Source organism: Psychrobacter sp. NPDC078631 (assembly GCF_050268165.1).
Taxonomy (GTDB): domain Bacteria; phylum Pseudomonadota; class Gammaproteobacteria; order Pseudomonadales; family Moraxellaceae; genus Psychrobacter.
In genome coordinates this window covers 56,770-113,417 of record NZ_JBNNGG010000004.1, presented here as the reverse complement: position 1 = coordinate 113,417, position 56,648 = coordinate 56,770, and the positions used below count along the sequence as shown (strand labels likewise).

Genomic DNA, 56,648 nt, shown 5'->3' with positions numbered 1-56,648 from the left:
AGAGCAAATCGCTCGCTTACGAGAGGCAGGTCAGCAAGCGCAACTCGATGCCCAGCTAAACGCTCAATTAGAAGCACAGAAAATCCTCGCCGATAGCGTCGTTAACAATGCCAAAGTCGTCAGCGACAGTATCGATAATGGCTTTGAGAAAAGCGTGAGTCAATTGCTACAAATATATAAGCATGACCACAATGCTGGAAAGGCAGAAGGCGAGTATCTCAAGCAAAACCAAGACGTGCAAAAAGCACTGATGGTGCAGCTAGTCGATGCCGTTGAACAACTGGCGCAAAAAATGGCGGATAGCTTGTCCAATAGTTTCACTGAGAGCCTAGCTAAGAGTGATGAGAATCAAGCGGCAGATAGTGATATCCCTGATATTCATCAGCAGACTGCATTGATGGCAACTGCCCTCAAGCAAGCGTTAGAGCCATTGACGATGCGGATGGATGAGAAGCTAGCGATTGATACCAGTACAGATCAATCTGGCAAGTTAATCGTCAATAGTCTCAACAGGCTAAATAAAATATTTGACGATTATGATTAATCACTACTGATTAATAGCTGACGATTAACAACTAATGATTGATTATTAACGCTTATGAGCAATGCTGATGATTAGCACTTATGAATAGCACTATAAATAGGGCTTATGATGAAGAGACAATGGTAATATAGTCGGCAACAGCTACTTTGGATACAATGACAGTGAGTAAAATTGCTACAAACAGTAGGTTAAGCAAGACTGACACCGTATCTGATGGTAGTGAATCGACTATATCAAACCAATGAGAAAATTATGGCGCACAAAAAGAAGAACGTTCGCAAAAAACTCTGCCCTGTCTGCGAGCGCGAGTTTAGTTGGACTAAAAAGCTGGATAAAAACTGGGAGAGCATGGTCTATTGCTCAGACCAATGCCGACGGGTGAAAAAATATGAAGGGCTGGATCATCAAAAAGAAGATAAGTAGGCAGTAACAATTAACCATAGATATTAGATATACGGCACAAAGGAGCAGATGATGGCACATAAAAAGGTAAATCTACCGCAAAAAACCTGTCCTGTCTGCCAGCGCCCGTTTACGTGGCGTAAGAAATGGGAGAAGGATTGGGAGCAGGTGATTTATTGTTCTGAGCGGTGTCGGCGGGGGAAGGGTAAAGATTGATTTATAAATTAGGGTTTTTAATCAAATTTCGCTCATAAATAGTGGCATCATCTTCGTCAGTCCATAAATGACCATTATCTATAATTAATTTGCTTTGAATCAATGTATCAACTATATGGTCAGTAACTTCAACATATTCGTTGATATTATGCCTGAAAGGCTCTAGCGCAGATTCATAACTGTCATATTCTGGTAAAAATAAAATGTCGTCACCGCTATTTTTTAACATATACCATGTGACTATTAAGCATGCCACATCGCTAGCATAAATTTCATTGGGCTTGCTAAAGGGTAAATGAGCAAATAGTAGATACTCTTTTTTAGTTCGATTAAATAAAGTTTGAGATGCTGGCATTCTTTATCCCTTGATATCTGATTTGTTTATTAACTATGATGTTAGTTCAAGTTGATGGAATAAAACAAAAACCCTATTTCGTTTGCCAGCGTTCTCTTACATGACGTAAGAAGTGGGAGCAGGTGATTTATTGTTCGGATGGGTGTCGGCGCAATTGTATTGATTTAACTGAATAAAGTAGGGTGGATATTAGTTTTAATGCTAAAATAGCGAAAAATATGTTTTAAAGTATAAAAAAATTAATGAAAAAAATATAATTAAGCGCAATAAAAGCCAAAAACGAGCTGTAAAAAAACCAACAAGATATGGCAAAAAAAGCATTGAAAGTAAAATGCAGCTCTTTAATAGAGCTTCCCATAGTCAACAGTTTGAAAACGATTGGGCAGTACAGCAAGACTTTACTTGTGTTCGATTAGGACTACTTAGGTTTACTCAGATAATAGCCATTTTTCTTATATTCTTCAGTATACCTATTGCGGGCTATCTCATGCACGTTATTAAGGAATATGACATATTTATAGTAATTGCTATGTTTATTACTGCTATATTATCAGCTGTTTTATTGATAAATCCGAGTGTGATTTTTAGAGGTGTCAAATGGTTACAACAAGGCAATATTAAATTGAAAGGGGATAGAATTGAGTTAAGGATAGACAATAAAATACAGTATATATCAGTGCCGAACATAAAAAAATTCAGATGTTACAGAATTAATAATTACAGATCCAAAGTCGAAGTTTTAAAGATTATTATAAAAATGAAAGATGGTTCTAATTTTTTTTTGTATCAGTCAACCAATTTTACTGAGAACATATATATATTGTATAGTGTTGGTGTAATGATAGAGTCCGTATTATCAGATAATTTTGAAAAGATAGATAAAGGCGCTTGGTTACATCGAAAAGAAACCATTCATTATGCAAATATACTGACAGTTTTTTTTGTCACTATATTTACGGGTATCGTGATTTATTTTAAAATGTACGATTTTTTATTTATTATATCAATGCTTGTCTTGATTATCATTGCTCCTCGTTTCACCCTTTTTATAATGGGTACACAGCATAGCGGTGATACTTATATACACTACATCAACAGAAGATAACTTTGAACACGATAGTAACGCTATCTAAAATAGTTGCTTTAGACATGGCAACTACTGTCGCTATAATGATGGAAATATCCGATACCAATAATGACACCATTGGTAATATCTCAGTGACGAACTCGATCTTTTTACTCAAAAATTTATGAAAGATAACACCCAGTAAGATGGGCAAGATTACGATTTTTGTAATGGTTATCATCATACTGGCCAAATCGATATCAATTAGCTGCCCACAACTGCTTTGATCTCTAGAGACTAATTCTTATTTTTTATAAGATGTTTAATGGATTGGCTGACCAAAAGTTTATACTCAACACTCTAGATAGTTAAAAGCTCGTTTGAAAGTAATTTTAAATCATAATCAGGCTCGTAAAACTCTATACACATAGTTTAAAATTTACTCCAAAATCACATCATAACCATAAAATTACTTATATAAAGTAAATTATAACTCTATAAAAAATGGCTTACTTATATTAAATAAGTAAGCCAAAAATAACTATCAGGTTTCTATAATTGCATTAGCTAATCCACTATAAATTCGGATTTAACCACTTCTCAGCAGTCTTCATATCCCAGCCTTTACGCTCAGCATAACTCTCTAACTGGTCACGGCTGATTTTACCGACATTGAAATACTCACTATCAGGATGTGAGTAATAGAATCCGCTGACAGATGACGCAGGCCACATCGCATAGCTTTCGGTCAAGGTCGTACCGATCGCCTCTACTGTACCGAGCCAGTCAAACAATTTGCCTTTTTCGGTATGCTCAGGACAGGCAGGGTAGCCAGGTGCAGGGCGGATACCCACGTATTTCTCTTTAATCATCTCATCATTGGTGAGTGACTCGGTCGGCTGATAGCCCCAGTACTCTTTACGGATGAGCTCATGTAGATGTTCGGCGAATGCTTCGGCTAAACGGTCAGACAGCGCCTGTACCATGATGGCATTATAGTCATCACCTGCTGCTTTGTATTGCTCAGCCAGTGCTTCTGTACCGACGATAGAGACAGTAAAGCCGCCTAAGTGATCGGTATGCGTTTCTGATGGTGAGATAAAGTCCGCCAAGCTAAAGTTTGGCTTGCCACTAACTTTGTCGCTTTGCTGACGTAAGTGTTCGAACTGATAGGTTGGGCTGCCGCCATCAGCAGGCGCATCGTCATACACAGTCACAGTATCTGCGCCAGTACGGCGAGCGGGCATCAGTTTAAAGACACCTTTCGCTACGATTGATTTCTCATCAATCATCTTTTGTAGCAGCTCTTCTGCATTTTCAAACAGATCACGAGCTGCTTCACCAACCACATCATCTTTCAATATTTTCGGGTATTTACCGGTCAGACCCCAAGAGATAAAGAACGGTGTCCAGTCAATATAAGGTAGCAGATTCGCGATTGGATAGTCATCCAATATCACTTGTCCTAGCTTATTTGGCACTGGTGGCACATAGGTTTCCCAATCATACTGAAAGCCAATCTTGACCGATTCAGCATAGGTGACTTTGGCAGCTTTTGGTTGACGCTTGGCCAGACGCTCACGCACTTTCACATATTCTTCACGGGTCTCATCGATGAGCGCTTGACGGTGCTCTTTCGACAGCAATTTGGTCACCACGCCGACTGAGCGTGAAGCGTCTGATACATAGATGACGCCATCATTTTGATATTGTGGCTCGACCTTGACGGCAGTATGTGCTTTAGACGTCGTTGCACCGCCGATCATCAATGGTAGTGTCATGCCGCGCTCTTGCATTTGCTTGGCGACATAGACCATCTCATCGAGACTTGGGGTAATCAGACCAGACAGACCGATGATATCGACTTTTTCTGCGATGGCAGTATCGAGGATTTTTTCACATGGCACCATGACGCCCAAATCGACGATATCATAGCCGTTACAGCCAAGCACCACGCCGACGATGTTTTTACCGATATCATGCACGTCGCCTTTGACGGTTGCCATTAGGATTTTACCTTTGACTTCGCCTTCGACTTTTTCCGCTTCGATATATGGGTTTAGCCATGCGACAGATTGCTTCATCACGCGGGCAGATTTTACGACTTGCGGAAGGAACATTTTACCAGCACCGAATAGATCACCGACGATATTCATACCGTCCATCAGTGGTCCTTCGATGACTTCTAGCGGTTTAGGATACTTCTCCCATGCTTCTTTGGTATCCGCTTCAATAAAGGTCGTCACGCCTTTGACCAGTGCGTGGGCGATACGTTCTTCTACCGTACCTTCGCGCCAGCTCATATCGACGGTGCTGTCTTTTTTCTTGCCGCCATCTTGGTAGTTTTCAGCGACGGTCATCAGACGCTCAGTCGCATCTTGACCAGTTTCACCTTGGTTGCGGTTGAGCATGACGTCTTCGATAGCGTCACGAGCTTCTTTTGGAATATCATCGTACAGCTCAAGCATGGCTGGGTTGACGATACCCATGGTCAGGCCATTGGTAATCGCATGAAATAAGAAAACAGAGTTGATGGCTTCACGGATCGGGTTGCCACGGAAACTAAACGAGACGTTAGACACACCACCCGATACCATCGCGTTTGGCAAGTTATCCGTAATCCACTTAGTGGCGTTGATGAAATCAGCACCGTAGTTGTTGTGCTCAGTGATACCAGTGGCAACGGCAAAAATGTTCGGATCAAAGATAATGTCTTCAGAAGGGAAACCGACTTCGTTAACCAACACATCATAGCTGCGCTGACAGATTTGAATTTTACGCTCGTAAGTATCGGCCTGACCATCTTCATCAAATGCCATGACGATAACGGCAGCACCATAGCGCATACACAGTTTGGCACGTTCAACGAACTCAGCGTGACCTTCTTTTAATGAGATAGAGTTGACGACAGATTTACCCTGCGTACGCTTTAGGCCTTCTTCGATAATGTCCCATTTAGACGAGTCAATCATCAGTGGTACACGGCTGATATCTGGCTCACCTGAAACCAAGTTGACGAAATGAATCATCGCCTGCTTGGAGTCGAGCATGCCTTCGTCCATATTGATATCGACGATTTGCGCGCCGCCTTCGACCTGATCGCGAGCGACATCAAGCGCTTCGGTATAGGCTTCAGTTTTAATCAAACGTAGGAATTTTTTAGAGCCTGTAACGTTGGTACGCTCACCGACATTGACAAACAAGCTATCAGAGTTGATGGTAAATGGCTCTAGACCAGACAAGCGGCAGGCAGGGGCTATCTCAGGAATGACACGTGGTGGATAGTTTGCCACGACTTTAGCGATTTGACGGATATGCTCAGGTGTCGTACCACAGCAGCCGCCGACGATGTTTAAGATACCTGCTTTGGCAAAACCTTCGAGTAGGGCAGCGGTTTCTTCAGCGGTTTCGTCATACTCACCAAACTCATTGGGCAGACCAGCGTTTGGATGCGCAGAGACAAAAGTATCAGCGATGTTTGACAATGTCTGAATATGGGGACGCAGCGCATCAGCACCTAGCGCACAGTTAAAGCCAACAGACAGTGGCTTGGCATGGCGAATAGAGTTATAAAACGCCTCGGCTGTTTGACCCGATAGCGTGCGACCTGATGCATCAGTAATCGTACCCGAAATCATGATTGGTAACTCAAAGCCAATATCATCGAATACACCAGTGATCGCAAATATCGCGGCTTTGGCATTTAGCGTATCAAAGATTGTCTCAATCAAAATAATATCGACGCCGCCTTCTATCAGGCACAAGGTCGCTTCACGGTAGTTGAGTACCAACTCATCAAAGGTAATATTACGAAACGCAGGATCATTGACATCAGGCGATAGTGAGCACGTACGTGACGTCGGGCCCACGACGCCCGCAACGAAACGAGGTTTCTCAGGCGTTCTTGCGGTAAATTCATCCGCCGCTGCTCGAGCAATCTTGGCCGCTGTCCTATTTAGTTCTGGCACTAGATACTGCATGTCATAGTCAGCCATCGACAGACGCGTACCGTTAAAGGTATTGGTCTCGATGATATCAGCGCCCGCTAGCAGATGATCGTGATGAATGTCTTTAATCATGTGCGGCTGAGTCAGTACCAGCAGATCGTTATTGCCGCGTACATCTTGGTCGATATCAGCAAAACGCTCACCACGATAATCCGCTTCTTCTAGTTTATAGGTCTGAATCTGCGTACCCATCGCACCGTCTAACATCAAAATGCGTGATGCCATCTGTTCAGTGATACGGGTACGAGCGGTTAGCTGCTGCTCTTTAAATGGAAGCACAGTAGGCGGCGTTAATATAAAGTCATTAGTGGATGAGGAACTAGAGGCGGTATCGGTATAAGAATCGGTTGGTGAGGTCGTCGTTGGAATCATAGGTGTGCTGCTTATATCGTAATTATTAAAAAAAGAAGGAATAACAAACCAGTAGCGTGCAGAGTCTCACGAAGAGGACCGCAAATTTGCATTATTTTAGCATGAAAAGTTTGCTACATAGGGATACTGCATATTCCTCTTTGGCAATAGATAAATAAGAGGAGAGCTAAGTAACAAAGTAAGGTATCAGAGTCTATTTCATAAAGCAGATAGGCACAAATGAATATCATTTCGCTAAGGGCTTACATAAAGCTTTTCTTTTGCAAATGAAAGCCAACGGAAACGCTCAGAAGTCAGACAAAATTTACATCCATACCACAAAAAATTGCGCAAAGGCAGGTTGATAAAGATTGCTTACATGTTAATTTAATTTCAGAAATACAAGGTCTTAGTAAGTCCTACTTATAAATACAGGCTCATTTATTAGCAATAACTGGTATCAAAAGTATCGGTATTAGCAGTGCAGTACAGTGAGCAAATGGCATTAGCAGGCAGGATGATCTGTAAGACAGTAATATCATAGTTGAAACAATACCAATCAAAGAAATTCAAATCATTAAGGAAAATGTTATGAAACTTACTAAAATTGCCACCATCGGTACATTGGCTATCTCAATCGCAGGTCTGAGTGCTTGTAATAATATGATGCCAGCAAAGACGGGTGATATGAAAGCACCAATGCACAGTCAGAGCATGGCTAAGATAAATGTTGTACAAATTGCGCAAAGCAATCCTGATTTCTCAGTATTGGTAGAAGCGGTACAAGCAGCAGGCCTAGTCGATATGTTGTCTGATCCTAACGCCCACTATACGGTATTTGCACCGACCAATGCCGCCTTTATGCAAGCATTGCAAGAAACAGGTATGACCAAAGCACAGTTATTTGCCAATAAGCCATTATTGACAAAAGTATTGGGTTATCACGTAGTGGCTGGTGATATGGCTATGTATGCCAAAGATGTGAAGCCTGGTAATGTAATGACTGCTAGCAAAGACACGTTGATGGTAACTAAAGAAGGCAAATTGATGGATGAAAACGGCCGCACAACAAACATCGTGAAGACTGATATCGCTGCCAACAATGGTGTTGTCCATGTAATCGATAGAGTATTGTTGCCTAAATAAGTATTAACTGAGGCATACCAACTGTATTTATTATAAGACTAAGCAGCCATTGTTTGTGATGATTTCATTATCAGACAATGGCTGTTTTAGACTTTAGAGCTTTATCTATATAAGTTTCTGTTTATATTGAAATTTTAAAACAGACATCTAAAAGTAGTTAATCACCATCATTTTGTCTCAAATATCGCAATAACTGATATACAAGCAAACAATGCTATATACGTGATTGATACAGTGTTGCTACCTAAGTAAATACCATTTGAAAATTAAACAGTTAGACTGAGAACTATCAATATAACGGACTAAATAGTATGACTAAGTAATTGATACATTTATCAATCATTGGTCGCCATTATATTTATCGAAAGTTATTAATTTAAATAAATCCCTTAATCAATTATTTATCCAAAAAGGAATTACCTATGTTAAAGAAGAACTTGTTATCTATCGCAGTTGTAACCGCAGCCATGTCACTAGCAGCGTGTAACGACACTGAGACTGTTGCAGAGCCAACTGAACCAGAAGCGACTGAAGAGATGGCAGTTGAGCCAGTTGCTGAGACAGAAGCTGTTGAAGCAGAGCCAATGGCCGAAATGGACATGGAAGCGACTCAGACTATCGCTGAAATCGCAGCAGAAAACGAAAATCTAACTATTTTAACCGCTGCGCTACAGGCTGCTGGTCTTGATACTATGCTAATGGAAGAAACTAAGCATACTGTATTTGCCCCAACTGATGATGCGTTTGCTCCAGTACTAGAAAAACTAGGCGTGACTAAAGAAGAGTTATTGGCCAATACAGACTTGCTAAAAACGGTCCTTCCTTACCATGTACTAGCAATGGAAGTTAAAGCAGCTGATATCCCATACGGTACTGAGATCGAAACAGCGAACGGTAAAACCATCACTATCAGTGAAGATAACGTGATTACTGATGCTACTGGTAACACAGCAAATATCACTGGTACAGATATCATGGCAACCAATGGTGTGGTCCACACTATCGATGCAGTATTAATGCCTGAATAAGCTATTATTAACGCGTAGATTTATAATCTGTAAGTTATTTAAAGAAAGCCTAGCCATCGTGCTAGGCTTTTTTATGTCTGTGAATTAAGAACGCAGAAATCAAGAATAGGGAAGTTAAGGCGCAGAAGTTTAAGCGATGATATACGCTATTGTTTAAATATATCGGTAGAGCTACCTAATTAGTATAAGGTTGTAAAGTGCCAAAGCACGCTCTGTAAAGAAGTAAGCTTTATAAAGAAGGCAGCCAAAATGCAAAATGACAGTTATATGTTGTGTCAAATACAAGTTAATTTTAAAAGTTAGAAGGGTGATTTTAAGGTATTAAATCAGCTCGTATGAACGTGGGCTTCAATGTTTTTTCGGTAAGCTATTCTGTAGCAGTGTATAAAGTTAACCAAACAAAAAAGCCCGAGAACAGAGTCTCGGGCTTTTTATTTATTCAATAAGATTAAATAGCAATCCTATTAAATCGACTTACACTTTATCTTTACGTAATGGATCAGCGTTCATGCTTTTTTGTTGTGCTAGATGACGCTCTTCCCAATACGGTGCGTTTTTGATACCGAATTTAGCAGGATCAAAACTGTAGCGAGTTACGCCAGCTTTGCGCTGAGCTTCATAGTCTTTAAGCATAGTAAGTGTTGGACGAGCCACGATGAAGATGACAAGAATACCAACAATGTTAAGCCAAGCCATAAGACCAACACCGATATCACCGATTGCCCAGATATAACCAGCTGAGTTTAAACCACCATAAGCAACCATCGCCATGATAAGAATTTTCACTAGGAATAGACCAGTTCTGTTCGCACTACGACCAAGGAAACGTGTTAAGTAAGCCACGTTTACTTCAGCAATGTAGTAGTAAGCCAGAATTGTGGTAAAGGCAAAGAAGAATACAGCGATTGCGATAAAGGCATTACCAAACGTACCGTATACAGATTCCATTGCCATTTGCGTGAACGCAGGAGCATTGATTTCAGTAGTAGCAGCAACGTTTTGTACGATGAACTGACCATCTGGTAGCGTACCTTGAATGTTGTACATACCAGTAGACAAGATCATGAATGCAGTAGCAGAACATACTAGTAATGTATCAACATATACTGAGAATGCCTGAACTAGACCCTGCTGTGATGGATGCTCAACTTCAGCAGCAGCAGCAGCGTGAGGACCTGTACCCTGACCAGCTTCGTTAGAGTAGATACCACGTTTCACACCCCAACCGATCGCAGCACCAAAACCTGCTTGTGCAGTGAATGCATCACCAACAATCATACCAAATACATCTGGAATCAAGCTAAAGTTGCTGAACATGATGATTAGCGCTAGGGCAATATAACCTAATGCCATGAAAGGTACTGCAAACTCAGTAAAGGTTGCAATACGCTTAATACCACCGAAGATGATGATACCTAGCACGACTAAGATGATAGCCAAGCCGACCAAACGCATAGAGCCAACTTCTAGGCCTGCAACGTTCATGATCGTACCTTCGCCCATTACCTGTGCAAATGCACTGATAACACCGTTCGCCTGTACACCAGGTAAGAACATACCACATGACAGAATAGAAGCGATTGCGAAGAGAATACCGTACCACTTTTGACCAAGGGCACGTTCAAAGTAATAAGCTGGGCCACCGCGATATTCGCCAGTTACCACATCTTTTTCTTTGTAAATCTGAGCAAGAGTAGATTCGACATAGGCTGTAGATGCGCCTAGGAAGGCTACGACCCACATCCAGAATACGGCACCTGGGCCACCGAAGCCGATAGCAGCAGCTACCCCAGCGATGTTACCCATACCCACACGACCGGCGAGTGAGACGGCAAGTGCCTGAAATGATGAGATACCCTGTGCACTAGATTTACCAGTGAATAGGAGTTTGATCATCTCACCGAATAGACGTACTTGTACAAAGCGCGTCATAATGGAATAGAACAGACCGGCACCCAAGCAGAGATAAATCAGCGCTGGGCTCCAGATAATTCCATTTACTAAGTTAACTAAACCTTCCATATTTATGTTCCTAGTACTGTCTCAAGGTGGCACTGTTTGCTAGGAGTAAACTAACTGGTTAACTTACTTATTTAAGTTAAGCAGTTAAAGTCTCTGCATCGACTTATTTGTTGTCTAAGTCTCATGTGCTTGGCCACCAAGAATGGACTGTAGTTGTCTGTATTTACCCGCGTATCTCGTCAGTAATACGGACTATTTGCATAGCGCTTATCACTGACAATATTAATATCAGCTGCGTTTACTATTATTCTACAACCTCAACTACTGCGGTCTTCTATCAATCATGTTATACATCAGATGAGTCATAAGTTGACCGGCGGATAAAACAGGCGGTTATATAATTAAATATCCATCACCATGATGGCATTCAACTTACTATGAGCTGTCTTGAATGACTACATGACTGGTATGGCGAATTGACAGTATTTAGCGATAATTTGACAGTTAATTGATGTTTTTATTAAGAAATTAACAACTCGCTAATACTAATCAAACTATAAGTCCACTACCAAATGTATTCAAACCGTACGGCTACGTAACTGCAATTTGCCATATTTTTGTACTAATTACTAGAAATTTCTTTATAGACGGTAGATATATTCGTATTTTATTTGGCTGATACATTAGCAAGATTTGGATTATATATAAATAATTGTTTGTACTTTCATAACATTTAGTCTGATTGCGCCAGACTGCTATATTTTTGCTCTATATCTATCATGATAAAAACGCGTTATCGTTAACGCTATGCGGTTGTGTTTTGGTAACGGTCAATTGTAAAAAACCGTATATAACGCCATCATTAGGACAACTTCTTTTGATATCATGCTGATAGAGTGATGCGCAGATATACAATATATAGAGCGTATGACTGCCGTATGAATACCAAGAAAACTTAAAAATATTAAAAACGTGGTACTGGATATTTGTTATTTATCATTATTAGGAGAATCAACAATGACGCGTAAATCTATTATGAAGCCGATGTTGCTAGCCGCTTTATTGACAACTTCTACGGTTGGTCTAAGCGGCTGTGGCTACAACAACTTGCAAGCACAAGATGAGCAGGTCACTGCTTCATGGTCAGAAGTGGTTAACCAGTATCAGCGCCGTTCTGATTTGGTGCCAAACCTAGTCAAAGTCGTACAGCAATATGCCGAGCAAGAGCAAGAGGTCTTCACCCAAGTGGCAGAAGCTCGCTCACGTGCAGGTGGTATCACGGTGACGCCAGAAGTGCTTAATGATCCAGAAGCGATGGAGCGTTATGCAGCAGCGCAAGAGCAGATGACAGGGGCATTATCGCGTTTGATGGCAGTGTCTGAGCGTTATCCAGATCTAAAGTCAGATGCACTTTTTCAGGATTTGCAGGCACAGTTAGAAGGTACTGAAAACCGTATTGCTGTGGCTCGTAACCGTTATATCCAAGAAGTGCAAGGATACAATACAACGGTACGTCAGTTCCCAACCAACATCACTGCAAAAGTATTTGGGATGGATACTAAGCCCAACTTTAGTGTAGCAAACGAAGAAGCGATTTCAACCGCACCAAGTGTTGATTTTGGCGACTCTGCAGAACAGTCAGCTGAATAAAATTTAGAATGAACGTGACGACAGAGCAGCATAGGCAGCTCTGTTCATTTAGCTAATGGTTCGACAATGATTAGTTAAGAGTCTATCAATTGGTAAAGATGTTATCTGAGGTGGTATAGATTAGATGAATAATTCAAAAGCAATCTTATCAGCATTACTGTTTACGTTAGGTGTCGTCAGCGTGCCTGCATTGCATGCTGCACCCAATGATACAGCGGTGGCGACAGATAACACCTCGAATCTGCAAAACCGTAGTGTCGAAGAGTTGGTGGCCGTTGCTAAAGCAGGCGAGTCTAACGAAGCAATCAATGATGCTGTATTAAGTAACGATGCTATCAATGAAGCGGTGCTCGGCAACGACGCTATCAATCAAAATGCAGATAACCAAAGCGCAGCAAATGGTACTGCCAATACTCAAACAACCGCTAAGCCACCTGTACGCTCAAGTGCCGAGGGTGTTGACGCTGATAAATTGATACTGAATGAACCAGTCGTTGATCAGGCCAATATTCTAAATCCTCAAGAGAAGCTACGTCTAGAGGCACAGCTTCAAAGTATCTATCAGCAGGGATTAGCACAAGCAGCAGTGGTTATCGTACCAACTACCAATGGCGTACCGATATTTGATTATGCATTGCAAGTTGCTGAGAAGTGGGAATTGGGTGATGAAGCTATCGATGATGGTCTGCTAATTGTCGTTGCTGTTAATGATCGTGATATGTATATCCTAACGGGTTATGGACTAGAAGGCGTCTTGCCTGATGCGGCAGTCAACCGTATCATTCGCGAAGATATCACACCGTTATTTAAGCAAAATAACTATGGTGCAGGGATAATAGCTGGCGTTGAAGCGCTCAAAACGCGCTTAACTGCTGATCCTGAAGTCTTAGCCCGTGCTGATGCGCAAGCTGCAGAGCGCACTGCTCAGGAAAGCTCAGACGAGCTGCCGTCACCTATTTTCTTATTTATCATGGCGATGATTTTCGGTAGCTTTATTACTAATATATTGGGCCGGGTATTTGGTTCTATTATTACCGCTGGCGGGTTTTTTGCAGGTTCAATGGCATTAGGCGGCGGTTTCTTCATGACGCTGATTATGGCAATATTCATCTGGATGTTTTTGATCTCACGCGGCGGTGGCGGTGGAAAAGGCGGCGGCGGTAAAGGTGGGCGCAGAGGCGGCATGATTTTCTTACCCGGTATGGGCGGCGGCAGTGGAGGCGGCTTTGGCGGTGGTGGTTTCGGAGGCGGCGGCTTTGGCGGTGGCGGCGGTGGTTTCGGCGGCGGCGGTGCAGGTGGCTCGTGGTAAGTATTCCACATACGCAAACAAAATAAACTCTACATAACCATCGAAAACGACGTACTTGAGGAAATAATATAATGGTAGAAGACAACGCTTCAAACCCCAGTTTTGCCCGCTGGTGGCGCCAAGTTTTGTTCGTCCCTTTATTACATAGTAAGTGGCTAACAACAGAATCCAAGGGGCGTCTAACAGATGCTGTGACACGAGCCGAACGTGGGCATCGTGGTGAAGTATTCTTAATCGTAGAAAACCATCTGCCTATCCAAGAGGCCTATCGCATGAACTGCCGTGAGCGTGCGATTGATTTGTTTAGCGAATATCGCGTCTGGGATACTGAAGAAAATACGGGCGTCTTGATCTATGTCAATATATGCGAGCGTAAACTAGAGATTGTCGCAGACCGAGGTATCAGCGCTCACGTTAGTCCAACAGTATGGAATGCAATGTGCGAAAAGGCAGTATCTGGTATCGCTACTCAAAAGACAGAAGAGAGCTTGGCTGAACTGCTGGATGAAGTGGGGCAGGTATTACGTCAGTATTATCATTTAGAGCACGATCCAGAAGGCAATGAGCTGTCCGATACAGTGGTGTTTTTAAAGTAGTTTGCGCCTTGTGTTGTTTTATTAAGAAGGCTACTTTTATAAGTAGCTTACCTATACGGTCAAAGGGTTTTGTTTTAGGCGATACGCTTTTAGTGTTAAAATGACTATTCTGGGACAGATACCGCCTCATATATGTATGGTTTGATTATCCTACTGTGCAACATTCACTAGGGCTCGTCTCGATAACACCATTATTGGAATACTATGATTGAATTAATAAAGAAACTACCGAAAGCCGAACTTCATCTACATATTGAAGGTTCGCTAGAGCCTGAGCTGATGTTTAGATTGGCCAAAAAGAACAACGTAGAGATACCTTATAAAGATATCGAAGATGTACGCAGTGCTTATAACTTTACCAATCTACAGACCTTTTTAGATATCTACTATGCCGGCGCAAATGTTTTACTCACCAAAGATGATTTTTATGATTTGACGTGGGAATATATTCTTAGATGTGTCGAAGACAATGTCATCCACACAGAGATATTCTTTGATCCGCAAACGCATACCGAACGCGGCGTGCCTTTTGAAGCGGTCATCACAGGTATCAAAGAAGCGCTCGCAGATGCCAAAGCAAAATACGGTATCACGTCATGCATCATCATGTGTTTCTTGCGCCATCTATCGCAAGAAGAAGCGTTTGAAACGTTAGAGCAATCGCTGGATTATAAAGATGACATCATCGGTGTTGGCCTTGATTCATCAGAATTAGGTAACCCACCATCGAAATTCAAAGAGGTCTTCAAAAAGGCCAAAGAGGAAGGTTTTAAACTGGTCGCTCATGCAGGTGAGGAAGCAGATTTTTCATACATCTATGAAGCGCTAGATTTATTGAATATCAATAGAATCGATCATGGTGTGCAGTCTATAAAAAGCCCAGAGTTGATGCAAAGACTCAAAGATGAGCAAATGCCATTGACGGTTTGCCCGAACTCAAATATCGAGCTAAAAGTCTTTGAGACTTATAAAGAGCACAATATTAAAGAGCTTTTAGACTATGGTCTGAATATTAGCGTTAACTCAGATGATCCAGCGTATTTCAAAGGCTATGTGAATCAAAACTTTATCAATCTATATGAGAATTTACCGATTACGGAAGACGATGTTATTACATTAGTAAAAAACTCGTTTAAATCGGCATTTATTAGTGATGAGTTAAAAGAAGCTTACTTGGCGAGAGTTGATCTTGCATTGAAATAAGCTACAACGAGCTTATTATTAGTAGCAAAGGCTTAACGGTTTATATAAATCGTTAAGCCTTTTTTATTGTCTATCATTCATTCAGTAATATCTATAAGTAGTAGCAATTATAAAGCCGTAATCTCTTCTATAAGCAGCGGCAAAACGATTCCTGCTTTTTCTGCTAATGTGATATCGACGATAGTATGTGGCGTTGGGTCAGGATTTATTTCAATAACTTGCGCGCCATTCTGTTTGGCTAATTGTGCCAATCCAGCAGCAGGATAAACCAAGCTTGAGGTACCGATACTGATAAATACTTCGCAATTAGCCGCAGCTTCTTCGGCAGTCTGCCATGCCTGTACAGGTAGAGCTTCGCCAAACCAAACAATATCTGGTCTGATATAACCGGCGCAATGCGGACAGCTAAGCAGTGTTTTATCAAAGCTCATGGTGCCTTGATTATCGTACGATACTCTCGATTGATCTTGATAGGGTATCTCACACTGACCACAGCGATTGCGCCACAGATGACCATGCAGGTGAGTCACTGCGCTACCAGCTTGCTCGTGCAAATCATCGACATTTTGGGTGATGAGTGTCACCTGCTGATCGGAGGTTTGCGCATGATACTGCCACTGAGCCAACGCATGATGGGCTGGATTTGGCGCTTTGTCTGCGACCATTTGCCGACGCCATTGATACCATGACCACACCAGCTTTGGATCACGAGTAAACGCCTCAGGGGTGGCCAAGTCTTCGACACCGTAGTTCTCCCACAGCCCTGTTTGCTTATCCCGAAACGTTGGGATGCCACTTTCTGCTGAAGTACCAGCCCCAGTCAAAATGCAGATACGCTGTTTGGATGCCAGTAGTTGTGCGGCAAGTTTTACTTCTGCTATTAACGCTGGTGATAATTCTGCTAACATGAGCCAACCCTTGCTAATAATGGATATTTTTACTTATGATAGACGGAATTTGGTGGCTTGTCATATTGTTCGCTGTCATCGCAGTTTTATGGCTCGTGGCAAAATCGCGCGGTGCAAAAGTAGGCGAAAAACATAGCGGTGCAAAATCAAAAAATGCAACACCGAATGATGCGCTGCAAAAAATATCAGCGATATTAAAGCAGCATTTTGCTGATTATCGAGTCACACGTAAGGCAAATCACTTACTCGTTAGCAAACAAGACAAAAAAATTGCAATGATTACGATTGATAAAAAAATTGCTGAAGGTCAGCGCCGTTTGGGTGATGTGCCAGTGATTAATTATCACCGTATACCTAGCCGTGCTCAGCTAACAGCTAATTTACAAGATGCAGAGTAAGTTATATATAGATGAGAGCACTAGAAATATATAAGCACAGAAAAACCGCAAACATTTTGATATGTAGGTTTGATGAATATAGGTAGTTTAAGATAGTAATAAGGGAAGGGCAGTGCTAAGGAAGTGATAGAGCAAGGTTGGAACATAATGATTGGTGCGCTCGGCGGGAATCGAACCCACGACCCTCGGCTTCGGAGACCGATACTCTATCCAACTGAGCTACGAGCGCATATGATAACGATATGTCTGACTGTCACGCTTAGATGCGCATGATAATTAGCATAAGGTGTCTAGAAATAAAGACCGCTTAGTCTAACAAATAAAAAGCATAAAGCCAATAAATGACAGTCGCGATTGAGGTTTTTTAAGAAAAAACAGCCAAGTCATTAAACAAGCATGGCAATTTACCTGCCTTTTCCCTTATAATGTTGGGGAGAATTCATATTTATAATCACCGATTGCAAGTGCGCTGGCACGCGGGATGGCTGTCTGCTATTGAAGACTTAGAGGTCGTCAAAGGAGGACAGACAGAATGTCCGAGCCGTGCTAGTCCTTGTATACGTAATAAGAGAACGTGACGAATGAGAAAAGTAGTTATGTTATCGGCAGCTGCCATTCTAGGAATCGCTAGTATCGCGGTGAGCCAAGCTGAAGATGTTGTAGACACGCCTGTAACTGCGTCAGACGTAGCAGAAGGCCAAGAGGTCGTAGAAGCTGCTCCTGAAACGCTAGGTGACGATACCCAAGCTGCTGCAGATACGACAGATGGTGCTGCGCCCACTGACGAAGCCGCCGCAGCAGAAGGCGAAGAAACTGCAGCAGCAGCGTCTGCCGCTGATGAAGAGCCAATTCCACAAGATACGCCGCAAGTACAGAAGCTAATTGCTTTGTATCCTAATCTGATTGCGCGTATCCAGCCTGTTGCCAATATCTGTTTTGAAGATGGTGAAGCTTGTGATGTAACGGCACGCTCATCTGGCCCAGCTGCTGGCGACGGTCCTCGTGACGGTAAAGCGGTATATAATGCTGTATGTCATACTTGTCATACAGCAGGCTTGCTAGGCTCTCCTATCTTTGGTGATGCTGGCGCTTGGGGCCCACGTATCGCGAAAGGTAAAGATACGCTATATACCCATGCTATCAATGGTTTCAATGCGATGCCTGCCAAAGGTGGCGCGGATATTCCTGATGAAGAAGTTCAAAATGCCGTAGATTATATGGTCGCAGAAGCAAGCTAATCTTTGTTGATTACCTTCCAAGCTTTTACGATAGTTATCTATAAAGCGCCTATTTCAGTGATGAGATAGGCGCTTTTTCATGATGAGTATTATTAATATGGTACTTCGAATATAAGGCAGTTGAAATTCACTATGAGTAGCCTCATTTTATGAGATTAGTTCGTTTATTACCGTACATTGTCACCTTTAGATAGTAGAGTGTGTTGAACATTCTTATACGGCTTTTGCCTATATGCTAATGATAGTCGAATGTTCAACACGGCCTATTATTCTAAAATCGCATTTTGTATAAATTGATAACAAATAAAGAGGTCTTCATGTCTGATGCACCAGCACTCTCCATAAAAAACCTATCCAAGACCTATGACAATGGGTTTTCGGCATTAAAAGGGGTTGATTTAACGGTACCACAAGGTGGATTCTTTGCGTTACTTGGGCCAAATGGCGCAGGTAAATCTACCATGATTGGTATTATTAGCTCATTGTTTAAGCCAACCACTGGTAGCGTCCATATTTTCGGTACAGATCTGTTAGAGAATCCTTCGATTGCCAAGCAATATCTTGGTGTTGTACCGCAAGAATTTAACTTTAATATGTTCGAAAAAGTCGAAGATATCCTGATTACGCAAGCGGGTTATTTTGGTATTCCGGCAAAAGAAGCCAAACCACGCGCAAAGAGACTATTAACCGCGCTAGGACTATGGGATAAACGCGACAGCAAATCTCGTGAGCTATCTGGTGGTATGAAACGCCGTCTGATGATTGCCCGTGCATTAATTCACAAACCAAAACTATTGATTCTTGATGAGCCAACGGCGGGTGTCGATATCGAGCTTCGCCGCTCGATGTGGGAATTTATGCAGCAGATTAATATCGAAGAAAATACCACTATTATTCTGACGACTCATTATCTCGAAGAAGCTGAGCAATTGTGTAAACGCATTGCGATCTTGGATCATGGTGAGATTCGAATCAATACAGAAATGAAAGAGCTGCTGGCGCAGTTGTCTGTAGAGACATTTGTATTTGATTTGGATACGCCGCTCACTGAGCAGTTGGCTCTGACAGGAGTCACAGGGGTCTCGCAACCAGATGAGCAAACGCTAGAAGTTACCTTGACAGAAGGTGAGTCACTAAACGGTGTCTTTGATCAGTTGTCTGATAAGGGTATCAGTGTGGCGAGTATGCGCAATAAAGCCAACCGACTAGAAGAGTTATTTATGCGCTTGGTAGACAAAAACATTCAGAGTGCAGATAGCATGAAGGAGGCGGGATTATGAGTCAGGAACTAGTCGATCATAATAAAACCATGTCATTGAGTAAGAAGTGGATTGCGTTTCGTACTATTTGGTTCAAAGAAGTGCGCCGTATTTTACGTATTTGGCCGCAGACGTTGCTACCGCCAGTTATCACGATGAGTCTGTATTTTGTCATCTTCGGTAAAATGATTGGCTCGCGTGTGGGTGAGATGGGCGGTGTGCCATATATGCAGTTTATTGTGCCTGGTTTGATCATGATGTCGATCATTACCAACAGTTACTCTAATGTGGTCTCAAGCTTCTTTAGTGCTAAGTTCACGTCTAGTATCGAAGAGCTTTTGGTCTCGCCCGTATCCAAGCATGCTATTTTGATGGGTTATATCAGTGGTGGTATCTTCCGTGGACTGGCCATCGGTGTGATTGTCTCAATAGTGGCGCTGTTCTTTACCGATCTTGGTATCGAGCATTTATTTGTGACTGTATTTACGGTACTTGGCACGTCTATCCTATTTTCGTTAGGCGGCTTTATCAATGCGGTATTTGCACGCTCATTCGATGATATCTCTATTATCCCGAGCTTCGTATTGACACCATTGACCTATCTTGGCGGTGTGTTTTATTCGATGGAGAATTTATCGCCATTTTGGCAAAATATCTCGCTACTGAATCCTATCGTCTATATGGTCAACTCATTCCGTTACGGTATTCTTGGCTACTCTGATGTCAATGTTTGGTATTCGATGGCGGCTATTTTTGTGTTCTGTGCGATATTTTATACCATCGCCTATCGCTTGCTAAGTAACGGTTCACGTGTACGTTTGTAGTGTGTATTATTCGCTAAGCATATTATTTAGAGCAAATTTAAAACGGTTCAATATTAGGAAGACAGATGAGTATTCACGGTATCTTGGGTGAGCAAACCACAGACTATCCAACTGAGTATAGCCCAGAGACGCTATATCCTATCGCCCGCAGTATGGGGCGTGATGCAATTGGCTGGCAAGATGATAAATTAACGGTTGGCATCGATTGGTGGCAGGCGTTTGAGATGTCTTGGTTGAACACGCAAGGTATTTCGCAAGTGGCCATCGCGCGCTTTGCGATTCCTGCTAGCTCACCGTTTATCGTGGAATCAAAATCGTTGAAATTATATCTAAACAGTATTAATTTTACCGAATTTCCCAGTTGGGCAGCGGTGCAGACGCTGATTGCCAAAGATTTATCGGCTTGTGTACAAGCAGAAGTCACTGTTGAGTTATTTGGCTTAGATGACAAGCAAGGCAATGAGCAGTTGGGATTATTAATTACACAACCTGAAGGGATTTGTATTGATGATGCCTTGGCAAACAGCAGTGAAAAAGTAGCGCTGTGTGAGCATCCTGATGCATCACTGCTGCGTGATAATGAAGCAGAGACGAGTGGCGAGAGTGTGATAAGTGACAGCACTCAGCCTTATACTTTTTATTCTAATTTGCTGCGTAGTAATTGTCCGGTGACCAATCAGCCAGACTGGGGAACGTTGGCAGTATCGATTACGACGGATAAGCCTGTTAATGCGGCTAATATACTGCGTTATATTTTAAGTTTCCGTCAGCATAATGGCTTTCATGAGCAATGTGTCGAGCAGATATTTGCTGATCTGAGTCGATATTATGAACCAAGTGCCTTGATGGTTCGCGCATGGTACACGCGCCGAGGTGGTATCGATATCAACCCTTGCCGTGTCAGTGATATAACTCTATTGCCACAGCCAAGCCGTTTAATTCGTCAGTAAATAAATATCGATTTCATGAGTTGCGGTTACGTCCTATAATCAATTAACTTTCTTCATCTAAGGTAAGGATACCAGTATGAAATTGATAACTTATGCTATAACGGTAGTGGGCGTAGCTGTGCTATCTTTGTCTACGATATCATCAGCGCATGCAGCAGCGGCTGACAGAGATTATGTTTGTGAAAGCTTATACATGGAGCAGTCATATGATTGTGCGATAGAGGCCGTTATAGTAGAAAAAAAGAGGCTTAATAAAATATACATGACTGCATATCGTACTTTAGATAAACATGAAAAAGAGCAGTTAGATAAAGAACAGATAGCATGGCTAAAAGCTCGCAGCGAGCAGTGTGACTTTGAGCATGACGGCCCCATGAATAACACCGTGGTATATGCCATGATTAATTCTGATGTCTGCACCGCTAACGAGACACAGAAACGTAGCAAGGTCATGGCTAAAAGATATAATATTAAGTAGTTTTTTTTAGCTAAATCATACGCGAAAAAAGCGCCTATCTCATTGAATGAAATAGGCGCTTTTTATGGCACAGTTTTTAAGATTAGAACTATTTACCGCTTACTTTCGCCATGACCTCTTCACGGCTTAGCATTTGCTTTTCTGCTTCACGGCGATTGACGTATTCGTACTTGCCTTCAGCCAAGTTACGGTCTGAAACCACGATACGATGTGGAATACCAATCAATTCTAGATCAGCAAACTTAACGCCTGGACGCTCGTTACGATCATCTAGCAACACGTTAATGCCTTGCGCTTTTAGTTCTTCATACAGCGCTGTTGCCGTCTGCATGACGGTCTCTTCTTTTGACTTCATCGGTATGATAGCGACTTCAAAAGGAGCGATTGAATCATCAACCGTTGGTGTTTTTGGCCACATGATGCCGTTTTCATCATTGTTCTGCTCGATAGCAGCGGCAATGATACGGCTAACGCCAATACCATAACAGCCCATCATCAAGGTAACAGGTTTACCATCTTCACCAGAAACCGTACAGTTCATCGCTTGTGAGTATTTATCACCCAACTGGAAGATATGACCGACTTCGATACCGCGTTTGATTTTTAGGCTGCCTTTACCATCAGGAGAAGGGTCGCCTTCTTGTACATTGCGTACATCAACGATGCGAGTAATGCGAGTATCACGTGCCCAGTTCATACCGATAGTATGTTTGTTCACTTCATTGGCACCGCAAACAAAATCTGATAACGCAGCTGCCGAACGATCAACGAATACAGGCATATCTAAATTAACACCGATATAGCCTTTGTGCAGGCCTGCCGCTTTTAGCTCTTCGTCAGATGCTAACGTCAATGGTACGTTGGCTTCTTCAATTTTCTCCGCTTTGATAGTATTGAGCTGATGATCGCCTCGCAACACGATAGCAATCAGTTGTGGCTCATCATTCTCAGTATGACCATGAACGATCAAAGTTTTAACCGTAGTTTCTAACGGGATATCCAAGTGTTCAGCAACCATTTTGCAGCTGGTCATGCCTTCGGTTAGAACGTCTTCGCGCTCCATTTTCGGCGGTTGACGCTCAGCGGTGCTGACAGATTCTGCTAGCTCTACGTTGGCTGCATAGTCAGATGAGTCCGAAAATGCAATATCGTCTTCGCCGCTATCTGCCAATACATGGAACTCATGTGAAGCAAAACCACCGATAGAGCCTGTATCTGCTTGTACCGCACGGAAATCTAAGCCCAAGCGGGTAAAGATGCGTGTATAAGCGTCATACATATCATGGTAAGTCTTGGCCAATGAGGCTTGATCCACATGGAAAGAGTAAGCATCTTTCATGGTGAATTCACGGGCGCGCATCACACCGAAGCGTGGACGAATCTCGTCACGGAACTTACCTTGAATCTGAAAGAAGGTAATCGGTAGTTGTTTATAACTACGTAGCTCGCCTTGTGCTAGATTGGTGATGACTTCTTCGTGCGTTGGACCAAGTACAAAGTCGCGATCATGACGGTCTTTGAAGCGTAATAACTCAGGACCATAATCATCAAAACGTCCGGTCGTCTGCCAAAGCTCAGCAGGCTGAGTCATCGGCATTAGCACTTCTTGTGCGCCGACGTTTTGCATCTCTTCACGAACAATGCGTTCGACCTTTTGCAAGACGCGCAGACCCATAGGCAACCAAATATACAATCCAGAAGCAATCTTGCGGATAAGACCAGCACGCACCATCAATTGGCTTGAGGCGATGTCGGCGTCACTTGGGGTTTCTTTTAGTGTGGCAAATAAAAATTGACTGGCTTTCATAAATAAAGCGTAACCTTATCAACGATAAAAAAATAAGAAATAGTAGGATGTTGAGCGTATGGCTAATCGTTTCATTGCCGCCGCAAGCTTACCTTTATCACTTAGCAATAATCTAGGGTATTTCCTAGTTACCAACCTGCTTATATACAAAGCACATCAGTAAAAACCACTCTCATAAAAGAGAGGCAAATTTGATTTGATGTATCAATATGCCAAAAATGCAATATATTCAGGTCAAAACCCTGATAAATGCTTTAAGACTGACATTTTATTCATACAATCTGACTATGTTAGGTAAAGTTCGCCTAAGACGCAATGACTTTTTGTCTTTTCAGACCGAACGTGACGCAAAGGCTTTGATAACAGCCGGATAATTAAGTTATCCCTATGATTTTGTGGCAAACCGTAAGACACTTTATAGCTAGCTCAGCTAGATATTATGTAGAGGAATGGTAGCCATTACTTGAAGTTACTGCACAATAGTCGCATTTATGGCTCAGGTATTATAGAGTTTTGATAATACAGTTAGCCTTGTAAAAACAATGCAACATTATAAAGGTAGCTTCTATGAATAATCCTGATATGAATAACGCTAATGCCACTCAAAAGCCTGAGAAACGTCCTATTGCGACAATGTCGTGGGTGATATTACTCATCAGTCTAGCAGCGATTGTCTTTGCTATTTATAGCGCACAAAACAAACCAGAAGAAGCGCCGATAGAAACCATTACTCGCGAAGGCGTGGTTGCGCAAATTCAGCAGTTAAATCGTTTACATACTGTCGCATTCAGCGTTGATACAGTGATTACGAGCGAGCGACCTGGGAGCTGGATGAAACTGTGGCAGGATGAGCAAAAGGCATTATTTATCGCTCATGGTCGCGTAGAGGCAGGCGTTGATCTGAGTGCGTTGACGCCTGAGATGGTACAAGTAGTGCAACCTGCTCAAGTTAATGCAGACGAAGAGCAAGTAGCTAATGCAAACTCATCAGCTGCCACTATGCCTCAAATCAATATTACTTTGCCGCCTACAGAGATATTTTCAGTATATCTGGATGATATTGAGATTTATGACTGGCAGACAGGGGCTTTTGGTATGATGCAAGTTGATCCTAAAATATTGGCACAAGCACAGACCATGGCAAAAAAAGAAGTGCTTGAGCGTGCCTGCCGAGGTGATGTCATGAATATGGCACTACAAAATGCGCAAACGCAATTGCAGCAGCTATTTGCGCTCACGGGAGCGGTAGTGGCGGTTACAACTCAGGGCGCAGGCGCGTGTCAGTTGCCAGTCACTACCAATAGCTAGTCTGCTAGTTGTTTTCTAAAATTAAGCTTCTTTTTTAAATTCGGCGATAGCTAGCTTGCGTACTGATTTATGCTCGACCATCGGTGCAGGGTAGTCAACATCGGCAAACTTACCACCTTTTGCCAATTCTTTACGCATCTTGTCTTCGTTGTGCAAGATACTGTTAGGAATATCTTTTAACTCTGGTAGCCAATTTTTAATGAACAGAGCTTTAGGATCGTGCGTATTGGCTTGGCTAAAGGGATTCATAATACGGAAGTAGGGCGCTGAGTCCGTACCTGTCGACGCGCTCCATTGCCAGCCACCGTTATTGGAGGCAAAATCTCCATCTATCAGTTGCTGCATAAAGTAACGCTCACCCAAGCGCCAATCAATCAGCAAGTCTTTGGTCAAAAACATCGCGGTGACCATTCGCAGGCGATTGTGCATAAACCCTGTCGCATTTAAACAGCGCATTGCTGCATCTACGAGCGGCACGCCTGTCTTACCAGCACACCATGTCTCAAAATCATCGTTGTCATATGACCAATTAACCTTAGTGTCAGTATCTTCTTTATAAGCCTTATGACGAATCAGGTTTGGTTTTTCTACTAGCACATGGCGATAAAAGTCTCGCCACGCAAGCTCACTTATCCAGCGGTTGATGTCTTCGTTATCGCCGTCATTGCCGTGTAGCTTCTCTTGTGCTTTGCTCGCTTGTAGATAGCAGAGTCTAGGACTGATAGAGCCTATAGTGAGATAAGCCGATAGCTGACTGGTTGCATGCAAATGGGGGACATCACGGCTCACATCATAATCATTAATATCATCATCGACGAATGCCTCTAGACGCTGGCAAGCGGCTGACTCACCTGCAGGATAAGCGTCTCTTGCTTGGTCAAGCTGAGCTGTCATATCGATATGTTGCAATGACTCGTTCTTTTCTAATGTCTGCTGATAATCACTCAGCACCTTCTCGCTTAGTGCTTCGATATCGTCGATTGTATTGGCAAACGTTTGCGATGATGGTAGTTTGATTTTATAATCGCTATCTACTGCGGGTGCTTCATGCATTTGAATGGTGCTGACGTCCAACGTATGTCGCCATTTTTTATAAAATGGGGTAAAGACTTTATACATGCTATCGCCATCATTGGTCGTGATACTTTGCGGTGGCAAAATGCATTGGTCATGCCAGCGGACGAACTCGATGTCGTCTTCAGCAAGTTGGTTGCTTAACTGTTCATCACGATCAATCTCATTGCCTTCGTACTCGTGATTGGCCATGATGCAGCTGATTTCATTGTCATTGCATAAAGTCGTGAGCGCCTCTATACAGTCAGCAAAGCTTGGGCAGAGCTGTACTGTTAAAGTGATGTTCAGTTTTGATTGTAATTCCTTCGCTAGAATAGGGAGCGTGCGAGCAATATGATCGACTTGTACAAGGGATGTATCGTGTGCTTGCCACTGCTCAGGTGTCAAAAAGGATACGGCAGACACTGAGGCGTTGTCTTCTTTTGCACGTTCGCAAAGCGCTGCTAAAGCAGTATTGTCATGGATACGTAGGTCACGACGAAACCACATCAGGTAATGCGGTGGATTTTTGCTAGTAGCATTGTCGCCAGTATCAGTATTATTAGCGGCTGTCTGTGCAGTCTTAGACATCAAAGTATCCCTATATTAATCAATCGCAATCATAAACAAAACTAAGGATAAAAGTATGCTAGGATAAGTTTTTGGATGCAATGGCTTTGCCGTTTGGTTAACAAAACCTCATCACATCTAACGATTTATCTTTAGCTTGAACCTATCTGATACCGCTATAATCGGTGTCATGTTCAGTACCATGAAACGCAAGGTCACAAAATGCACGTTAAGTTTTGCGGGTTTACTCAGCTTAGTGATATACAGACTGCAGCACAGTTAGGCGCAGATGCAGTGGGTTTGGTGTTTTATCCACCAAGTCCACGTGCGGTCACAATAGCGCAGGCGCAAACTCTGAGCGCTGCCGTACCTGCTTTTGTCAGCGTGGTGGCACTGGTAGTCAATATGCCCAAAGATGAGCTGATTAAATTAGCAAATAACGTCTCTTTTGATATTATCCAGTTCCATGGTGATGAAACACCTGAACAGTGCCAACAGCTGGCAGGCATGGTCAATAAACGCTGGATTAAAGCATTGCGTATCAATACAGAGCAAGACACCCTCGATAGCGTTCGCGCCCAGATTGCTCAATTTGCAACCGCAGGTGCCAGTAGTATTTTACTGGATGCTTATCATCAGCATAAGTATGGCGGTACTGGCGCACGTTTTGACTGGAGTCTCATTCCACGTGACAGCGAACTGCCAATCGTTTTGGCCGGTGGACTCGATGCCGACAATGTTGCCGCTACATTAGATTTGCCGATTTATGGCGTCGATGTGAGTGGTGGTATTGAAGTTGATAAAGGTAAAAAAGACGCTGCCAAAATGCGTGCCTTTATGAAAGCGGTCAAACGCGATCGATGGCAAAACGCTACGGTCACTGGCGCCATCTAAGTGGGTGTGTATCTAGCTATTTGCTATACATAATCTACTTAGTTGATCGTTATTCCGATGTTTCTGCTTAAATCTTATTAGATTGTTATCCTTTTTATTATTTTCTCTCTATTTATCTAAAGTTATCTAAAAAATACCACTTATTACAGTAGGAATTATCATGAGTCATGTCGAGAACAAAGATTTATCTGCTACCGCACAATCGGTTAATACTTTTACCAATCCTGAAAACGTACAGGACTTTAACCAGTATCCTGATGCGCGTGGTCATTTCGGTGTACATGGGGGGCGTTTTGTCTCTGAGACGCTAATGGCTGCTCTAGAAGAGCTAGAAACGCTTTATACCAAAGTAAAAGCAGACCCAGCATTCTGGGAAGAGTATCACAACGATTTGGTCAATTATGTCGGACGTCCAACGCCACTGTATCATGCTAAGCGTTTGAGTGATGAGATTGGCGGTGCGCAAATTTACTTCAAGCGTGAAGATCTAAACCATACAGGCGCACATAAAGTAAATAACACCATTGGTCAGGCACTACTTGCCAAAATGTGTGGTAAAAAACGTATCATCGCTGAGACTGGTGCAGGACAGCATGGCGTAGCGACGGCAACGATTGCGGCACGCTTGGGGCTAGAGTGTATCGTCTATATGGGTGCTGACGATGTCGAGCGTCAAAAGATGAACGTCTATCGTATGCGCTTACTTGGCGCAACAGTTGTACCCGTCACTTCTGGCTCACGCACGCTCAAAGACGCAATGAATGAAGCCATGCGTGACTGGGTGACCAATGTAGATAGCACCTATTACATTATCGGTACTGTGGCAGGCCCGCATCCTTATCCGCTATTGGTTCGTGATTTTCAAGCGATCATCGGTAAAGAAGCGCGCATTCAGCATCTAGAAAAAACAGGTAAAATGCCTGATGCATTGGTTGCTTGTGTCGGTGGTGGCTCAAACGCGATTGGTTTGTTCTTTGACTTCCTAAACGATACTGAAGTGAAAATGTATGGCGTCGAGGCAACGGGTGATGGTATCGAGTCAGGTCGTCATTCAGCACCATTGGCTGCTGGTCGTATCGGCGTGCTACATGGTAACCGTACCTACCTAATGGCAGATGATGATGGTCAGATTCAAGAGACACATTCTATTTCAGCGGGTCTTGATTATCCTGGTGTCGGCCCAGAGCATAGCTTCCTAAAAGACATGAAGCGTGTTGAGTACGTTGGCTGTACGGATAAAGAAGCGTTAGAAGGCTTCCATGAGGCAACTCGCAAAGAAGGTATCATTCCTGCGCTTGAAACTGCTCATGCTGTCGCTTATGCATTGAAACTGGCTAAAACCATGACTCCTGATCAGACGATTATCGTTAATATGTCAGGACGCGGTGACAAGGATCTGCATTCAGTGATGAAAGCAGAAGGGATTGAGTTGTAGTAACGAGTATCTTTATAAGTTATCAAATTTATAAGTTATTAGATTCTTCTTTATAAGAGAAATTGTTTGACCTATTATTGTTCAATATAGATTATTAAATGAAAGGTCAAACAAGCCAGTTTATAACAATTAAGAGACCACTATGACCAGAATTGAAAGTACCTTTGAAACCTTAAAATCACAAAATAAAAAAGCCTTGATTCCTTATGTAATGGCAGGCGATCCTAATCCGACCACTACTGTAGGCCTGTTGCACGACTTAGTGAAACACGGCGCCGATATGATCGAAGTCGGTCTGCCATTCTCTGACCCAATGGCAGATGGTCCAACCGTAGCATTGGCTGGTGAGCGTGCATTAGCAGCAGGTACGAGTACTCGTGATGCATTAAAGATGGTTGCAGAGTTTCGTCAAACAGATACGCAAACGCCAATTATCCTAATGGGTTATCTAAATCCTGTTGAAATTATTGGCTATGACAATTTTGTCGCGCTATGCGAGCAGTCAGGCGTTGATGGTTTATTGATGGTAGATCTGCCACCAGCAGAAGCGGGCAGCTTCACTCAGCATTTGACCGATCATTCGATGAATGAGATTTTCTTGCTATCGCCAACCACCTTACCTGAGCGCCGTGAGCAAGTATTGACTCATTGTGGCGGCTATATTTATTATGTATCACTAAAAGGTGTGACTGGTTCAGCCACGCTAGATACTGACGATGTAGCGACCCAAGTACAAGCAATCAAAGCAGAAACAGACCTGCCAGTATGCGTCGGCTTTGGTATCCGTGATGGTGCTTCTGCAAAAGCGATCGGTACTCATGCAGATGGCGTTATCGTCGGTAGTGCATTGGTACAGAATTTTGCCGATATTGATGCCAACGATGCCGCTGCGGTTGCAAATGCACAGCAGAACATCATGGCAAAAATGGATGAGCTACGTGCAGCATTAGACAGTTTAAGTGCTTGATAGCTATTGCTTCCATATTATTGTTACTTGAAGAGATAGTTATTTGAAGAAATAGTTATTTGAAACGGCAAAGTCAAATCGAAGCTATTGTTTACCTAAAAACTTTACTTAAATGCTTTACGTGAAGACAATACTAAATGGCTTTGCTAAAATTAGTTTACGAGTGTAAACTAACATCACTATTATATGGTGTCTGATAGCAGTAATTTATTCGTCATTTTGATTGGCAAATACATTATCTATCAACAAGCGCATAATCAAATTACCGACATACGGGATTTATTTATCAGTATGTCGCATGATTGCTCATGTTATGACGGTATTAGACGCTTTGTTTAGACAACCATTAAACTCTCAATGACAAGCGAATGAGCAAACTTGTCAATAAGCCTTTTATGATGGCAAATAATATGACTGATACAATAACAAAACCCGATAACAATACTGCTAAAGCCGCGCCAAACAGCAATACGGATAGGCAGTCATGGTTTAACCGTCCTATCCCAGGTATCAAACAGCATTTGACTGCGCCACTGTCTGCGGTAGAGACTGAACCGTCAACTAAGTGTAGCAATTGTCACTCGATGATTACCAACACAGCGCTGATTTTTAACTGTTATGTGTGCCCGCATTGCGATCATCATTTACCGATGAGTGCTCGTGAGCGTTTAAACTGGTTACTTGATCAAGTAGACGGCGAGACAGGACAAGAGTTTACGGCGAAAGATCCATTGAGCTTTGTGGATAGTAAGCCATATCCTGCGCGTATGAGTGAAGCACAAGAAAAAACAGGTGAGACTGAGGCGTTGGTTGCTATGTATGGCAAACTGCGTAACCTTGATATCGTCGCCTGTGCTTTTGACTTCCGTTTTATGGGTGGGTCAATGGGTTCAGTCGTTGGCGATCGTTTCGTTCAAGCAGCTGAAAAAGCGCTAGAGCAAAAAGTACCTTTGGTTTGCTTTGCTGCCTCTGGTGGTGCACGTATGCAAGAAGGCCTACTGTCATTGATGCAAATGGCACGCACGGCAGCAGCGATTGAGCGTCTAAGAATCGCTGGGATTCCTTACATTGTGGTATTGACCAATCCGGTATACGGCGGCGTAACTGCATCACTGGCGATGCTGGGTGATATTCATCTAGCAGAACCAAAAGCGATGATCGGTTTCGCTGGTAAGCGCGTGATTGAGCAGACTGTACGTGAGACGCTAGAAGAGCCATTCCAGCGCGCTGAGTTCTTATTAGAGCATGGTGTGGTGGATGAAGTAGTACATCGTCATCAGCTAATCGATACGATTTATCGTCTACTTGCAAAACTATGCCGCGTACCAAATGTAGATGCTCAGTAAAATGAGATGCTCGATAAGGTGACTCAGTATAATGAATCATTTATTGAGTGCATAATGACTTAGCTGCGTGCTAACATCTACTGCATATGCAAGACCCCTAATAGCATTTATCGTCATTGCACGGTAAGTGCTATTTTTGGTTTTAGCTAACACATATATTTTTATCTCTTATTAAATTTTATATAGGTTCTATTCATGTCTGACCTTTTAGCATCTGACCTTCGCAGCCCTAATGCCCATAGTCCTAATGAAAGTGCTAGCCTAACTGAATGGCTCGATTATATGCAGCAGATTCATGTGTCTGCAATCGATATGGGATTGTCACGTGTATTGCCTGTTGCAGAAGCATTAGGCGTGGTGCAGTCAGCTAAAGATGACGCTTATGTATTTACTGTGGCAGGTACCAATGGCAAAGGCTCTACAACTGCTGTCATCGCCGAAATGTGTAAAGCCGCAGGTTATAAGACGGCACTATATCAGTCGCCACATCTGAGCGTTTTCAACGAGCGTGTGCGTATCAATGGCGAGATGGTCAGCGACCAGACGCTGATTGAGGCCTTTAGCAAAGTAGAGGCGGCACGCTTACAATGCGAGTTGACGTTGTCGTTCTTTGAGATGACCACACTAGCAGCGCTATTGATATTCGCTGAGGCAGATTGTGACGTGTGGGTATTAGAAGTAGGATTGGGTGGACGCCTAGATGTGGTCAATATTATTGATCCTGACATGGCGGTCATTACCAATATCGGTATCGATCATGTTGACTGGTTGGGTGACAATGTTGAGGATATTGGCCGCGAAAAAGCAGGTATCTTGCGCAACGGCATTCCTCTGATTTACGGTGCTACTGAGATGCCATCCAGCGTGCAACAAGCCATCGATACTCAGCAGGCAACTTGCTATCAGATAGGACAAGATTTTAGCTACCGCGATATTGATGCAACGACTTGGCAGTACAGTAATGCAGCGGTTACCTTGCAATTACCACGTCCTGCGCTATCGTTAACTAACACGGCCAATGCACTATCAGCAGTATTAGCAAGTCCATTAGATATTGATATCAATGCCATTGAGCAAGCGCTACAAACTGTCAAACTGGCAGGTCGTTTCGATTATCGTGAGAGCCATAGTCGCCATTGGTTATTTGATGTGGCGCATAATGAGCAAGGCGTTGAGTTCTTATTAGCGCAGCTATTACCGTTTTGGCAGCAGCATGTAGCCAAGCAAAGTAATCAAGATAGCTCAGCGAATATCCCTACACCAAAGATAAAAATGCTATTTTCTATGTTAGGTGATAAGGATATTGATAAAGTTGTGCAGCGCTTAACCCAAGCAGGTTTACCGGTTAGTGATTGGTTTATCGCTGAGATTGATTACCCTCGTGCCGCGACTACTGAGCAGCTGCAAGATGTCTTGGTTAAATATATCGATAGCACCAATATATATGAGTTCGATGGTTTGCATACAGCGACCCATGCAGTGATAGAGGCGAGCCAACCGCAAGACCTTATCGTCGTATGTGGCTCGTTTCATACGATTGGGGAAGCGTTAAGTGCCCTTAGCGTATGATAATTTAAGTTAAAGTAGTGCCTGTTTAATGTTAATCTTAGTCATAGCCTGATAGCAGACAGCATGAAAAATATGCTTTATAATCAAAATGATTTGCCAGACCAGTAGAAGATGGGCGGTATAAATTTTGAACCCTGATGGCATTAACTGACAGTAACTGGCGGTAAGAGATCATGATTAAAGCGATTGGATATACTGCTTTGAGATAGTCGCTGCACCGCTCAATCAACCTTATTACCAACTAAGAGACGTAAACGGATGAACTTTTCGAGACAAGCCTTATTGGGCATTGGGATGATTATCGGCGGTAGCGTGATGCTATACGCCATGGTGCAACAGATTGGCGATAGCGATCAACCGGAGCCGATGTCAGCGATGGTCGACAAATTAAGCTCGGAGCAAGAGTCTCCGCAGCCGCTCACAACTGATATCGAAACGGAAAAACGTATCCTTGCGCAAAAGCAAAAAGAGCGTGCAGCCCGCGTTGCAGAGCAAGAAAAACGTGCAAAAGAGTTTCTGACAGAGCAGGAAGTTGCTGAAGCAGAAGCATTGGCTAAGGCACGTGCTGAGAGCCAACAATATGTCGATAATAGTGCGCCAGCTACTGATGAAACCAGCAGTACCGAGTCTACAAAAGACGTTACTACAGATCTAACGGTTCAGCCTCGTACGGAGAGTCAGTCTACTACTGATACTACCAAGTCTAGCGAAGCCGAGAAGCAAAAAGCGGCTCAAGAGCAACAAGAAGCTCAAAGGCAAGCGGCTATCAAAGAGCAAGCGGCTGCCAAAAAACTTGCCGAGAGTAAAAAACAAGCGGAGGCAGAGAGACTAGCCGAAGCAAAAAAGCAGGCTGAAGCCCAAGCAGCGGCTGAGAGAAAAAGAGAAGCAGCGGAAGCGGCTAAAAACGAGCCACCAAAATCGCCTTCTGAATACCAAATCAAGAAAGGTGATGGACTTATCAAACTGGCAAGACAATACAACATGCCTGTAGAAGTATTGGCTCAAGCCAACAACCTATCACCATCGGCAGCGCTACAATTGGGTCAGAGCATCACCATCCCATCGAGCAAACAGGTACAACGTTTAGAGCGTGAAGCGGCGGCCGCTGAGCAAGCGCGTGAGAAGAAGCGCCAGCAAGAAGAAGCGCTGGCGAAGAAATCTGCCGATGCAAAACGTGAAGCGCAGCAAAAACTGAGTGAAGCGCGTAAAGAAGTCAAAGAAACAGACGCTAAGGGTAGCTTTGGGGTGCAAGTAGCTCTAGCAAATGACCAAGCCAAAGCGGATGAGTTAGCGAAAAAGTTCCGAGCAGCAGGTTATCAAGTCAAGACCAGTGCCACTAGTCGTGGAGTGCGTGTCGTGGTTGGGCCTGAACGCGGCAAAGTCGCAGCATTGGCACTAAAAGATAAAATCAATAGTGACCCTAAAGTAAATACGACCAGCGCTTGGGTGCTTTACTGGCGTTAAGCTAGAGCTTTGCTAACGGTCTGGATTCGGCTTTTAACTACTTTATATAAAAACACGACAAATACTGTCGTGTTTTTTGTTTTATAGATTGCTGATTAGCGCAGCCTTAGTTAAGATGAGCGCCATTTTTATAATCCGTTGTTGTATAACCTGTCAGCCTATATAGGTTGCCTTGTCGTGGTCGGCGCATTATTCATTGCTATCAATAATGACAAGTAGCCCATCACTCTCATATTGTATAAGGTAGAACCATGTCATTTGGTGTTATATTTTTAATATTGGCCGTTGGGTTTTTGGGGCTGATTACGTTACCGAAGCTGCTACCAACACTACTGACGAAGCGCCCTGTCGTTGAGCCAGATCCAAAACCTGTGCGCGGTGATGAGTTGGCTATTTGGCCATTTGCGCCGATGCCAATCATGACCGATACGGAAGTGATATTTTTTAATAAGTTAAAAAATGCGCTGCCGGAGTATCACATATTTGTCCAAGTACAGCTGTCACGGATCATTGAGGCTAATAGTAGCGAGACATCAGAGCGTAGCTTTTGGTTCAATCGTATTTGCCGTCAGAGTGTTGACTACGTGATTGTGGATGTCGATGCTCAGACTACCTTGGTGGCTATCGAGCTTGATGACTGGACACATAGTAGCAAAGCCCGCCAAAAAGCGGATGACAAAAAAGATAAGGCGCTTGCCAGTGCAGGTATTGCGATGGTGCGCTTCCACGCTGAGCGTATGCCGAGTGCCGACATGCTTAGATATGAGCTAATGCAAGTGATTGAGAGTTATTAAACATTCTGTGAAAGCTGTCCAATTGTTAAGACCAGAATATTATCTAAGCAGTTTCATCTTAAAACTTTAGGTTAGCTAAATTTATTCATCGAGTTGGTCTGACTGCCTTGGATAAATGACGATTGGTCGATTACCTTCAAAATATAAACCTGTTTTAGGTAGCTCGCTATCTGACCAAACTATCGGCAGCTGGAGACTATCATAAGCATTTCGCTCATCATAAAAGTCGCGCTTGGTGAACCATTCAATATAATGCGCGGCTCGCAAAGCGGTAATGTCAATCGTTGCAAGACCTGCCATGTCCCTCTTATCACACCACTCATGTATTGGAAAACTCGGCGTTAGCCAGTATGGCCAATCATAATCACCGCAATCAGCTGTGTTGATCGGTAAAAAGAATCGCCCTTTGATCACGCCATAACGTTTATCAATTTTTACCTGTCCATGATTTTCTGTATCTACCCACACCGCTCGAAACTGCTTGGTTTGCATGTGCGTCATTTTACGCTGTAGATTATCATTGGAATTGATTCCAACCCAGTTCACAGGTTCAAAAGGTGCTGACCCCATAAAAAACTTAATGGCTAGCTCCCAATGTTCAACCAGCTGTTCTGCATGGTTATACAAAATTAAATCAAGCTCACCAGTCGTCTGCTTACCATTATAGAGCTGCACATTGCTAGCCAGTGTCTCATACGAATGCAGCTTGCGCGCAAACCCATCGTCTAACCAAAATGACAGTAAGCCTTCAAAATGAAAACCTAGACGATTGGGGCTAGGGCGTTTGAGCAAATAGCGAGTCAGCTCTTGATAGGCGGCAGTGGTGTCTAGCTCTGTTAATCGTCGCTCATACGCCTCAAACTGCGTCTGCCAAAATTGTGCGCTATGCACGGCAACCGTATGTGTATTCTGGTGCGGCGCAAAGTCTAGCCATTGTGTTAAAACATTGGGGCATGCCAGTACATAAGCTAAATCGCGCACATAGGGTCGGCGGTAATGTTCCCAAGGAGCGTCATTCATGAGGCAGTTAGATGTAGGCTGATTGACAGGCTCGGACATAGGATAAACCAGTGTAAAGGTGTAGCATTTACCCTAACGGCTCGCTCTATAAAAGTCTATAGATGACAAGTATCCGCTAGGGTAGTGCTCGGTTTTTTGGCTTTAAAACAGGATATTAATGTGATGAATATGAATGTTGATATCAGGCGGTGATAGCAGGTAGGGTAATAGAATGCTAACTACCGCTTTAAGTAGAGAGAGTTGCCATTTAGACTGATATTGAGATGGCTTTTGTTTTGGCTTAGTTGGGATATGATTTCTCTGTTTCATGTGTCTAGCTCCATAATTTACCGTAACTTGATTGCTGCGGCTGGTATGGATTTATTCTATGAAATATGGTTAATCAAGAAAATTCCCTTAACCTATGTTTATATAGATTAAGCTAGGTTGAGGTAAATTTAATTCATGACTTTGGTCTGCCTGCTTCACTAGCATAGCTAGGTGATACTTCTTTGATCCAAGGTCTTAGATTATCTATATGGTTAGGCAGCTCTTCAGAAAGATTGTACTCTATTAGCTTAGCCCATACTATATTGCACATCTCACCAATTTTTATTTTATTTTCAGTGTCTTGCCCCACTGTTTTTCTGCTACATGCTTTGCGATTTCTTTTGCTAAAGTCTTCTTATGGCTTACACCTTTTCTAGATACGAACTTACCTTTGCTTTCAATAGGTTTATTATTCAGACTTTCTTCTTCAAGGCTTAACAAATCATTATGCAAAATTATTATATCGCTTAGTTTAATATTAAATTCAACGAAGGAGAAATCAGCTCTTTTGTTAAACGAACATGAAAAAGGTGATTTTTTAGCAAACTTAGCTAAATCTTTGTCATTGACAGAGTCAATAGTAAAGTTTATATAACTAATGTCGGTTAGTTGGTAGCTTTTATCTTCTACGGTTATCTGCCACTCTGCAAGTTGTCGTGGCCTATACGGATCATCATTATAATTAGGTCTTTGAATGAAGCCTTCCATTCCAAATAAAAATATTTTATCGTCAGGATTATTACTCAAGGTCATATTAGATACAGTTTCCTTGCTTACTCTAAACAAAAAAGAACCCATATATAAATCATCTATAATTCTATTAGACACAAATGTTTCTAATTTCTGCAAAGTATCAACAATAGGCTTTAACTGTTTTTCAGACAAATCATAAATATTTGGATACGTAGGAAATACGTTTGAGTTATAAAATTCTATTTTTGCGCGTAATGAATTATTAGGAGAGCTATCCATGCGAAAGTGAATGAACGTATTGATATCCCTGCTAGATATTTTTTTCAATAATTTTTTCTGAGTGATATTATGAATCTTATATTTTCTGTTTAAGTAGTCACAAGCTTCTTGCAAGCTATAATATTCTGCCGTATCAAAGCTTAACGCTATATTGTTATCGTTCACAATTCAGACCTTAATATTCTTAAATCAAAATAAATAAGAAGCTAAGAAAGTACAGGAGTGCGAATAGCTTCACCTTACCCAATCAACCTTAAGCCTGCTCAAACTTTATTATCTCTTCCTTAAATACATCATACAGTTACCTATCAAATTTAGCACAAAAAAAAGCCAACCATTGAAAACAATGATTGGCTTTTCTTATTACTGCTATGTTTGGTCGGAACGGCAGGATTTGAACCTGCGACCACTACACCCCCAGTGTAGTGCGCTACCAGACTGCGCTACGCCCCGAGTGACTGACTATTTTACGCAAAATTATGTATATTGCAAGGGCTATTTATAGCAGCCAAAATCTACAATATTATTCTGCCTAGCATAGTCAGTATAATCGCTTAGCAGCTAATGTTAACCCAATAATTCTTTTAGAATTTGGTTCACTTGCTGTGGGTTAGCACTACCGCGACTGGCTTTCATGACCTGACCGACCAGACCGTTAAAGGCTTTTTCTTTACCGCCGCGATATTCTTCGACCATCGCTTCATTTTTTGCGATGACTTCTTCGACCATCGCTTTGATAGCCCCAGTATCAGTTTCTTGCTTAAGGCCTTTGTCTTTGATGATTTTATCTGCTGCATCATCGCCATCGCCGCCTTCGCGCTCATATAGAGCACTAAAGACTTTCTTGGCCAGTTTGCCAGATAGCGTGTCATCTTTGATACGCTTAAGCATGCCAGCCAATTGTTTGGCGCTGATAGGGGAGTCGATGATGTCGGTGTCATCTTTGTTCAGGGCGCCAAGCAAGTCGCCCATGACCCAGTTGCCAGCCATTTTGGCATCTTGCTGTCCGATTTCCGCTACCACATCTTCGAAATAGTCAGCAATTTTACGACTACCAGTTAAGATACGAGCGTCATATTCTGACAGACCAAGCGCTTCTTCAAAGCGTGCACGACGAGCAACTGGTAGCTCTGGCATCGCTGCTTTGATCGCATCAACCGTATGCTGCTCGATACGGACAGGCAGCAAGTCAGGATCAGGGAAGTAGCGATAGTCGTTGGCGTCTTCTTTGGTACGCATGGTACGCGTTTCATCACGCTCTGGATCATATAGCATCGTTGCTTGTACGACTCTGCCGCCATCTTCTAAGATATCAATTTGACGCTCGATTTCACGATTTATGGCACGTTCGATAAAGCGGAACGAGTTTAGGTTTTTTAGTTCAGTACGTGTACCAAGGTCAGCGCCTGGCTTGCGCACAGAGACGTTACAGTCACAGCGGAATGAGCCTTCGGCCATTACTGCGTCTGAGATACCTAGCCACGTGACTAGCTGATGGATGGCTTTGATGTAGGCAAGTGCTTCGTGAGCAGAGCGCATATCTGGCTCAGAGACGATTTCAATCAATGGCGTACCAGCACGGTTCAAATCCACACCCGTCATACCATCGACTGCGTCATGGACAGATTTACCCGCATCTTCTTCTAGATGTGCGCGGGTGATACCCATACGTTTAGGATATTCGTTCTTTTCGCCTTCATTGACTACGACATCGATATAGCCTTCACCCACGATAGGATTGGCCATCTGGGTGATTTGATAGCCTTTAGGCAAATCAGGGTAAAAGTAGTTTTTACGGTCAAATGTATTAAACAGACCCAGCTCAGCATTGACACCGATACCGAATTTTAATGCGCGATCGACCACACCAGCATTTAGCACTGGTAATACGCCAGGCAAACCCAAATCGACGATGCTAGCTTGGCTGTTTGGCTCATGACCAAAGTCAGTCGGCGCACTTGAGAAGATCTTACTTTCCGTATTTAGCTGGCAGTGAATCTCGATACCGATGACCACTTCATAGCCATCGACGAATAGCTCTTTACGCACGGCGTGTTCACGGACGGCATTGTTATCAGTAGTAGCTGTACTCATTATACCGTCTCCTTTGCGATGGTAGAGTGTTGTAGGTGATGATCAGTATGCTGCTGGAACAGGTGCGCAGTCGTGAGCAGTTGACTCTCTTGCCAGTGCTTACCGATTAATTGCAAGCCAATAGGTAGGCCTTCTGTCGTCAAACCAACTGGCTGACTGAGTGCAGGTAGACCTGCCAAGTTGACCGCGATGGTATAAACGTCACCTAAATACATCGTTGCAGGATCTAGGTCTTCACTGAGCCTATAGGCAGCCGTTGGTGCAGTTGGGCTAGCAATCACATCACAGCTAGCAAAGGCTTCGTCGAAGTCTTTGACGATTAAGCGGCGAATCTTCTGTGCTTTAGTATAGTAAGCATCGAAGTAACCAGCCGATAGCGCATACGTCCCTGTCAAGATACGGCGCTGTACTTCAGGGCCAAAGCCTTCAGAGCGTGAACGTGTGTATAGATCAATAAGATCCGTTGGGTTTTCACAGCGATAGCCGAAACGTACGCCATCAAAGCGTGATAGGTTCGATGACGCTTCAGCAGGCGCTAGCATATAGTAAGTGGCAAGCGTGATTTCAGGGTCAGTGATGTTCACTTCTACAATCGTTGCGCCTAGCTCTTCGTATTTTTTTAACGCGGCACGTGCTGCTTGCTCGACTTCGCTATCAAGCCCTGTGCCAAAGTATTCTTTTGCCACACCAATACGAAGATCTTTAAATGGCTTATCACCAGCAGCAGCTTCTGCATCATTGATGTCTTGTACATAGTCAGGCATCTCGTACTTGATAGAAGTTGCATCGCGTGGATCGTGACCAATCATTGGTTGAAGCAGATAGGCGCAATCTTTAGCGCTGCGTCCCATGCTACCTGCTTGGTCTAGACTTGAAGCGTAGGCAATCATACCAAAGCGTGACACACGGCCGTAAGTAGGTTTGATACCTGTTAGACCACAGAATGAAGCGGGCTGACGAATGGAGCCACCCGTATCACTACCGGTAGCAACAGGGACAAAACCAGCGGCAACAGCAGCAGCACTACCACCTGATGAGCCACCAGGGACGCGCTCTAGGTTCCAAGGGTTCTGTACCGTACCGTAGTAAGAGCTACTGTTGTCTGAGCCCATCGCAAACTCATCCATATTGAGCTTACCTAAGCTAATCATGCCAGCTTTGTCGATGTTAGAGACGATGGTCGCGTCATATGGTGAGACAAAGTTATGCAGCATCTTTGAGCCACAAGTGGTCAGTACGCCTTGGGTACAAAAGATGTCTTTGTGCGCCATTGGTACACCAAGTAGCGGACGCTGATCGCCCTGAGCACGCATCTCGTCTGCCGCTTTCGCTTGTGCGCGTGCTGTCTCAGAAGTATGAGTGATAAAGCTGTTAATCTTGCTGTCTAGCGCATCGATACGCTTAATGTAATGCTCGGTTAATTCTGCGCTGCTAAATTGTTTGTTTTGCAAGCCAGTAATGAGCTGCTCGGTACTTAATAAATGAAGTTCAGACATAAGGTGTCGTCCGTCAAAATGTTAATAGCATAAAATAAAATAGGATAATGGCAAATGCGTGATTGTATTATTCAGCCACTATTATTCAATCACCTGAGGCACTAGATATAAGCCTTCTTCTACGGCAGGTGCGACTGACTGATTGCGCTCACGATTGATGTCGTGTTTTGCTACATCAGCACGCAGCTCTTGGCAAGCTTCATGGATATTGGCTAGTGGCTTGATGTCTGTGGTATCAACGTTAGATAGCGTATTCATCAGTTTTAATACTTTACTGATATCATCAGCATAGCTATCGGCTGTACTTTCATCGACACCTAAGCGGGCAAGGTTGGCAACTTCTAGGATTTCTTCACGGCTGACGTTGCTGTCAGACGTTGCTGGCTGCTGAGACATAGTTTCTCCAGTTAAGGACAGTTTTTGTTAGAGTAGTTGATTACGAAAACGAAAATACGTAAGCGCTAAAATAGAAACAATTAAAATATAAACAAATAGTAAGTGGGCTTATTATAAAGCATCTGACTCAAGTTTACAGAGCATGACGCTTGATTGATGCACAATCTTAACCAAGAGACTGAATTGATAAAGACGTAATATTAAATAAGATATGGTGCTAGCCAAGCTATAATGCCAATTAAGACACAATGATTTACAGAGAATTGCAAAACTGACCCCCTAATTCATCATTGTTCCTCAATTGCTCTCCAATTAGCTTCTAAAATACGTTACAGTATGCATCTGCTATTAAGCAAAACATTCATCTGCCTGTAGAGCCTTGTTAGTTATCAGATTAAATGATGTTTCATTGAGTTGAATGATATTCACTACTATTTCAAACTTTGTAACAACTTTTGGCGTCTAAGACAAAAATCCTTACTTACTGATGCAAATATCTATGTTTTTTTTGAGCTAAATCGGTATAATTTAGCTCAGTTTTTTCATTTCATCATTATTGTTTGTATTTTGACTTGTTGGGATGATTAACTGTTGCCACAAGTAATGTTTAACGACGACCTGCTCAACACTGACGAGTAACACCTCAGTCAATCTCATTCGCCTCATTCGTAAGACGCTGGATATATTAGTCATGAACCTGTTTGGATTTTTATCAAATAATATCGCTATCGACCTCGGTACTGCGAACACCCTAATTTTTATTCCTAATAAAGGCGTCGTGCTTGACGAGCCTACGGTGGTCGCGTTACGAAGCAATCGTACTCAAAACCCGACCGTCGCCGCTGTTGGTATCGATGCCAAGCAGATGCTAGGTCGTACGCCTGCGAACATTACAGCGATTCGCCCGTTAAAAGACGGTGTGATTGCTGATTTTGAAGTGACGCAAAAAATGCTTAAGCACTTTATCGCTAAAGTAAAAGCCAAGCGTTTTATGGCACAGCCTAACGTCGTGGTCTGTGTACCATGTAAGTCTACTCTAGTTGAGCGTAAGGCGATTCGTGAGGCAGTGTCATCAGCAGGCGCGAGCAAAGTACTATTGCTAGAAGAGCCGATGGCTGCGGCTATCGGTGCTGGTATGCCAGTTCATGAAGCCAGTGGTTCTATGGTGGTAGATATCGGTGGTGGTACAACTGAGATTGCTGTTATCGCACTGTCTGGTTGCGTATATGCTGAGTCGATTCGTATCGGTGGCGATATGTTTGATGAAGCGATCATCACTCATGTACGTCGTACGCATGGTTGTGTCATCGGTGAGACGACTGCTGAGCGCATCAAAAAAGAAGTCGGTTCTGCATTGAATGAAGACAGCCAACTAGAAGTAGAAGTTCGTGGTCGTAGCATGGCAGAAGGTGTGCCAAAGACCTTTACTGTTAATTCAGAAGAAGTACAAAAAGCGTTGACTGATCCATTGAGCGGTATTGTTAGCGCTGTAAAAGTAGCACTTGAGCAGACTCCGCCAGAGTTGTCATCTGACATCGCTGAGCGTGGTATTGTATTGACAGGTGGCGGCGCACTATTACGTGACTTAGACAAACTTATCTCACAAGAGACCGGTTTGCCAGTGACGGTAGCAGAAGACCCACTAACCTGCGTTAGCCGTGGTGGTGGTATCGCGCTTGATTTCATCAATAACAAAAGTTTAAACATGATTTTTGTTTAAGTCATCTCTATCATTAATTGCTATATAGTCTTGGCAATATATGATGATTTATGTAAATGATGAAATTATAAATATAGTCGGTTTAATAGAATTTGGATACAAGAAAGCCGAGCGAAAGCACTACACATAGTAGGCTGAACGTGACTGACACCGTACCCAATTTATAGAAAATTGACTATATATAAAATTAAAGGTAGCCGATTGTGCTACCTTTAATTGCATTCATTTGTGCTAGAACCCAATATCCTCGATAAACACTCATGCTATAAATAAGTGCTATTGTTCATTTTAGAATCCTTAAATCAGACGACTTATGACTCCAAGTATTTTTGCTCGCCAGCCGTTATCACTTCGTAAGACTGTTATTGTATTGATAGCAGCCTTGATTTTGATGTGGTTTGATAGCAAAAACTCTGATTGGTTTAAGCCTGTACGTAGCACCAGTCATGCTGCCATGCAGCCAATCTATGAGCTGTCTCTACTGCCAAGCTATGCCAAGCATTGGGCTGGTGGTAGTCTGCAATCAAAAGAAGCACTGCGTCGCGAAAACATGCAGCTAAAGTCGCAATTGATACACGCGCATGCCAAGCTACAACAGCAAGATTATATTTTGGCGCAGAACGCACGCCTGCAAGGTATCTTATCTACCACCAAGCCTGAGCAGTTTGATCTTAATTTGGCGCAAGTCATCGGTACAGATACCAATTTGCTCAGACAGATTGTGGTGCTTAACAAAGGTGAGCAAGATGGCGTACAAGTTGGGCAAACGGTCATCGATGAAGACGGCGTATTAGGACAGATTATCAATGTCTATCCGAATACTAGCCGTCTGTTGTTGATTACAGATGAGCAGCAGTCAGTTGCGGTTACTGTCAAGCGTACTGGTCAGCGTGCTATCGTTACAGGCCAAGGTATTCCATCTTCATTAAGTCTTAATTACGTCTTTAAGACGTCAGATGTGCGAGTAGGTGATGAGCTAGTGTCGTCAGGACTGGGCGGACGTATTCCGGCAGGCTATCGAGTAGGGCGTATCGCGCATGTCAAAGACGAGCAAACCGACAACTTTAGAACGATCGAAGTTACTCCAGCGGCTAATTTTATCGATAATGCTTATGTACTAATACTTCAAGACAAGCTGCTAAACGAGAACAATGCTGCCGCTAGTGCTCCATAGATAACGACGTAAGCCACAGTATTAACGTTTTAAAGCTGTTTACTTATGGTATTCACCTTGCCAATATCCAATCAACAATATAACCGCAACCATCAAACACTCGCTAAGGTAAGTACCCATGTCGTATCCTGATTCTGAGAATGCCACGGTACTATTGATAGTTGTGATTGTTCTAAGTTTCATCGCTGCATCCTCACTCAATGTCTATCCATTAAGCCCAAGTATGGCAACACTGCGTCCCATGGTCATGATCATGGTGCTGATCTATTGGTTGCTGTTTCAGCCGCGCTATGTGGGTATCTTTACTGCATTTACCATCGGGCTTATTGCAGATTTGCTGATGGACACCCATTTAGGTCAGCAAGCCTTTGCTGCTGTCGTGGTGGCACTAGTGATCAAAATTACTAGTATCTATGTTAGACAATTAAATACCATCAGCGCATGGTTGATAGCCAGTTTAGGATTAATTGTTTTCCAGCTAAATTTATGGATGCTGCAGATGTTTATCCAAAATACCTTTATCGCAAAATCTGCTTTGTCGCTTATGATGAGTATTATCAGCTGGCCACTTGTCTTACTGGCTCTACGCAAGTTTGCGCGTTAATGAGTCATCAGTTATCAAGATTACTTTGTTTAACAGCTTAGCTTGCTCGGCCCACAATACTGTATGACCACCCACATCATAAATTTATAAATGAAGAGAATATCGATGGATATCGTTTTGGCATCTGGCTCTCCGCGTCGTCGTGAGCTACTAGAAAGAGCGCAACTAGACTTTACTATCTTAAGTGTAGATATTGATGAGACGCCGTTAGATAATGAGTCGCCGACAGACTATATCGAACGCATGGTCGCAACCAAAGCCGATGCCGCGATACAACAGTTAAGCGACACATCTCAAGCAAATCACGATAGCCTCACATCACCATTTATTATTTTGACTTCTGATACAATTGGCGTGCTGTCGGATGGTAAGACAGTCTTGGTCAAGCCCGTCGATCGCGAGCACGCATATAGTATGTGGCAGTGTATGTCTGATAGCGTCCACGAAGTATGGACTGCCGTTCAAGCGACTCAAGTACAGCTATTGCCTAAAGCAAAACCAAGCCCATCAGAACCTACACATTCATTGCAAATTATTAATCAGCAGCGAATCACTGAGCGTACGGAAGTGACTTTTATACCACTGACGACACAGATGATGAGCAACTATTGGGATAGTGGAGAGCCAGCTGATAAAGCAGGTGGGTACGGCATTCAAGGACTGGGTGCTGCCTGGGTCAGTCGTATCAACGGCAGCTACACCAATGTTGTTGGTCTGCCACTGGCACAAACACTGGCACTAATCAAAGAAATGACAGAAGGCAGTATGGACACAGTCAACCCGTTATAATGGGATATGCACATAATGACACGGTAGGGTAATGGGCAAGAGCAAGCCGCATTTGTTACACTGTCAATCTAATAGGCGATGACCGTCTAATAAGAAAGCTGAGAGATAAGAGAAAAAACTATGTCCGAAGAGCTGCTGATTAATATTAGTCCAATGGAATCCCGTGTTGCGGTTTTAGACAATGGTATTTTGGGCGAGATTTATATTGAACGACATCACAAACTGGGATTGGTCGGCAATATCTATCTGGGGACGGTCGTACGTGTCCTTCCTGGTATGCAGGCAGCCTTCGTAGATATTGGTCAATCGCGGACCGCATTTCTACATGTCAACGATATGCAGCGTGAACCACGTCCTGTTGCAGAAAAAAACAAAGCGGCTAAGGCCACTAAGCACGAGATAAATGAGGACGATGCGACTACCAACGCTTCTGCTGATAGCTTGGCTGTGACACCGCCTATTGTCAGTGCGCAAAGTACAGAGATCGTACCAGCGTCTAAAACATTGATTCAGCATCGTCTGCATGAAAGTCAGCGTATTTTGGTACAGGTAACCAAAGACCAGTTAGGAAGTAAAGGTGCTCGTCTAACGACCAACATCTCACTACCATCACGTTATCTAGTATATTTGCCATCGAGTGATCATATTGGCATATCGCAGCGTATCGATGGTGAAGAAGAGCGTAGCCGATTAAAGACCGAACTTAGCAGCCTAATGCAGACGGTCAATCTAAAAGGTGGACTGATTGCCCGTACCGCTGCTGAGCGCGTTCCTGTCGATAAGCTAGAAGAAGACATCTATTATCTATTGCAGCTGTGGCGTACTATCTGTGCTCGTCGCCAAGAGATTAATCATCATCAGAGCTCAGAGCTGATCTATCAAGAACTGTCATTACCATTACGTTCTATCCGTGATTTGGTTCACGCTGATACTGAAAAAGTCATTATTGATAATACACAGATTTATGAGCAAGTCAGATACTTTGCCAAAGAGTTTGTTCCCTTCGTCTATGATCGTATTGTGCACTACACCGCTGAGCAGTCGCTATTTGATGTACACCGTGTCGAGGACGACTTGCGTGATGCATTAAAACGCCGTGTCGATCTAAAGTCTGGCGGTTATCTGATTATTGATCAGACGGAAGCAATGACCACGATTGATGTTAACACAGGCTCTTTTGTGGGTGGTCGCTCATTAGAGGATACAGTTTATAAGACTAATTTAGAAGCCACACATGCTATCGCTCGTCAGCTACGACTACGTAATCTAGGTGGCATTATCATTCTAGATTTTATCGATATGCTTGAGCAACAGCATAAAGATGACGTGCTTGAGAGCTTACAGGCGCAGCTTACCCAAGATTATGCAAAAACTAAAATTACGCAGGTTAGTGAGCTTGGCCTAGTAGAGATGACACGTAAGCGCACGCGTGAATCATTGGGTCAACAGCTTTGTGAGCCGTGTTCGACTTGTCAAGGTCGAGGGTTTGTCAAAACCGCAGAGACCGTTTGCTTTGAGATCTTCCGTGAAATCATGCGCTGCGCCCGTACTTATAATTCTCCCAAAAAGTTCACAGTGGTGGCTCATGCAGCAGTCATTGATTTACTACTCACAACAGAGTCAGACACAGTGGCTGATTTAGAGTATCTACTAGGTAGAGTGATTACTTTTGATGTAGAGAATCTATATACTCAAGAGCAGTATGACATTGTTTTAGATTAATATTATTCAAAATAAATAATAATTTTAGATGAAAGTATTTGTGTGATTAGTGGTCAGTCTAAGAAAGAGCATCTCTAATGATACTAGAGATTGCTCTTGCAATACCTAAAATACTATGTATAATATACACCACTGAATTATATATGCGCAGCTGAATAAAAAAAGCTGGCGCTATGACAGCTAGAGCATCGTTTCTAGCACTATTTCATTATGCCTTTGCTACTTTCCATTTAATAGGAGGGTTGGCGGGGCTTTAAACTATTTTGCTTTTGGCACGCTATAAGTTCGGATAAAGAACTCATTCTGGTTAAGAACAGAAGGCCGCTTTAAGTGAATATTTAACCAAACTGCTTTTGATCATGGTCTTGCGACGCAAGAATGACAAAGGCACATATTAGGAGCTTGCTGGCATGGCTAACCAGAGAATCCGTATCCGTCTTAAGTCTTTTGATCATCGTCTGATTGATCAATCTGCACAAGAGATTGTTGATACTGCAAAGCGCACCGGTGCGCAAGTTTGTGGTCCTGTACCGTTGCCGACTCGCATTGAGCGCTTCAACGTTCTAACCTCACCACACGTTAACAAAGACGCTCGTGACCAGTACGAAATCCGTACTCATAAGCGTATGGTTGATATCGTTCAGCCAACTGACAAAACTGTGGATGCGCTAATGAAATTAGATTTAGCGGCGGGTGTTGACGTTCAAATTGCTTTGGGTTAATGCACATTAAACACCCAACCCATTAATATAAGATATAAAGAGGTCTAAAATGGCGATCGGTTTAGTCGGTAAAAAGTGCGGCATGACCCGTGTCTTCACTGAAACAGGCGCATCTATCCCTGTAACAGTTGTTGAGGTCGATGCAAACCGCATTACTCAAGTAAAAAATACTGATGTAGATGGTTATCAAGCCATCCAAATTACCACAGGTACTCGTCGTGACAGCCGCGTAACAGCTGCACAGAAGGGTCACTTCGCTAAAGCTGGTGTTAAAGCTGGCCGTGGTGTTTGGGAATTCCGTGCCAACGAAAGCGATCTTGAAGGTCGTGAGATTGGTGGCGAGATTCTAGCTGACTTGTTCGAACAAGGTCAGATGGTTGATGTGACAGGACAGAGCAAAGGTAAAGGTTTCCAAGGCCCTGTTAAGCGTCACAACTTTAGTATGCAAGATGCTACTCATGGTAACTCAGTGTCTCATCGTGCGCATGGTTCAACTGGTCAAAACCAGTCACCAGGTAAAGTATTCAAAGGCAAGAAGATGGCGGGTCAGATGGGTAACAAACGTGTTACCGTTCAGGGCCTAGAAGTGATTTCGGTTGATGCCGAAAAAGGGTTACTTGTCATCAAGGGTGCTATCCCAGGTGCCACCGGTGGCGATGTTATCGTACGTCCGTCAGTCAAAGCCTAAGCAAGGGGATTAACGTGGATTTAAAAACAGTTACAGGTGCGGCGGTTGAGCTTTCTGATACGGCATTTGGTCGTGAATTCAACGAAGCACTAGTGCATCAAGTCGTCACCGCTTATTTAGCTGGTGCTCGCCAAGGTACACGCGCACAAAAAACACGTGCCGAAGTTTCTGGCGGTGGTATTAAGCCATGGCGCCAAAAAGGTACTGGTCGCGCTCGTGCGGGTTCTATTCGTAGCCCAATCTGGCGTTCAGGTGGTCGTGCATTCGCTGCAAAACCACAAGATTGGTCACAGAAAGTAAACCGTAAAATGTATCGCGGTGCGATGCAGTGCATCCTAGCAGAATTGATTCGTCAAGAGCGTCTGATTTTGGTAGAAGAGTTGAGCGTTTCTGGGCCGAAAACCAAAGAACTGATTGCTAAGTTAAACGATTTGAATGCACCTCGTGCACTAATCGTTACTAAAGAAGTTGATGAAAACTTATACTTAGCTGCTCGCAACATTCCACACGTCAATGTACTTGGTACAAATGAAGTGGACCCAGTGAGCTTGATCGCATTTGATAAAGTGATCATGTCAGTTGAAGCTGCGAAACAATTTGAGGAAGCACTAGCATGAATAACGCAAGACTTTATCAGGTCTTAAGAGGGCCTGTATTCTCAGAAAAATCTCAAATGCTTGGCGACTCACTTGGTGTGCAGGTATTTAAAATTGATTCTAATGCTACTAAGCTTGAAGTCAAGAAAGCAGTTGAGTTGATGTTTGAAGGTGTTGAAGTTACTAAAGTAAACACTTTGAATGTTAAAGGTAAGACAAAGCGTTTTGGTAAAAGCATCGGCCGTCGTAACGACTACAAAAAAGCCTATGTTACCTTAAAAGCTGGTCAAGATGTACAAATGGCTGATGCTGGTGAAGAAGTAGCGAATACTACTGATTCTACTAGTGAAACAGCGAATAACGAATAAGGATTACACTCATGCCTATCGTAAGAGCAAAGCCAACATCACCAGGCCGTCGTTTTGTTGAAAAAGTAGTGCATCCACACCTGTACAAAGGTCGTCCGTTTGCAGCACTTCTAGAATCAAAAAGCAAGTCAGGTGGTCGTAACAATAATGGCCGCATTACTACTCGTCACATTGGCGGTGGTCATAAGCAACATTATCGCATTATCGATTTCAAACGTACTAAAGACAATATCCCAGCAACGGTAGAGCGTATCGAATACGATCCTAACCGTACTGCTCATATTGCTCTACTTAAGTATGCTGATGGCGAACGTCGTTACATTATCGCTGCTAAGAAACAAGTAGTTGGTGATACAGTAATGTCAGGCGAGACTTCTCCAATTCGTCCAGGTAACTGCTTACCGCTAAAAAACATCCCATTGGGTACTGTGATTCACAATATCGAGCTTAAAATCGGTAAAGGTGCACAGATGGCTCGTTCTGCGGGTGCTAGCGTTCAGTTACTAGGTCGTGACGGTGTTTATGCTATTCTACGTATGCGTTCTGGCGAAACTCGCCGTGTACACGTAAATTGCCGCGCTGTTATTGGTGAAGTTTCTAACACTGAAAACAACTTGAAATCACTTGGTAAAGCCGGTGCTTCACGTTGGCGTGGTGTTCGTCCTTCTGTTCGTGGTGTCGCTATGAACCCGGTTGATCACCCACACGGTGGTGGTGAAGGTCGTAACAAAGGTCGCCATCCAACCAGCCCTTGGGGTCAGAAGTCTAAAGGACTTAAAACGCGTCACAATAAGCGTACTGACAACATGATCATCCGCCGTCGCGCCAAGAAGAAATAAAGGAAGAATTTCATGCCTCGTTCATTGAAAAAAGGTCCATTCATAGACGCGCACTTGTTTGCTAAAGTTGAGAATGCATTAGACACCAACTCACGCAAGCCAATTAAGACTTGGTCGCGCCGCTCGATGATTCTGCCACAAATGGTTGGCCTAACTTTATCTGTTCACAACGGCCGTACTCATGTACCGGTTATCGTGAGCGAGCAGATGGTTGGTCATAAACTAGGTGAATTTGCCCCGACTCGTACGTATCGTGGTCACGGCATTGACAAAAAAGCTAAGAGATAAGGTGCTTACCATGGAAGTAACTGCAAAATTACGCGGTGCCGCCATATCGGCACAAAAAGTTAGACTCGTTGCTGATGAAGTTCGTGGCAAATCTATTGAGCGTGCTTTGGATATCCTAACGTATAGCAATAAAAAAGGCGCTGTGTTTGTTAAGAAATGCCTTAACTCAGCCATCGCCAATGCCGAACATAATCACGGCTTAGATATTGACGACCTAAAAGTCGCTACTATCTATGTTGATGAAGGCATTACGCTAAAACGTATCCTACCACGTGCCAAAGGCCGTGCTGATCGTATCAGCAAGCGTACTTGTCACATCACTATAAAGGTAGGAGAATAAGTTATGGGTCAAAAAGTACATCCAATCGGAATTCGTCTTGGTGTTGTAAAAAAGCATAATGCAAACTGGTATGCTAACCCTAAACAATACTCAGAATACCTAATCAACGACATTCAAGTTCGTGAATATCTACGCAAAAAGCTAGACAACGCTATGATCAGCAACATCATGATCGAGCGTCCTACTGGCGCTGCTAAGATTACCATCGCCACTGCGCGTCCTGGTATTGTTATCGGTAAGAAAGGCGAAGATATCGAAAGACTTCAAAAAGAATTGACCAAAATTATGGGCGTACCTGCTCAGGTCAACATTGAAGAAATCACGTCACCTGACCTTGATGCACGTTTGGTAGCAGACGGCATCGGTAGCCAGCTTGAGCGTCGTGTTATGTTCCGTCGTGCGATGAAACGCGCAGTACAGAACAGCATGCGTTCTGGTGCTAAAGGTATCAAGGTTGAGCTGTCTGGCCGTCTAGGCGGTGCTGAGATTGCTCGTAGTGAATGGTACCGTGAAGGTCGTGTGCCATTGCATACACTCCGTGCTGATATTGACTACTCGTCAATTCGTGCAGAGACAACTTACGGCACCATCGGTGTTAAAGTTTGGATTTTCCGTGGCGAAATCCTTGACGGTATGAACAGTGTATATAATCCCGTCAAAGAAGAGCAGACTCGTGCGCCAAAACGCCGTGGTCGTGGAAACCGTCGAAACTCAGACAGAGGTTAAACTATGTTACAGCCAAAACGTACCAAGTTTCGTAAAATGCATAAAGGTCGTAACACTGGGCTAGCTCATCGTGGAAGCACCGTTGCATTCGGACAAATTGGTCTAAAATCATTGACGCGTGGTCGTATGACAGCTCGTCAAATCGAAGCAGCACGTCGTACCATCACTCGTAAAATTAAGCGTGGCGGTAAGATTTGGATTCGTGTATTCCCTGACAAACCAATTACTAACAAACCATTAGAAGTACGTATGGGTAAAGGTAAAGGTCCAGTAGAATATTGGGTATGCGAAATCAAACCTGGTAAAGTGCTATATGAAATTGAAGGGGTATCTGAAGAGCTTGCTCGTGATGCATTAACGCTCGCTGCAGCAAAATTGCCCTTTAAAACTACCATTGTTAAGCGGACGATAATGTAATGAAGATCAGTGAATTACGTGATAAATCATTAGAAGAACTGACCCAGTTACTTGATGAAAAGCAACTTGATGCTTTCCGTATTCGTATGGCTAAAGCAACTGGTCAGTTGGGTAATACCCATGAAGTTAGAGCCAATCGTCGCACGATTGCCCAGCTTCAGACTTTGATTAACGAGAAACAACGAGGCGACTCATGAGCGATAACAATCAAACAGCTACCAATGCTAGCGTATTGACAGGACGAGTTGTCAGCGACAAGATGGACAAGTCCATCACAGTTTTGATTGAGCGTCTGGTTCGTCATCCTTTGTATGGCAAGCAGCTTCGTCGTTCTACGAAAATCAAAGCTCATGATGAGAATAACGTTTGCCAACAAGGCGACCTTGTCCGCATCAAAGAAACGCGTCCAATCTCAAAAACTAAGTCTTGGACTTTAGTTGATGTGGTTGAAAAAGTAGAAAAAATCTAAGTAAATTGCATTAAAAGCCAGAAGCTGTTAAAATAGCCGCCTTTTTAAGGATGCTGATTGCGCCGAGCGTATATCACTCACATTAAGAGTAAGTCGCGGTTATTTATATTAAAATGCCGTCCTACTCATTCTGTGCTAGCGGCAGCAACTGGTTTTTATTGCTCATACGTGTGGAGTAACGCTATGATTCAGGTTGAGTCAATGCTGGAAGTTGCAGACAATAGCGGTGCAAGGCGAGTTCAGTGCATTAAAGTACTGGGTGGTTCTCATCGTCGTTATGCATCAGTTGGCGACATTATTAAAGTAACGGTTAAAGAAGCCATTCCTCGTGGTCGTGTTAAAAAAGGCGACGTGATGAATGCAGTAGTTGTACGTACCAAAAAAGGCGTTCGTCGTCCAGATGGTTCTGTGTTACGTTTTGATGACAATGCTGCGGTATTGTTGAACCAAAACAAAGCGCCGATTGCAACTCGTATTTTTGGACCGGTAACTCGTGAACTACGTGGTGATCAGTTTATGAAAATTGTATCACTAGCACCAGAAGTATTGTGAGGTAATCCATGTCAAAATTACGTAAAGGCGATACAGTTATCGTGATTGCTGGGAAAGACAAAGGCAAGCAAGGTACTGTACAAGCTGTAAAAAACGATCGTATTAAAGTTGAAGGCATTAATATTGTCACTAAACATCAGAAGCCAAATCAGGCAACTGGCGTTGAAGGTGGCATTCTTAAGCAAGAAGCTTTTCTGCATATCTCAAATGTCGCAATCTTAAATGCGCAAACCCAAAAAGCAGACCGTATTACTTATCAGTTTGGCGAAGACGGCAAGAAACAACGCGTCTATCGTTCAAGCGGTGAAGTAGTGGCGACTGCGTAAGACACTAAGGGTGTAATGGTAATGGCAAGATTAAAATCTTTATATAACGATGAACTAAAGCAGCAAATCAAAGAAGAGCTTGGTTTGGCAAATGTGATGCAAGTGCCTAAAATCACTAAAATCACACTTAACATGGGTGTAGGCGGCGCGTCTCAAGACAAGAAATTGTTGGAAGGTGCTGTAGCTGATATGACCGCGATTGCTGGTCAAAAACCTGTTGTCACCAAAGCGCGTAAATCAGTTGCTGGCTTTAAGATTCGTGAAGAATGGCCAATTGGCTGTAAAGTAACGCTACGCGGTGAGCAAATGTACGAATTTTTAGATCGTCTCGTTGCCATTGCAATTCCTCGTATTCGTGATTTCCGCGGTTTTTCACCTAAAGCCTTTGACGGACGTGGTAACTACTCATTGGGTATCAAAGAACAAATCGTATTCCCAGAAGTAGATTTTGACAAGATTGATCGTATCCGTGGTATGGATGTGACAATCACCACGTCAGCTCAATCTGATGAAGAAGGTCGTGCGTTGCTTAAAGCATTCGGCTTCCCATTTAAATAAGGTAAAGACGTTATGGCAAAGAAGAGCATGATTAACCGCGAATTAAAGCGCGAAAAAATGGTTGCTAAATATGCTGAAAAGCGTATCAAGCTAAAAGAAACTATCAGTGATATGACTGCAAGTGACGAAACTCGTATGGAAGCGATGTTAGAGCTACAAGCTCTTCCGCGCAATTCATCACCAGTACGTCTGCGTAATCGTTGTGCTATCACCGGTCGTCCTCACGGTTACTTCCGCAAGTTTGGCTTGTCACGCAATATGCTGCGTGAGCGTGTCATGCAAGGCGATGTGCCTGGTGTTCGTAAAGCAAGCTGGTAAGGAGTAACTATATGAGTATGCAAGATACCGTTGGGGATATGCTAACCCGTATCCGTAACGCACAAATGGCTAACAAAGTATCGGTAGCAATGCCGAGCTCTAAATTACGTAAATCAATTGCTGATTTATTAGTTAGCGAAGGTTATGTGGCTAGCGCTGTTGTTGCTGAAGAAGAAAACAACAAAGCAACCCTTACTATTGAATTGAAATATTTCGAAGGCCGTGCTGTCATCGAAACTATCCAACGTTATAGCCGCCCTGGTTTACGCCAGTTCCGCGGTAAAGACGAAATCCCTACTGTTAAGCAAGGTATGGGTGTTGCTATCGTATCTACTAGCCAAGGTATCATGAGCGATCGTGCTGCACGCGCTGCTGGTATCGGTGGTGAAATCGTCGCATTTGTAGCGTAAGCTATACGACGATGAAGTCTATTTGATGGTTGTTAGGCTTCTATTGATTGAGTAATATTAAATTATTTTGAATTGATAGATGTCTAACACAGTCAACTATGCTAAACTAACACGCTTTTTAGCCTGTTAGTTTTTTCGCTAATATAAAGAAGTTAAATTTTTTAAGGAATATTCCTATGTCTCGTGTGGCTAAAGCCCCAGTGACGCTGCCAAACGGCGTAAGCGTTACTTTGAACGATCGGCAGGTCGAAGTTAAAGGCAAGAACGGTACTATGTCTTTACGCCTGCATGAATTGGTCGAGCTGAAACAGGAAGATGATGCTATCATTTTCTCACCTACAGTCGATTCAAAAGAAGCTATGATGCACACTGGCACCATGCGCGCTCTTGTTAACAACTATGTTACTGGCGTAAACGAAGGCTTTGAAAGACGTCTTCAGTTAATTGGTGTTGGTTATCGCGCGCAAGTTACTGGTAACAAAGTAACCTTGAACGTTGGTTATTCTCATCCAGTAGAGTATACGTTACCTGAAGGTGTATCAGCTGAAACGCCAACGCAAACTGAAATTGTTTTGAAATCAAACAATAAACAGCAGCTTGGTCAAGCAGCCGCCAACATCCGTGGTTTCCGCCCACCTGAGCCTTATAAAGGCAAAGGTATTCGTTATAGTGACGAGCATGTGATTCGCAAAGAAGCTAAGAAAAAATAAGGTGAGTTGAAATGTTTGATAAAAAAGCAGCTCGTCTGCGTCGAGCTAAGAAAACACGCGCGCATATCCGTTTCTTAGGCGTTCATCGCTTAACGGTTAACCGCACGTCAAAACATATTTATGCCCAGATTATCTCTCCAAATGGTGGTGAAGTGATTGCTCAGGCATCTACCTTAGACAGCAGCTTGCGTTCAGGCGCGACTGGTAATGCTGATTCAGCAACGTCTGTAGGCCAAATGATCGCAGAACGCGCAAAAGCAGCTGGCATTACTAAAGTTGCCTTTGACCGTAGTGGTTTCAAATATCATGGTCGAGTTAAAGCTTTAGCAGAAGCTGCTCGCGAAAACGGATTGGAGTTTTAATCATGGCTAGAAATGATAAAAATGATAAAAATGAACAGACTGACGGTCTAGTAGAACGCTTAGTTACCGTTGATCGCGTAGCGAAAGTTGTTAAAGGTGGTCGTATTTTCTCTTTCACTGCATTGACTGTAGTGGGCGATGGCAATGGTCGTGTTGGTTTTGGTCGCGGTAAAGCACGTGAAGTGCCAGCTGCTATCCAAAAAGCACTAGAAGCTGCCAAACGTAATATGATTACTGTTGAGCTAAATGATGCAACTTTGCATCATCCAATCAAAGCACGTCATGGTGCTAGTAAAGTCTACATGCAGCCTGCATCTGAAGGTACTGGCGTAATCGCTGGTGGCGCAATGCGTGCTGTATTAGAAGTTGCTGGTGTCAAAGATGTTTTGACTAAATGTTATGGTTCTACCAATACTGCTAACGTTGTTCGCGCAACGTTTAACGGTTTACGTGATATGTCAACTCCAGAGAAGATGGCAGCTAAACGTGGTAAATCTGTAGACGAAATCTTGGGTTAACTTAGACTAGGTGAGTTACGATGAAAAAAATGAAAGTCACTCAATTTA

The 56,648-nt window shown here is 43.1% G+C and carries 61 protein-coding genes, 2 tRNA genes and 1 pseudogene (2 of these 64 only partly in view); 49 read left to right on the top strand and 15 right to left on the bottom strand.

Annotated features, from left to right (window positions below; all coding sequences use genetic code 11):
* The 3 genes from ACQKCP_RS11615 to ACQKCP_RS11605 form a co-directional block, all read left to right on the top strand.
* Positions 1–544: the final stretch of a DNA repair ATPase gene (locus ACQKCP_RS11615; protein ID WP_427612414.1), read on the top strand. Its footprint begins 5,666 nt before the window's first position; 544 of the gene's 6,210 nt are visible here — the last part of the coding sequence; the start codon falls outside the window, past its left edge; its stop codon occupies positions 542–544.
* Between the two features lie 252 nt (positions 545–796).
* Positions 797–967 carry a DUF2256 domain-containing protein gene (locus ACQKCP_RS11610; RefSeq protein ID WP_010196547.1) on the top strand — a complete coding sequence of 57 codons (171 nt, stop codon included), beginning with the start codon at positions 797–799 and terminating at the stop codon, positions 965–967.
* Between the two features lie 51 nt (positions 968–1,018).
* Positions 1,019–1,162, top strand: coding sequence for a DUF2256 domain-containing protein (locus tag ACQKCP_RS11605; RefSeq protein ID WP_427612413.1), 144 nt, complete (start codon positions 1,019–1,021; stop codon positions 1,160–1,162).
* A gap of 1 nt (position 1,163) precedes the next feature.
* Here ACQKCP_RS11605 and ACQKCP_RS11600 read toward each other — a convergent pair whose 3' ends face one another.
* A complete protein-coding gene (locus tag ACQKCP_RS11600) occupies positions 1,164–1,517 on the bottom strand; it encodes a hypothetical protein (RefSeq protein WP_427612412.1) in 354 nt (117 codons plus the stop codon).
* A gap of 331 nt (positions 1,518–1,848) precedes the next feature.
* Between ACQKCP_RS11600 and ACQKCP_RS11595 the strand changes: the two genes are divergently transcribed.
* Complete coding sequence (locus tag ACQKCP_RS11595; RefSeq protein ID WP_427612411.1) at positions 1,849–2,622, top strand: hypothetical protein; 774 nt, start codon at positions 1,849–1,851, stop codon at positions 2,620–2,622.
* On the opposite strand, the gene ACQKCP_RS11590 is transcribed toward ACQKCP_RS11595, so the two are convergent.
* Entirely contained in the window at positions 2,609–2,842 is a 234-nt protein-coding gene (locus ACQKCP_RS11590; protein ID WP_427612436.1) for a hypothetical protein, read from the bottom strand. The genes ACQKCP_RS11595 and ACQKCP_RS11590 overlap by 14 nt on opposite strands.
* A 316-nt stretch (positions 2,843–3,158) precedes the next feature.
* Positions 3,159–6,962 carry a methionine synthase gene (gene metH, locus ACQKCP_RS11585; RefSeq protein ID WP_427612410.1) on the bottom strand — a complete coding sequence of 1,268 codons (3,804 nt, stop codon included), beginning with the start codon at positions 6,960–6,962 and terminating at the stop codon, positions 3,159–3,161.
* A gap of 570 nt (positions 6,963–7,532) precedes the next feature.
* On the opposite strand from metH, the gene ACQKCP_RS11580 reads away from it, so the two are divergent.
* Both ACQKCP_RS11580 and ACQKCP_RS11575 read left to right on the top strand, forming a co-directional pair.
* The gene (locus ACQKCP_RS11580; protein ID WP_427612409.1) at positions 7,533–8,087 is read left to right on the top strand and encodes a fasciclin domain-containing protein; all 555 of its coding nucleotides are present in this window, start codon (positions 7,533–7,535) and stop codon (positions 8,085–8,087) included.
* Positions 8,088–8,509: 422 nt separating this feature from the next.
* Complete coding sequence (locus ACQKCP_RS11575; RefSeq protein ID WP_057758535.1) at positions 8,510–9,115, top strand: fasciclin domain-containing protein; 606 nt, start codon at positions 8,510–8,512, stop codon at positions 9,113–9,115.
* A gap of 474 nt (positions 9,116–9,589) precedes the next feature.
* Here ACQKCP_RS11575 and ACQKCP_RS11570 read toward each other — a convergent pair whose 3' ends face one another.
* Positions 9,590–11,137: an alanine/glycine:cation symporter family protein gene (locus ACQKCP_RS11570; RefSeq protein ID WP_427612408.1), complete on the bottom strand. Its 1,548-nt coding sequence runs from the start codon at positions 11,135–11,137 to the stop codon at positions 9,590–9,592.
* Positions 11,138–12,094: 957 nt separating this feature from the next.
* On the opposite strand from ACQKCP_RS11570, the gene ACQKCP_RS11565 reads away from it, so the two are divergent.
* From ACQKCP_RS11565 to ACQKCP_RS11550, 4 genes are all read left to right on the top strand, one after another.
* On the top strand, positions 12,095–12,727 hold the full coding sequence (locus ACQKCP_RS11565) for a LemA family protein (RefSeq protein ID WP_397476435.1): 633 nt from the start codon (positions 12,095–12,097) through the stop codon (positions 12,725–12,727).
* Positions 12,728–12,851: 124 nt separating this feature from the next.
* Positions 12,852–14,036, top strand: coding sequence for a TPM domain-containing protein (locus ACQKCP_RS11560; protein WP_427612407.1), 1,185 nt, complete (start codon positions 12,852–12,854; stop codon positions 14,034–14,036).
* A 71-nt stretch (positions 14,037–14,107) separates the two neighbouring features.
* Positions 14,108–14,632 carry a TPM domain-containing protein gene (locus ACQKCP_RS11555; RefSeq protein WP_427612406.1) on the top strand — a complete coding sequence of 175 codons (525 nt, stop codon included), beginning with the start codon at positions 14,108–14,110 and terminating at the stop codon, positions 14,630–14,632.
* A 204-nt stretch (positions 14,633–14,836) separates the two neighbouring features.
* Entirely contained in the window at positions 14,837–15,835 is a 999-nt protein-coding gene (locus tag ACQKCP_RS11550) for an adenosine deaminase (protein WP_427612405.1), read from the top strand.
* A 107-nt stretch (positions 15,836–15,942) separates the two neighbouring features.
* Here ACQKCP_RS11550 and ACQKCP_RS11545 read toward each other — a convergent pair whose 3' ends face one another.
* Positions 15,943–16,743 carry an NAD-dependent deacylase gene (locus ACQKCP_RS11545; RefSeq protein ID WP_427612404.1) on the bottom strand — a complete coding sequence of 267 codons (801 nt, stop codon included), beginning with the start codon at positions 16,741–16,743 and terminating at the stop codon, positions 15,943–15,945.
* A gap of 35 nt (positions 16,744–16,778) precedes the next feature.
* Between ACQKCP_RS11545 and ACQKCP_RS11540 the strand changes: the two genes are divergently transcribed.
* Positions 16,779–17,141, top strand: a complete 363-nt coding sequence (locus ACQKCP_RS11540; protein ID WP_427612403.1) for a hypothetical protein — start codon at positions 16,779–16,781, stop codon at positions 17,139–17,141.
* A gap of 152 nt (positions 17,142–17,293) precedes the next feature.
* On the opposite strand, the gene ACQKCP_RS11535 is transcribed toward ACQKCP_RS11540, so the two are convergent.
* A tRNA-Arg gene (locus ACQKCP_RS11535) sits at positions 17,294–17,370 on the bottom strand.
* A 367-nt stretch (positions 17,371–17,737) separates the two neighbouring features.
* On the opposite strand from ACQKCP_RS11535, the gene ACQKCP_RS11530 reads away from it, so the two are divergent.
* The 5 genes from ACQKCP_RS11530 to ACQKCP_RS11510 all read left to right on the top strand — a co-directional run bounded on the left by ACQKCP_RS11530 (position 17,738) and on the right by ACQKCP_RS11510 (position 21,890).
* Entirely contained in the window at positions 17,738–18,379 is a 642-nt protein-coding gene (locus ACQKCP_RS11530; RefSeq protein WP_427612402.1) for a c-type cytochrome, read from the top strand.
* Between the two features lie 317 nt (positions 18,380–18,696).
* Positions 18,697–19,659, top strand: a complete 963-nt coding sequence (locus ACQKCP_RS11525) for an ABC transporter ATP-binding protein (protein WP_101204942.1) — start codon at positions 18,697–18,699, stop codon at positions 19,657–19,659.
* Between the two features lie 29 nt (positions 19,660–19,688).
* Positions 19,689–20,462 carry an ABC transporter permease gene (locus ACQKCP_RS11520; RefSeq protein ID WP_057762348.1) on the top strand — a complete coding sequence of 258 codons (774 nt, stop codon included), beginning with the start codon at positions 19,689–19,691 and terminating at the stop codon, positions 20,460–20,462.
* Positions 20,463–20,527: 65 nt separating this feature from the next.
* Positions 20,528–21,412, top strand: a complete 885-nt coding sequence (queF, locus tag ACQKCP_RS11515) for an NADPH-dependent 7-cyano-7-deazaguanine reductase QueF (protein ID WP_427612401.1) — start codon at positions 20,528–20,530, stop codon at positions 21,410–21,412.
* 76 nt (positions 21,413–21,488) lie between these two features.
* Positions 21,489–21,890, top strand: a complete 402-nt coding sequence (locus ACQKCP_RS11510; RefSeq protein ID WP_427612400.1) for a lysozyme inhibitor LprI family protein — start codon at positions 21,489–21,491, stop codon at positions 21,888–21,890.
* Positions 21,891–21,978: 88 nt separating this feature from the next.
* On the opposite strand, the gene ACQKCP_RS11505 is transcribed toward ACQKCP_RS11510, so the two are convergent.
* Positions 21,979–23,697 (bottom strand): proline--tRNA ligase, encoded by a 1,719-nt coding sequence (locus ACQKCP_RS11505; protein ID WP_427612399.1) that lies wholly within the window; start codon positions 23,695–23,697, stop codon positions 21,979–21,981.
* 567 nt (positions 23,698–24,264) lie between these two features.
* Between ACQKCP_RS11505 and ACQKCP_RS11500 the strand changes: the two genes are divergently transcribed.
* Positions 24,265–25,005, top strand: a complete 741-nt coding sequence (locus tag ACQKCP_RS11500) for a DUF4230 domain-containing protein (protein WP_427612398.1) — start codon at positions 24,265–24,267, stop codon at positions 25,003–25,005.
* A gap of 21 nt (positions 25,006–25,026) precedes the next feature.
* Here ACQKCP_RS11500 and ACQKCP_RS11495 read toward each other — a convergent pair whose 3' ends face one another.
* Positions 25,027–26,649, bottom strand: coding sequence for a cryptochrome/photolyase family protein (locus ACQKCP_RS11495; protein WP_427612397.1), 1,623 nt, complete (start codon positions 26,647–26,649; stop codon positions 25,027–25,029).
* A 195-nt stretch (positions 26,650–26,844) separates the two neighbouring features.
* Here ACQKCP_RS11495 and ACQKCP_RS11490 point away from each other — a divergent pair.
* From ACQKCP_RS11490 to ACQKCP_RS11460, 7 genes and pseudogenes are all read left to right on the top strand, one after another.
* A pseudogene (locus ACQKCP_RS11490) lies at positions 26,845–27,522 on the top strand (phosphoribosylanthranilate isomerase); the annotation flags it as partial.
* Between the two features lie 160 nt (positions 27,523–27,682).
* Complete coding sequence (trpB, locus tag ACQKCP_RS11485; RefSeq protein WP_057758619.1) at positions 27,683–28,957, top strand: tryptophan synthase subunit beta; 1,275 nt, start codon at positions 27,683–27,685, stop codon at positions 28,955–28,957.
* 142 nt (positions 28,958–29,099) lie between these two features.
* Complete coding sequence (trpA, locus tag ACQKCP_RS11480) at positions 29,100–29,924, top strand: tryptophan synthase subunit alpha (RefSeq protein ID WP_427612396.1); 825 nt, start codon at positions 29,100–29,102, stop codon at positions 29,922–29,924.
* A gap of 398 nt (positions 29,925–30,322) precedes the next feature.
* Entirely contained in the window at positions 30,323–31,270 is a 948-nt protein-coding gene (gene accD, locus ACQKCP_RS11475) for an acetyl-CoA carboxylase, carboxyltransferase subunit beta (RefSeq protein ID WP_201556172.1), read from the top strand.
* Positions 31,271–31,465: 195 nt separating this feature from the next.
* Positions 31,466–32,839, top strand: coding sequence for a bifunctional tetrahydrofolate synthase/dihydrofolate synthase (gene folC / locus ACQKCP_RS11470; protein ID WP_427612394.1), 1,374 nt, complete (start codon positions 31,466–31,468; stop codon positions 32,837–32,839).
* A gap of 258 nt (positions 32,840–33,097) precedes the next feature.
* Positions 33,098–34,303 carry an SPOR and LysM peptidoglycan-binding domain-containing protein gene (locus ACQKCP_RS11465; RefSeq protein WP_427612393.1) on the top strand — a complete coding sequence of 402 codons (1,206 nt, stop codon included), beginning with the start codon at positions 33,098–33,100 and terminating at the stop codon, positions 34,301–34,303.
* 251 nt (positions 34,304–34,554) lie between these two features.
* Positions 34,555–35,097 carry a DUF2726 domain-containing protein gene (locus tag ACQKCP_RS11460; RefSeq protein ID WP_057758628.1) on the top strand — a complete coding sequence of 181 codons (543 nt, stop codon included), beginning with the start codon at positions 34,555–34,557 and terminating at the stop codon, positions 35,095–35,097.
* Positions 35,098–35,178: 81 nt separating this feature from the next.
* Here the strand turns inward: ACQKCP_RS11460 and ACQKCP_RS11455 are convergent, their stop codons facing one another.
* The 7 genes from ACQKCP_RS11455 to gatC form a co-directional block, all read right to left on the bottom strand.
* A complete protein-coding gene (locus ACQKCP_RS11455; RefSeq protein ID WP_427612392.1) occupies positions 35,179–36,156 on the bottom strand; it encodes a DUF1853 family protein in 978 nt (325 codons plus the stop codon).
* Between the two features lie 102 nt (positions 36,157–36,258).
* Entirely contained in the window at positions 36,259–36,426 is a 168-nt protein-coding gene (locus ACQKCP_RS11450; RefSeq protein ID WP_427612391.1) for a hypothetical protein, read from the bottom strand.
* Positions 36,427–36,708: 282 nt separating this feature from the next.
* Positions 36,709–37,563 carry a hypothetical protein gene (locus ACQKCP_RS11445; protein ID WP_427612390.1) on the bottom strand — a complete coding sequence of 285 codons (855 nt, stop codon included), beginning with the start codon at positions 37,561–37,563 and terminating at the stop codon, positions 36,709–36,711.
* Between the two features lie 211 nt (positions 37,564–37,774).
* Positions 37,775–37,851, bottom strand: a tRNA-Pro gene (locus tag ACQKCP_RS11440).
* Positions 37,852–37,965: 114 nt separating this feature from the next.
* Positions 37,966–39,492, bottom strand: coding sequence for an Asp-tRNA(Asn)/Glu-tRNA(Gln) amidotransferase subunit GatB (gatB, locus tag ACQKCP_RS11435; protein WP_427612389.1), 1,527 nt, complete (start codon positions 39,490–39,492; stop codon positions 37,966–37,968).
* The gene (gatA, locus tag ACQKCP_RS11430; RefSeq protein ID WP_427612388.1) at positions 39,492–40,988 is read right to left on the bottom strand and encodes an Asp-tRNA(Asn)/Glu-tRNA(Gln) amidotransferase subunit GatA; all 1,497 of its coding nucleotides are present in this window, start codon (positions 40,986–40,988) and stop codon (positions 39,492–39,494) included. The genes gatB and gatA overlap by 1 nt, the downstream gene beginning before the upstream one ends.
* 81 nt (positions 40,989–41,069) lie before the next feature.
* Positions 41,070–41,384 carry an Asp-tRNA(Asn)/Glu-tRNA(Gln) amidotransferase subunit GatC gene (gene gatC, locus ACQKCP_RS11425; protein ID WP_057758683.1) on the bottom strand — a complete coding sequence of 105 codons (315 nt, stop codon included), beginning with the start codon at positions 41,382–41,384 and terminating at the stop codon, positions 41,070–41,072.
* 682 nt (positions 41,385–42,066) lie between these two features.
* Here gatC and ACQKCP_RS11420 point away from each other — a divergent pair.
* The 25 genes from ACQKCP_RS11420 to rpmD form a co-directional block, all read left to right on the top strand.
* Positions 42,067–43,104, top strand: a complete 1,038-nt coding sequence (locus ACQKCP_RS11420) for a rod shape-determining protein (RefSeq protein WP_057758685.1) — start codon at positions 42,067–42,069, stop codon at positions 43,102–43,104.
* 313 nt (positions 43,105–43,417) lie between these two features.
* Positions 43,418–44,278: a rod shape-determining protein MreC gene (mreC, locus tag ACQKCP_RS11415; RefSeq protein WP_102092406.1), complete on the top strand. Its 861-nt coding sequence runs from the start codon at positions 43,418–43,420 to the stop codon at positions 44,276–44,278.
* Positions 44,279–44,396: 118 nt separating this feature from the next.
* Positions 44,397–44,882, top strand: a complete 486-nt coding sequence (gene mreD, locus ACQKCP_RS11410) for a rod shape-determining protein MreD (protein ID WP_427612387.1) — start codon at positions 44,397–44,399, stop codon at positions 44,880–44,882.
* 105 nt (positions 44,883–44,987) lie between these two features.
* Positions 44,988–45,671, top strand: a complete 684-nt coding sequence (locus tag ACQKCP_RS11405) for a Maf family protein (RefSeq protein WP_427612386.1) — start codon at positions 44,988–44,990, stop codon at positions 45,669–45,671.
* A 120-nt stretch (positions 45,672–45,791) separates the two neighbouring features.
* Positions 45,792–47,393, top strand: coding sequence for an Rne/Rng family ribonuclease (locus ACQKCP_RS11400; RefSeq protein WP_102092408.1), 1,602 nt, complete (start codon positions 45,792–45,794; stop codon positions 47,391–47,393).
* Positions 47,394–47,803: 410 nt separating this feature from the next.
* Positions 47,804–48,115 carry a 30S ribosomal protein S10 gene (gene rpsJ / locus ACQKCP_RS11395; protein ID WP_010196670.1) on the top strand — a complete coding sequence of 104 codons (312 nt, stop codon included), beginning with the start codon at positions 47,804–47,806 and terminating at the stop codon, positions 48,113–48,115.
* A gap of 49 nt (positions 48,116–48,164) precedes the next feature.
* Positions 48,165–48,803, top strand: coding sequence for a 50S ribosomal protein L3 (gene rplC, locus ACQKCP_RS11390; protein ID WP_057758696.1), 639 nt, complete (start codon positions 48,165–48,167; stop codon positions 48,801–48,803).
* Positions 48,804–48,817: 14 nt separating this feature from the next.
* On the top strand, positions 48,818–49,420 hold the full coding sequence (gene rplD, locus ACQKCP_RS11385; protein WP_057758698.1) for a 50S ribosomal protein L4: 603 nt from the start codon (positions 48,818–48,820) through the stop codon (positions 49,418–49,420).
* Positions 49,417–49,767, top strand: coding sequence for a 50S ribosomal protein L23 (rplW, locus tag ACQKCP_RS11380; RefSeq protein WP_057758700.1), 351 nt, complete (start codon positions 49,417–49,419; stop codon positions 49,765–49,767). The genes rplD and rplW overlap by 4 nt, the downstream gene beginning before the upstream one ends.
* Positions 49,768–49,778: 11 nt before the next feature.
* Positions 49,779–50,606 carry a 50S ribosomal protein L2 gene (rplB, locus tag ACQKCP_RS11375; protein ID WP_057758702.1) on the top strand — a complete coding sequence of 276 codons (828 nt, stop codon included), beginning with the start codon at positions 49,779–49,781 and terminating at the stop codon, positions 50,604–50,606.
* Positions 50,607–50,618: 12 nt separating this feature from the next.
* Complete coding sequence (gene rpsS, locus ACQKCP_RS11370; RefSeq protein ID WP_010196682.1) at positions 50,619–50,894, top strand: 30S ribosomal protein S19; 276 nt, start codon at positions 50,619–50,621, stop codon at positions 50,892–50,894.
* 10 nt (positions 50,895–50,904) lie between these two features.
* On the top strand, positions 50,905–51,234 hold the full coding sequence (gene rplV, locus ACQKCP_RS11365; RefSeq protein ID WP_021813373.1) for a 50S ribosomal protein L22: 330 nt from the start codon (positions 50,905–50,907) through the stop codon (positions 51,232–51,234).
* A gap of 3 nt (positions 51,235–51,237) precedes the next feature.
* Positions 51,238–51,960, top strand: a complete 723-nt coding sequence (gene rpsC, locus ACQKCP_RS11360) for a 30S ribosomal protein S3 (RefSeq protein ID WP_057758704.1) — start codon at positions 51,238–51,240, stop codon at positions 51,958–51,960.
* Positions 51,961–51,963: 3 nt separating this feature from the next.
* The gene (gene rplP, locus ACQKCP_RS11355; RefSeq protein WP_025644399.1) at positions 51,964–52,377 is read left to right on the top strand and encodes a 50S ribosomal protein L16; all 414 of its coding nucleotides are present in this window, start codon (positions 51,964–51,966) and stop codon (positions 52,375–52,377) included.
* On the top strand, positions 52,377–52,574 hold the full coding sequence (rpmC, locus tag ACQKCP_RS11350; protein WP_025644397.1) for a 50S ribosomal protein L29: 198 nt from the start codon (positions 52,377–52,379) through the stop codon (positions 52,572–52,574). The genes rplP and rpmC overlap by 1 nt, the downstream gene beginning before the upstream one ends.
* Positions 52,571–52,846: a 30S ribosomal protein S17 gene (rpsQ, locus tag ACQKCP_RS11345; protein WP_021813375.1), complete on the top strand. Its 276-nt coding sequence runs from the start codon at positions 52,571–52,573 to the stop codon at positions 52,844–52,846. Before rpmC ends, rpsQ begins: the two co-directional genes overlap by 4 nt.
* 183 nt (positions 52,847–53,029) lie before the next feature.
* Positions 53,030–53,398 (top strand): 50S ribosomal protein L14, encoded by a 369-nt coding sequence (gene rplN / locus ACQKCP_RS11340; protein ID WP_010196702.1) that lies wholly within the window; start codon positions 53,030–53,032, stop codon positions 53,396–53,398.
* 8 nt (positions 53,399–53,406) lie between these two features.
* Positions 53,407–53,724 (top strand): 50S ribosomal protein L24, encoded by a 318-nt coding sequence (gene rplX / locus ACQKCP_RS11335; protein WP_101204866.1) that lies wholly within the window; start codon positions 53,407–53,409, stop codon positions 53,722–53,724.
* A gap of 21 nt (positions 53,725–53,745) precedes the next feature.
* Positions 53,746–54,282, top strand: coding sequence for a 50S ribosomal protein L5 (gene rplE, locus ACQKCP_RS11330; RefSeq protein ID WP_101204865.1), 537 nt, complete (start codon positions 53,746–53,748; stop codon positions 54,280–54,282).
* A 12-nt stretch (positions 54,283–54,294) separates the two neighbouring features.
* Positions 54,295–54,600, top strand: a complete 306-nt coding sequence (gene rpsN / locus ACQKCP_RS11325; RefSeq protein WP_010196705.1) for a 30S ribosomal protein S14 — start codon at positions 54,295–54,297, stop codon at positions 54,598–54,600.
* 11 nt (positions 54,601–54,611) lie between these two features.
* Positions 54,612–55,010, top strand: coding sequence for a 30S ribosomal protein S8 (gene rpsH / locus ACQKCP_RS11320; RefSeq protein ID WP_319052272.1), 399 nt, complete (start codon positions 54,612–54,614; stop codon positions 55,008–55,010).
* Between the two features lie 176 nt (positions 55,011–55,186).
* Entirely contained in the window at positions 55,187–55,720 is a 534-nt protein-coding gene (rplF, locus tag ACQKCP_RS11315) for a 50S ribosomal protein L6 (RefSeq protein WP_298810438.1), read from the top strand.
* Positions 55,721–55,731: 11 nt separating this feature from the next.
* Entirely contained in the window at positions 55,732–56,082 is a 351-nt protein-coding gene (gene rplR, locus ACQKCP_RS11310; protein WP_057758713.1) for a 50S ribosomal protein L18, read from the top strand.
* A gap of 2 nt (positions 56,083–56,084) precedes the next feature.
* Positions 56,085–56,600 carry a 30S ribosomal protein S5 gene (rpsE, locus tag ACQKCP_RS11305; RefSeq protein ID WP_057758716.1) on the top strand — a complete coding sequence of 172 codons (516 nt, stop codon included), beginning with the start codon at positions 56,085–56,087 and terminating at the stop codon, positions 56,598–56,600.
* A 20-nt stretch (positions 56,601–56,620) separates the two neighbouring features.
* Positions 56,621–56,648, top strand: the 5' end (the start) of a protein-coding gene (rpmD, locus tag ACQKCP_RS11300; protein ID WP_057758718.1) for a 50S ribosomal protein L30. 152 nt of this gene lie beyond the right edge of the window; only the first 28 of its 180 coding nucleotides appear in the window; it begins with the start codon at positions 56,621–56,623; the stop codon falls past the right edge of the window.

Excerpts from the sequence above, each read along its gene's own strand:
- ACQKCP_RS11610 (WP_010196547.1), top strand. The coding sequence starts at position 797 with ATGGCGCACAAAAAGAAGAACGTTCGCAAAAAACTCTGCCCTGTCTGC.
- rplE (WP_101204865.1), top strand. The coding sequence starts at position 53,746 with ATGGCAAGATTAAAATCTTTATATAACGATGAACTAAAGCAGCAAATC.
- accD (WP_201556172.1), top strand. The coding sequence starts at position 30,323 with ATGGCAAATAATATGACTGATACAATAACAAAACCCGATAACAATACT.
- rpsS (WP_010196682.1), top strand. The coding sequence starts at position 50,619 with ATGCCTCGTTCATTGAAAAAAGGTCCATTCATAGACGCGCACTTGTTT.
- rplP (WP_025644399.1), top strand. The coding sequence starts at position 51,964 with ATGTTACAGCCAAAACGTACCAAGTTTCGTAAAATGCATAAAGGTCGT.
- queF (WP_427612401.1), top strand. The coding sequence starts at position 20,528 with ATGAGTATTCACGGTATCTTGGGTGAGCAAACCACAGACTATCCAACT.
- rpsJ (WP_010196670.1), top strand. The coding sequence starts at position 47,804 with ATGGCTAACCAGAGAATCCGTATCCGTCTTAAGTCTTTTGATCATCGT.
- ACQKCP_RS11550 (WP_427612405.1), top strand. The coding sequence starts at position 14,837 with ATGATTGAATTAATAAAGAAACTACCGAAAGCCGAACTTCATCTACAT.
- mreD (WP_427612387.1), top strand. The coding sequence starts at position 44,397 with ATGTCGTATCCTGATTCTGAGAATGCCACGGTACTATTGATAGTTGTG.
- ACQKCP_RS11600 (WP_427612412.1), bottom strand. The coding sequence starts at position 1,517 with ATGCCAGCATCTCAAACTTTATTTAATCGAACTAAAAAAGAGTATCTA.
- gatA (WP_427612388.1), bottom strand. The coding sequence starts at position 40,988 with ATGTCTGAACTTCATTTATTAAGTACCGAGCAGCTCATTACTGGCTTG.
- ACQKCP_RS11540 (WP_427612403.1), top strand. The coding sequence starts at position 16,779 with ATGATAGACGGAATTTGGTGGCTTGTCATATTGTTCGCTGTCATCGCA.
- ACQKCP_RS11405 (WP_427612386.1), top strand. The coding sequence starts at position 44,988 with ATGGATATCGTTTTGGCATCTGGCTCTCCGCGTCGTCGTGAGCTACTA.
- ACQKCP_RS11580 (WP_427612409.1), top strand. The coding sequence starts at position 7,533 with ATGAAACTTACTAAAATTGCCACCATCGGTACATTGGCTATCTCAATC.
- rpsH (WP_319052272.1), top strand. The coding sequence starts at position 54,612 with ATGAGTATGCAAGATACCGTTGGGGATATGCTAACCCGTATCCGTAAC.
- ACQKCP_RS11525 (WP_101204942.1), top strand. The coding sequence starts at position 18,697 with ATGTCTGATGCACCAGCACTCTCCATAAAAAACCTATCCAAGACCTAT.
- rplV (WP_021813373.1), top strand. The coding sequence starts at position 50,905 with ATGGAAGTAACTGCAAAATTACGCGGTGCCGCCATATCGGCACAAAAA.
- rpsC (WP_057758704.1), top strand. The coding sequence starts at position 51,238 with ATGGGTCAAAAAGTACATCCAATCGGAATTCGTCTTGGTGTTGTAAAA.
- mreC (WP_102092406.1), top strand. The coding sequence starts at position 43,418 with ATGACTCCAAGTATTTTTGCTCGCCAGCCGTTATCACTTCGTAAGACT.
- rpsE (WP_057758716.1), top strand. The coding sequence starts at position 56,085 with ATGGCTAGAAATGATAAAAATGATAAAAATGAACAGACTGACGGTCTA.
- trpB (WP_057758619.1), top strand. The coding sequence starts at position 27,683 with ATGAGTCATGTCGAGAACAAAGATTTATCTGCTACCGCACAATCGGTT.
- ACQKCP_RS11510 (WP_427612400.1), top strand. The coding sequence starts at position 21,489 with ATGAAATTGATAACTTATGCTATAACGGTAGTGGGCGTAGCTGTGCTA.
- ACQKCP_RS11530 (WP_427612402.1), top strand. The coding sequence starts at position 17,738 with ATGTTATCGGCAGCTGCCATTCTAGGAATCGCTAGTATCGCGGTGAGC.
- ACQKCP_RS11495 (WP_427612397.1), bottom strand. The coding sequence starts at position 26,649 with ATGTCTAAGACTGCACAGACAGCCGCTAATAATACTGATACTGGCGAC.
- ACQKCP_RS11605 (WP_427612413.1), top strand. The coding sequence starts at position 1,019 with ATGGCACATAAAAAGGTAAATCTACCGCAAAAAACCTGTCCTGTCTGC.
- ACQKCP_RS11575 (WP_057758535.1), top strand. The coding sequence starts at position 8,510 with ATGTTAAAGAAGAACTTGTTATCTATCGCAGTTGTAACCGCAGCCATG.
- ACQKCP_RS11400 (WP_102092408.1), top strand. The coding sequence starts at position 45,792 with ATGTCCGAAGAGCTGCTGATTAATATTAGTCCAATGGAATCCCGTGTT.
- ACQKCP_RS11465 (WP_427612393.1), top strand. The coding sequence starts at position 33,098 with ATGAACTTTTCGAGACAAGCCTTATTGGGCATTGGGATGATTATCGGC.
- ACQKCP_RS11560 (WP_427612407.1), top strand. The coding sequence starts at position 12,852 with ATGAATAATTCAAAAGCAATCTTATCAGCATTACTGTTTACGTTAGGT.
- gatC (WP_057758683.1), bottom strand. The coding sequence starts at position 41,384 with ATGTCTCAGCAGCCAGCAACGTCTGACAGCAACGTCAGCCGTGAAGAA.
- ACQKCP_RS11460 (WP_057758628.1), top strand. The coding sequence starts at position 34,555 with ATGTCATTTGGTGTTATATTTTTAATATTGGCCGTTGGGTTTTTGGGG.
- rplC (WP_057758696.1), top strand. The coding sequence starts at position 48,165 with ATGGCGATCGGTTTAGTCGGTAAAAAGTGCGGCATGACCCGTGTCTTC.
- rplF (WP_298810438.1), top strand. The coding sequence starts at position 55,187 with ATGTCTCGTGTGGCTAAAGCCCCAGTGACGCTGCCAAACGGCGTAAGC.
- folC (WP_427612394.1), top strand. The coding sequence starts at position 31,466 with ATGTCTGACCTTTTAGCATCTGACCTTCGCAGCCCTAATGCCCATAGT.
- rplR (WP_057758713.1), top strand. The coding sequence starts at position 55,732 with ATGTTTGATAAAAAAGCAGCTCGTCTGCGTCGAGCTAAGAAAACACGC.
- ACQKCP_RS11455 (WP_427612392.1), bottom strand. The coding sequence starts at position 36,156 with ATGTCCGAGCCTGTCAATCAGCCTACATCTAACTGCCTCATGAATGAC.
- rpmC (WP_025644397.1), top strand. The coding sequence starts at position 52,377 with ATGAAGATCAGTGAATTACGTGATAAATCATTAGAAGAACTGACCCAG.
- rplB (WP_057758702.1), top strand. The coding sequence starts at position 49,779 with ATGCCTATCGTAAGAGCAAAGCCAACATCACCAGGCCGTCGTTTTGTT.
- ACQKCP_RS11505 (WP_427612399.1), bottom strand. The coding sequence starts at position 23,697 with ATGAAAGCCAGTCAATTTTTATTTGCCACACTAAAAGAAACCCCAAGT.
- ACQKCP_RS11570 (WP_427612408.1), bottom strand. The coding sequence starts at position 11,137 with ATGGAAGGTTTAGTTAACTTAGTAAATGGAATTATCTGGAGCCCAGCG.
- ACQKCP_RS11595 (WP_427612411.1), top strand. The coding sequence starts at position 1,849 with ATGCAGCTCTTTAATAGAGCTTCCCATAGTCAACAGTTTGAAAACGAT.
- ACQKCP_RS11500 (WP_427612398.1), top strand. The coding sequence starts at position 24,265 with ATGAATAATCCTGATATGAATAACGCTAATGCCACTCAAAAGCCTGAG.
- ACQKCP_RS11450 (WP_427612391.1), bottom strand. The coding sequence starts at position 36,426 with ATGAAACAGAGAAATCATATCCCAACTAAGCCAAAACAAAAGCCATCT.
- rplN (WP_010196702.1), top strand. The coding sequence starts at position 53,030 with ATGATTCAGGTTGAGTCAATGCTGGAAGTTGCAGACAATAGCGGTGCA.
- metH (WP_427612410.1), bottom strand. The coding sequence starts at position 6,962 with ATGATTCCAACGACGACCTCACCAACCGATTCTTATACCGATACCGCC.
- ACQKCP_RS11520 (WP_057762348.1), top strand. The coding sequence starts at position 19,689 with ATGTCATTGAGTAAGAAGTGGATTGCGTTTCGTACTATTTGGTTCAAA.
- rplX (WP_101204866.1), top strand. The coding sequence starts at position 53,407 with ATGTCAAAATTACGTAAAGGCGATACAGTTATCGTGATTGCTGGGAAA.
- ACQKCP_RS11565 (WP_397476435.1), top strand. The coding sequence starts at position 12,095 with ATGACGCGTAAATCTATTATGAAGCCGATGTTGCTAGCCGCTTTATTG.
- rpsQ (WP_021813375.1), top strand. The coding sequence starts at position 52,571 with ATGAGCGATAACAATCAAACAGCTACCAATGCTAGCGTATTGACAGGA.
- ACQKCP_RS11545 (WP_427612404.1), bottom strand. The coding sequence starts at position 16,743 with ATGTTAGCAGAATTATCACCAGCGTTAATAGCAGAAGTAAAACTTGCC.
- ACQKCP_RS11555 (WP_427612406.1), top strand. The coding sequence starts at position 14,108 with ATGGTAGAAGACAACGCTTCAAACCCCAGTTTTGCCCGCTGGTGGCGC.
- trpA (WP_427612396.1), top strand. The coding sequence starts at position 29,100 with ATGACCAGAATTGAAAGTACCTTTGAAACCTTAAAATCACAAAATAAA.
- rplW (WP_057758700.1), top strand. The coding sequence starts at position 49,417 with ATGAATAACGCAAGACTTTATCAGGTCTTAAGAGGGCCTGTATTCTCA.
- gatB (WP_427612389.1), bottom strand. The coding sequence starts at position 39,492 with ATGAGTACAGCTACTACTGATAACAATGCCGTCCGTGAACACGCCGTG.
- rpsN (WP_010196705.1), top strand. The coding sequence starts at position 54,295 with ATGGCAAAGAAGAGCATGATTAACCGCGAATTAAAGCGCGAAAAAATG.